38 protein-coding genes, 1 tRNA gene and 1 pseudogene are annotated in these 41,147 nt (G+C 67.8%); 20 read left to right on the top strand and 20 right to left on the bottom strand.

What is annotated here, in order from left to right:
* Nucleotides 1–202: 202 nt before the first annotated feature.
* The 3 genes and pseudogenes from WEB06_04145 to WEB06_04135 all read right to left on the bottom strand — a co-directional run bounded on the left by WEB06_04145 (nucleotide 203) and on the right by WEB06_04135 (nucleotide 1,133).
* Nucleotides 203–544 (bottom strand): hypothetical protein, encoded by a 342-nt coding sequence (locus WEB06_04145; GenBank protein ID MEX2554805.1) that lies wholly within the window; start codon nucleotides 542–544, stop codon nucleotides 203–205.
* 2 nt (nucleotides 545–546) lie between these two features.
* Entirely contained in the window at nucleotides 547–834 is a 288-nt protein-coding gene (locus WEB06_04140) for a HigA family addiction module antitoxin (GenBank protein MEX2554804.1), read from the bottom strand.
* A 9-nt stretch (nucleotides 835–843) separates the two neighbouring features.
* Nucleotides 844–1,133, bottom strand: a pseudogene (locus WEB06_04135) (type II toxin-antitoxin system RelE/ParE family toxin).
* Nucleotides 1,134–1,418: 285 nt separating this feature from the next.
* Here WEB06_04135 and WEB06_04130 point away from each other — a divergent pair.
* From WEB06_04130 to WEB06_04110, 5 genes are all read left to right on the top strand, one after another.
* Complete coding sequence (locus tag WEB06_04130) at nucleotides 1,419–2,084, top strand: QsdR family transcriptional regulator (protein ID MEX2554803.1); 666 nt, start codon at nucleotides 1,419–1,421, stop codon at nucleotides 2,082–2,084.
* 188 nt (nucleotides 2,085–2,272) lie between these two features.
* Nucleotides 2,273–4,453: a TIM-barrel domain-containing protein gene (locus WEB06_04125; GenBank protein MEX2554802.1), complete on the top strand. Its 2,181-nt coding sequence runs from the start codon at nucleotides 2,273–2,275 to the stop codon at nucleotides 4,451–4,453.
* 14 nt (nucleotides 4,454–4,467) lie between these two features.
* Nucleotides 4,468–5,988 carry a PQQ-binding-like beta-propeller repeat protein gene (locus tag WEB06_04120; protein MEX2554801.1) on the top strand — a complete coding sequence of 507 codons (1,521 nt, stop codon included), beginning with the start codon at nucleotides 4,468–4,470 and terminating at the stop codon, nucleotides 5,986–5,988.
* A 13-nt stretch (nucleotides 5,989–6,001) separates the two neighbouring features.
* A complete protein-coding gene (locus WEB06_04115) occupies nucleotides 6,002–7,018 on the top strand; it encodes a hypothetical protein (GenBank protein MEX2554800.1) in 1,017 nt (338 codons plus the stop codon).
* 566 nt (nucleotides 7,019–7,584) lie between these two features.
* Nucleotides 7,585–9,012, top strand: a complete 1,428-nt coding sequence (locus tag WEB06_04110) for a sialidase family protein (protein ID MEX2554799.1) — start codon at nucleotides 7,585–7,587, stop codon at nucleotides 9,010–9,012.
* 480 nt (nucleotides 9,013–9,492) lie between these two features.
* Here the strand turns inward: WEB06_04110 and WEB06_04105 are convergent, their stop codons facing one another.
* The 3 genes from WEB06_04105 to WEB06_04095 all read right to left on the bottom strand — a co-directional run bounded on the left by WEB06_04105 (nucleotide 9,493) and on the right by WEB06_04095 (nucleotide 10,779).
* Complete coding sequence (locus WEB06_04105) at nucleotides 9,493–9,780, bottom strand: type II toxin-antitoxin system Phd/YefM family antitoxin (protein MEX2554798.1); 288 nt, start codon at nucleotides 9,778–9,780, stop codon at nucleotides 9,493–9,495.
* Between the two features lie 37 nt (nucleotides 9,781–9,817).
* Nucleotides 9,818–9,890, bottom strand: a tRNA-Ala gene (locus WEB06_04100).
* A 49-nt stretch (nucleotides 9,891–9,939) separates the two neighbouring features.
* Complete coding sequence (locus WEB06_04095; protein ID MEX2554797.1) at nucleotides 9,940–10,779, bottom strand: thioesterase family protein; 840 nt, start codon at nucleotides 10,777–10,779, stop codon at nucleotides 9,940–9,942.
* A gap of 502 nt (nucleotides 10,780–11,281) precedes the next feature.
* On the opposite strand from WEB06_04095, the gene WEB06_04090 reads away from it, so the two are divergent.
* A complete protein-coding gene (locus WEB06_04090; GenBank protein MEX2554796.1) occupies nucleotides 11,282–12,454 on the top strand; it encodes a peptidoglycan DD-metalloendopeptidase family protein in 1,173 nt (390 codons plus the stop codon).
* Here WEB06_04090 and WEB06_04085 read toward each other — a convergent pair.
* The 4 genes from WEB06_04085 to WEB06_04070 form a co-directional block, all read right to left on the bottom strand.
* Nucleotides 12,451–13,074: a haloacid dehalogenase gene (locus WEB06_04085; protein MEX2554795.1), complete on the bottom strand. Its 624-nt coding sequence runs from the start codon at nucleotides 13,072–13,074 to the stop codon at nucleotides 12,451–12,453. The two genes, WEB06_04090 and WEB06_04085, sit on opposite strands and share 4 nt — an antisense overlap.
* A 37-nt stretch (nucleotides 13,075–13,111) precedes the next feature.
* The gene (locus WEB06_04080) at nucleotides 13,112–13,456 is read right to left on the bottom strand and encodes a hypothetical protein (protein ID MEX2554794.1); all 345 of its coding nucleotides are present in this window, start codon (nucleotides 13,454–13,456) and stop codon (nucleotides 13,112–13,114) included.
* A gap of 239 nt (nucleotides 13,457–13,695) precedes the next feature.
* The gene (gene galU, locus WEB06_04075) at nucleotides 13,696–14,568 is read right to left on the bottom strand and encodes a UTP--glucose-1-phosphate uridylyltransferase GalU (GenBank protein ID MEX2554793.1); all 873 of its coding nucleotides are present in this window, start codon (nucleotides 14,566–14,568) and stop codon (nucleotides 13,696–13,698) included.
* A 13-nt stretch (nucleotides 14,569–14,581) separates the two neighbouring features.
* Nucleotides 14,582–16,618, bottom strand: coding sequence for a diguanylate cyclase (locus WEB06_04070; protein ID MEX2554792.1), 2,037 nt, complete (start codon nucleotides 16,616–16,618; stop codon nucleotides 14,582–14,584).
* A 164-nt stretch (nucleotides 16,619–16,782) separates the two neighbouring features.
* On the opposite strand from WEB06_04070, the gene WEB06_04065 reads away from it, so the two are divergent.
* From WEB06_04065 to WEB06_04050, 4 genes are read left to right on the top strand one after another with little or no spacing between them, the layout of a single operon-like run.
* Nucleotides 16,783–17,370 (top strand): 5-formyltetrahydrofolate cyclo-ligase, encoded by a 588-nt coding sequence (locus tag WEB06_04065; protein ID MEX2554791.1) that lies wholly within the window; start codon nucleotides 16,783–16,785, stop codon nucleotides 17,368–17,370.
* A gap of 22 nt (nucleotides 17,371–17,392) precedes the next feature.
* Nucleotides 17,393–17,767: an FmdB family zinc ribbon protein gene (locus WEB06_04060; protein ID MEX2554790.1), complete on the top strand. Its 375-nt coding sequence runs from the start codon at nucleotides 17,393–17,395 to the stop codon at nucleotides 17,765–17,767.
* Nucleotides 17,768–17,770: 3 nt separating this feature from the next.
* Nucleotides 17,771–18,568 carry an S-methyl-5'-thioadenosine phosphorylase gene (locus WEB06_04055; GenBank protein MEX2554789.1) on the top strand — a complete coding sequence of 266 codons (798 nt, stop codon included), beginning with the start codon at nucleotides 17,771–17,773 and terminating at the stop codon, nucleotides 18,566–18,568.
* Between the two features lie 13 nt (nucleotides 18,569–18,581).
* Complete coding sequence (locus tag WEB06_04050; GenBank protein MEX2554788.1) at nucleotides 18,582–19,391, top strand: undecaprenyl-diphosphate phosphatase; 810 nt, start codon at nucleotides 18,582–18,584, stop codon at nucleotides 19,389–19,391.
* A gap of 98 nt (nucleotides 19,392–19,489) precedes the next feature.
* Here WEB06_04050 and WEB06_04045 read toward each other — a convergent pair whose 3' ends face one another.
* The 6 genes from WEB06_04045 to WEB06_04020 all read right to left on the bottom strand — a co-directional run bounded on the left by WEB06_04045 (nucleotide 19,490) and on the right by WEB06_04020 (nucleotide 27,054).
* Nucleotides 19,490–20,764 (bottom strand): hypothetical protein, encoded by a 1,275-nt coding sequence (locus WEB06_04045; GenBank protein MEX2554787.1) that lies wholly within the window; start codon nucleotides 20,762–20,764, stop codon nucleotides 19,490–19,492.
* 392 nt (nucleotides 20,765–21,156) lie between these two features.
* Nucleotides 21,157–22,230, bottom strand: coding sequence for a ferritin-like domain-containing protein (locus tag WEB06_04040; protein ID MEX2554786.1), 1,074 nt, complete (start codon nucleotides 22,228–22,230; stop codon nucleotides 21,157–21,159).
* 9 nt (nucleotides 22,231–22,239) lie between these two features.
* Nucleotides 22,240–22,836: a TetR family transcriptional regulator gene (locus WEB06_04035; protein MEX2554785.1), complete on the bottom strand. Its 597-nt coding sequence runs from the start codon at nucleotides 22,834–22,836 to the stop codon at nucleotides 22,240–22,242.
* A gap of 59 nt (nucleotides 22,837–22,895) precedes the next feature.
* Nucleotides 22,896–24,224, bottom strand: a complete 1,329-nt coding sequence (locus tag WEB06_04030) for a hypothetical protein (GenBank protein MEX2554784.1) — start codon at nucleotides 24,222–24,224, stop codon at nucleotides 22,896–22,898.
* Nucleotides 24,225–24,319: 95 nt separating this feature from the next.
* Nucleotides 24,320–25,675, bottom strand: a complete 1,356-nt coding sequence (locus WEB06_04025; GenBank protein ID MEX2554783.1) for a TldD/PmbA family protein — start codon at nucleotides 25,673–25,675, stop codon at nucleotides 24,320–24,322.
* The gene (locus tag WEB06_04020) at nucleotides 25,672–27,054 is read right to left on the bottom strand and encodes a TldD/PmbA family protein (GenBank protein ID MEX2554782.1); all 1,383 of its coding nucleotides are present in this window, start codon (nucleotides 27,052–27,054) and stop codon (nucleotides 25,672–25,674) included. Before WEB06_04020 ends, WEB06_04025 begins: the two co-directional genes overlap by 4 nt.
* A gap of 36 nt (nucleotides 27,055–27,090) precedes the next feature.
* On the opposite strand from WEB06_04020, the gene WEB06_04015 reads away from it, so the two are divergent.
* The 4 genes from WEB06_04015 (at nucleotide 27,091) to arfB (ending at nucleotide 31,369) form a co-directional block, all read left to right on the top strand.
* The gene (locus WEB06_04015) at nucleotides 27,091–29,193 is read left to right on the top strand and encodes a hypothetical protein (GenBank protein ID MEX2554781.1); all 2,103 of its coding nucleotides are present in this window, start codon (nucleotides 27,091–27,093) and stop codon (nucleotides 29,191–29,193) included.
* 224 nt (nucleotides 29,194–29,417) lie between these two features.
* Nucleotides 29,418–30,197, top strand: a complete 780-nt coding sequence (locus WEB06_04010; protein MEX2554780.1) for an HAD family hydrolase — start codon at nucleotides 29,418–29,420, stop codon at nucleotides 30,195–30,197.
* Nucleotides 30,198–30,201: 4 nt separating this feature from the next.
* Complete coding sequence (locus WEB06_04005) at nucleotides 30,202–30,939, top strand: enoyl-CoA hydratase-related protein (protein MEX2554779.1); 738 nt, start codon at nucleotides 30,202–30,204, stop codon at nucleotides 30,937–30,939.
* A gap of 1 nt (nucleotide 30,940) precedes the next feature.
* A complete protein-coding gene (gene arfB, locus WEB06_04000) occupies nucleotides 30,941–31,369 on the top strand; it encodes an alternative ribosome rescue aminoacyl-tRNA hydrolase ArfB (protein ID MEX2554778.1) in 429 nt (142 codons plus the stop codon).
* A gap of 5 nt (nucleotides 31,370–31,374) precedes the next feature.
* Here the strand turns inward: arfB and WEB06_03995 are convergent, their stop codons facing one another.
* On the bottom strand, nucleotides 31,375–32,163 hold the full coding sequence (locus tag WEB06_03995; protein MEX2554777.1) for a TetR/AcrR family transcriptional regulator: 789 nt from the start codon (nucleotides 32,161–32,163) through the stop codon (nucleotides 31,375–31,377).
* A 70-nt stretch (nucleotides 32,164–32,233) separates the two neighbouring features.
* Between WEB06_03995 and WEB06_03990 the strand changes: the two genes are divergently transcribed.
* From WEB06_03990 to WEB06_03975, 4 genes are read left to right on the top strand one after another with little or no spacing between them, the layout of a single operon-like run.
* A complete protein-coding gene (locus tag WEB06_03990) occupies nucleotides 32,234–33,157 on the top strand; it encodes an SDR family oxidoreductase (GenBank protein MEX2554776.1) in 924 nt (307 codons plus the stop codon).
* 10 nt (nucleotides 33,158–33,167) lie between these two features.
* Nucleotides 33,168–33,974, top strand: a complete 807-nt coding sequence (locus tag WEB06_03985; protein MEX2554775.1) for an enoyl-CoA hydratase/isomerase family protein — start codon at nucleotides 33,168–33,170, stop codon at nucleotides 33,972–33,974.
* Between the two features lie 6 nt (nucleotides 33,975–33,980).
* Nucleotides 33,981–34,985, top strand: coding sequence for a phosphotransferase family protein (locus WEB06_03980; GenBank protein MEX2554774.1), 1,005 nt, complete (start codon nucleotides 33,981–33,983; stop codon nucleotides 34,983–34,985).
* Entirely contained in the window at nucleotides 34,982–36,289 is a 1,308-nt protein-coding gene (locus tag WEB06_03975; GenBank protein ID MEX2554773.1) for an acyl-CoA dehydrogenase family protein, read from the top strand. The genes WEB06_03980 and WEB06_03975 overlap by 4 nt, the downstream gene beginning before the upstream one ends.
* A 4-nt stretch (nucleotides 36,290–36,293) precedes the next feature.
* Here the strand turns inward: WEB06_03975 and WEB06_03970 are convergent, their stop codons facing one another.
* Together WEB06_03970 and WEB06_03965 are read right to left on the bottom strand one after the other, a co-directional pair.
* A complete protein-coding gene (locus WEB06_03970) occupies nucleotides 36,294–38,540 on the bottom strand; it encodes a beta-propeller domain-containing protein (protein MEX2554772.1) in 2,247 nt (748 codons plus the stop codon).
* Complete coding sequence (locus WEB06_03965) at nucleotides 38,537–39,100, bottom strand: RNA polymerase sigma factor (GenBank protein ID MEX2554771.1); 564 nt, start codon at nucleotides 39,098–39,100, stop codon at nucleotides 38,537–38,539. Before WEB06_03965 ends, WEB06_03970 begins: the two co-directional genes overlap by 4 nt.
* Nucleotides 39,101–39,399: 299 nt before the next feature.
* Here WEB06_03965 and WEB06_03960 point away from each other — a divergent pair, with 299 nt between their 5' ends.
* Nucleotides 39,400–40,200: a hypothetical protein gene (locus tag WEB06_03960; GenBank protein MEX2554770.1), complete on the top strand. Its 801-nt coding sequence runs from the start codon at nucleotides 39,400–39,402 to the stop codon at nucleotides 40,198–40,200.
* Between the two features lie 11 nt (nucleotides 40,201–40,211).
* Here the strand turns inward: WEB06_03960 and WEB06_03955 are convergent, their stop codons facing one another.
* Nucleotides 40,212–40,907 carry a hypothetical protein gene (locus tag WEB06_03955; protein ID MEX2554769.1) on the bottom strand — a complete coding sequence of 232 codons (696 nt, stop codon included), beginning with the start codon at nucleotides 40,905–40,907 and terminating at the stop codon, nucleotides 40,212–40,214.
* Between WEB06_03955 and WEB06_03950 the strand changes: the two genes are divergently transcribed.
* Nucleotides 40,891–41,147, top strand: a 257-nt coding sequence (locus tag WEB06_03950) for a hypothetical protein (protein ID MEX2554768.1), incomplete at its 3' end; no start/stop codon positions are given. The genes WEB06_03955 and WEB06_03950 overlap by 17 nt on opposite strands.

Genomic DNA, 41,147 nt, shown 5'->3' with positions numbered 1-41,147 from the left:
GACCTTCGACCTCGAACCACGAGGAACCGTCGACCTGAAGGGCAAGGGCGACACGAAGTCCTTCCTCCTGCGAGGACCCGCGGGCTAGCGGTGGAACTAACGGGTCACAATTCGAACCTTCGGGAGCAGCTTTGTCAGTTCGTGATTTGACCAGCGCCGCAGGACAGCCGCTGCCCGAGCTTGGCCTGTCCCGGCGCTGAGTCTATGAATCGTCGTCTTCCAGCGGAGAGCGCCCGGTATCAACGACCACCGAATGGAACTCTGGTGAGCACCACTCCCGGAACTGCTTCAACGAGCGATCCCGCGGCCATAACCCCGGATCTGTGTACCACCCAAAGAGTTCCTCTTCGAAGAGCGCTTCGTGATTCAGCTCCAGCCACTCCTCGAGCTCTTTTTCGTCCTCGACCTCAACAAGGTAGACCGTTCTCTCTTGGTCCAGGATTGACGGCGTCATGATGTGCGACTCCGGCGACGGGTCTACCCCGTTGATCCAATCGAGGAACGGCTGCTTGTAGCGAAGGATCAGGGCCGCACGATTGAGCATGATCAGGCAGTCGCGGGGAGTTGACGGACGCGCCGACTCGGCCGCGCCTTGGCGAGGTCATGATTGGCCTGAAGGTTCAACCAGAGTTCCGGCGACGTGCCGAACGCACCCGCGAGCAGCCAGGCCGTTTCCGGGGTCACGCCTCGCTTGCCTCGGATCAGCTCGTTGACGCGCTGGATCGGAACGCTCAGATGGGCGGCGAGGGCAACCTGAGTAAGTCCGAGCGGCTTGAGGAATTCCTCGCTCAAGACCTCACCCGGATGGATCGGGACTCGCTTGTTGGGCAACATCAGATCTCCTCAGTGATAGTCAACGATCTCTACCTCGTGCGCCTGCCCGGCTTTCCATCGAAAGACGAGCCGCCACTGGTCGTTGATGCGGATGCTGTGTTTGCCTTTCAGATCTCCCTTGAGGGCTTCCAGCCTGTTTCTGGTGGGGCCCGGAGGTCGCCGAGCTCGTGAGCGGCGTTGAGCATGTCCAGCTTCCTCACAGCAACCGACCGGATGTCCGACGGGATGCGCCGAACTGCCTTCCCGCGCTCGCCGTCGAAAAGGGCATTGGTCGCGTCATCCTTGAACGACCCGATCAAGGGTGCCCGCTCCTCACGGCGGACGGATTACATCCTTTCACGGTTCCCATGCAAGAGCGGGTTCAGGCCCGACCGCGGCTCTGCTCGATCCTGCTGCAGGAAGAAAGTCCTCTACTGCTCAGTACATCAATGACAGTTCGTGGAGGTAAGCGGACGATGTGATGAGCCGCCTGGACCTGCTGTTTTCGCTAGATAGCGGACTCTGCATAGGTTGGCAGCGCGCTGGAATCACTCACGCCCCGATAAGGCATGAGACCACGGCCGGCCCCCGCTACGCTTGACGCGATGTCGCCGGACCGAGCACGAGCGCGAGCGATCGGAACCCTCCGCGAAAGCACTCTCCTGCTCATCCCCGAGGGCATCGAGATGCCCGCGACGATACCGCCCCCGATCTTCCAGGCGGCACTGGCAACCTTTCTCGACGGACGCCGTCTCGACATGGGCGCGCTGACCTCGGAGCTGAGCATGGGACGCGCTACGCTTTACCGGCGCGTCGGCAGCCGCGAGCGGCTGCTCGGTGAGGTGATCTGGTACCTCACAAGGCGAGCGATGGTGCCCGCGCTGGAGGAGACCACACGACTGCACGGCGCGGCCCGCGTCCTAACCGTCGCCGACCGCTTCATGCGCTTTGTGCACGCGCAACCCGCATTGCGTCGGCTCCTCGAGCAGGAGCCGGAGGCTGCGCTGCGGATTCTGACGTCGAAACACGGCCCGGTACAGGCTGGGCTCGTAGGGCTGACCGAGCGCGCTCTGGCCGAGGAGACGAACCGGGGCCGTCTCGCCCTAACGATGGATCCACACACGCTCGCTTATCTCATCGTTCGGATCGGGGAGAGCTTCCTCTACGCAGACGTGATCGCCGACAACGAGCCCGACCTCGACCTGGCGGTTGAGATCATCGGGCTGCTCTTGCGGACGGCGGACCGATCAGACGGATCGCGATCCCTTTAGGCGAGTACGAAGACCTGCGTGTCGTCTCGGCATCGTCCCGTCCCTCGGTCGTGTGGGACAAATCGAAAATCGTCTCAGCGCGCGGGCAGGTGAGACGGCGTCTCACTGCGAACCCCCTGCTTATGGCTGGTACGGGAACGGCGCGGCGCGGGGCTCGGCGCGCGGCGTGGTGCATCGCCGCTGCACTGGTGGCGGCTGTGCCGGGCGGCTCGGGCGCTTCCCCGTCCAGCGTGACACATGAGTTCGACGGCGCGCGCGTCGTCGTCAGAGACTCGCCCTTCGGACTCGCCTTCCAAGACACGTCGGGAAGAACCGTGCTCGAGCAGGTCACGCCGCCTCTGATGCAGGCGATGCCGTCGGCGAACCTCGCCCCGGAACCCGGCGGCGTCGATCAGCTCCCCGAAGTCGCGGCCTACGCGCCGTTCGCCTACGAGGTCGGAGCCGAAAAAGGAACGCAGTGGCCGGTCTTGTTCTGGACGGGCAACATGCTCGCCGGCGTCCGCGGCGGCGTCGTACATCACGCGACGGCCGTTCTTGAGACCGTCGAGCAGGATGGAACGCTCGCGATGACGTTATCCACGACGGAGCCCGGCCGCACGCTCGGGGTGACCATCTCCTCGGACGGGCCGGGCGCCTTGCGTGTGCAGGTTACGCCGCAGCCCGCGGCCGGCGTCGTCGCGATGGGCGACGCGTTCTCCTCGGGTCCGGACGAAGCGTTCCATGGCTTCGGCGGCCGCCACAACACCCTCGACCAGCACGGTAACGACTTCTATGCGTGGGTCGAGGAGGAGAACTTCAACCAGGGCCCGCTGAAGCCGCTCGTCGACCCGATCCCCGACGTCGGCGACGAGGACTACCTCTTCCCCAATGGCCCTACGGCCGCCTACTACGTCCAGAACATGTTCGTCTCATCGCGGCCGTACGGGTTCCTCGCCAACGAGACGGCCCTCACGCGCTGGCGCATGGCCGCCGAGCGCGACGACGCGTGGCGCCTCGATGTGCGGCGTGATGGGCTCGACTACACGGTTGCCGTCGGCCCGGCGCCGGAGGCGATCCGCGCGATCACCGCGATCACGGGGCGCCAGCGCGTCCCGCCGGCATGGGCGATGGGCCCCACGCTGAAGCGAGCCGTCTCCGGCGCGTACGACTATCAGACGAAGGTAGCCGAGGATCTGGTCGAGATCGAACGCTACATGTCCGAAGCCGGGATGCCGGTCGAGGCTTACTCCTACGAAGGATGGGACGGCTTACCCGAGGACTTCGTGCGAGAGACGAACGCGTGGCTCACCGCGCGCGACATCCGTCCGATCGGCTACGTACGCGCTTTCGTGAGTGACGACGGGACGTTCGATGCGGACGGGACATTCCAAGACGCGGTCTCCCGGGGATTGGTCGCGATGACCCCTGGCGGCGCGCCGTGGATCGGCGTTGCGGTCGGGCCGGCGGCGCTCCTCGACTTCACGAATCCGGATACCGTCGCCTGGTGGGAGGAGCGGAAGATCCGGCACATGCTCGATCTCGGCTTCGACGGCTTCATGCAGGACTTCGGCGAGCAGGTGATGGAGGACATGGTCTTCCACAACGGGGAGACGGGCGTCACGATGCACAACCGGTTCCCGGTTGTTTTCCATCAGGTGACGCGCTCCATCGTCGATCGCTTTGAGACTGAGCATCCCGAGCGCGGGCCGATATTCATGTACGTCCGCGCCGGATTCACCGGCCGGCCGGGTTCTGCTGCCTACGAGTCGTCGACGTTCCCCGGCGACGAGCATCCCGATTGGAGCCGCTCGAACGGGATCGCAGCGCTCGCGACGGACATGCTCAATCGGGCGATCGGCGGTGCGGTCGGCTTCAACACCGACATCGGCGGCTACCTGGACTCCTGGTCGACCGATGAGCTCGACGAGGAACTGTTCACGCGCTGGTCGCAATGGTCCGCCCTGACTCCGTTCTTCCGGGTGCACAACTCGTTCTCGAACGGCACGAAGATGCCATGGTCGTTCGACGAGCCGACGTTGTCGCGGTGGATCGCCGCCGCGCGACTTCACATGCGGGCTCGGCCATACGTGCTCGCGCTGTGGGAGCAGACGGCCGACACCGGGATGCCGATGCAGCGGCCCATGTGGCTCGCCTTCCCCGACGATCCGGAGGCTGCGAAGCAGGACCAGCAGTGGATGCTCGGCGAGGAAGTGCTCGTCGCGCCCGTGGTGACGAAGGGCGCGACCTCGCGTCCCGTTTACTTCCCCGCCGGCTGCTGGCAGCACGGTGAGACGGGGGAGCTATACACAGGGCCCGGCGAGCGGGCCGTAGCCGCCCCGCTCGAGAGCCTCCCCTGGTTCCACCGCTGCGACATGCCGCCGCCGTTCTAAGGAGGAGTACCAGCGTGACCCGGAGGAGCAGAGGAATCACCAGGGTCCTTCCCCTGCTCGCCCTTGCGGCGCTCGTCGTCGCACCGGGGGGCGCACGCTCGGCGGTGTCCTGCGCCGACCCCGCACCGGGCGGCGAGTGGACCCGCTACGGCGGCGATCTACAGATCACGCGCTCGCAACCGGCGGAGACCCTGATCGACGCGTCGAACGCCGGGGCGTTGCAGAAGGCTTGGCACTTTCAGGTCTCCCAGCAGGAGGGAGCGGCCGGCGTGATCAACGGAACGGCCGTGATCGCCGACGGCTGCGCCTTCATCGGGACGACCGACGGGTGGGTGTTCGCGCTCAACGCCGACTCCGGCGAGGTCGTATGGGCGACGCAGCTGCCGGTGGAAGACGCGGGCCTCCTTTGCACCGGTATCGTCGGTGCGGCGGCGGTCGAGAACGGTCGCGTCTACGTGATCGTGAGCCAGGCGGGAAGCCCGTATCTGGCCGCACTCGACCAAGCAACGGGACACGTGCTCTGGTCGCAGGTGATCGACACGACGGAGCTCGTCTACAACTGCGCCAGCCCGATCGCGTTCGATGGGATCGTGATCGCCGCATTCAACGGCGATCAGACCGGCACAACGAACCGCGGCGGCTGGACGATCTTCGATGCGGTCACCGGCGAGCAACTGATCAAGACCTACACGATCGACGACGCCGACTACTCGGAGGGGTACCGCGGTGGAGGCGTCTGGGCGACCCCGGCCGTCGATCCGGCGACGAAGCACGCGTACGTCGGAACATCGAATCCCGACGCCGGCAACCGGCAGCATCCCCACACCGACGCCATCCTCAAGTTCGACGTCGACCGCACACGGCCCACGTTCGGCCGCATCGTGGGTGCCTACCAGGGGCTGCCCGAACGCTACCTGCCGCTGCCCGATCCGCCGACCTGCTTCCCGAACGACGGCTCCGCGATCGGACCAGACTTCGTCGGGCGCGACTTCGACGTCTATGTCCGAAGTGTGCTGTGTGTACAGATGGACCTCGACTTCGGCGCGTCGCCACAGATCTTCGCGGGGCCGGACGGCACCTACGTCGGTGCCCTGCAGAAGGCCGGCGTCTATCACGTCGCGCGCGCCGACACGATGCAGAAGGTGTGGACGGCCCCGCTGGCACCGCCGTTCTTCTACGGGAACGCGTCGACGGCGGCAACGGACGGAACGTCGATCTTCGTGGGCGCGAGCCTGCCCGGCCATATGGTTTCGCTGACCGCCCACGACGGCGCCTACGAATGGATCTCGCCCATAGTGGACCTTCTCCACTACAACGGCGTCGCCTACGCCAACGGTCTGGTCTACACCACCGATACCAAGGGCTTCCTCGACATCTACCGCGCGGCCGACGGCGTACCTGTAGCGCATCGACCGATGCACGCCGATGTCGGCGCGCTGTTACTCAACGCCGACGTCACTAGTGCGGGCGTCGCGATCGCGCGCAACACCGTGTACGCGGCCGCGAACGAGTTCCTGATCGCCTACCGACCGTGAGAGGGGTTCGCCTATGAGACCGGCGCGGCGACTGATCTCGATCCTGATGGCGATCCTCGCCGTCTCCTTCGCGGCGCCGGCGGAACCACAACTCCAGCCGGGCCTGATCGAGGCGCTGTGCGCATCACGCGTGCCGCCCGATCCCGACTGCCTCTCGATCGCGTATCCGGCGATCGACGTATGGTCGGTCGCGGCGATCCTCCCGCTGCGCGAAGGCGAGGCCGCGACGGCCTCTTACGACTCGCTGATCCCGCCGCCGTTCACGCCGCCGCCGTCCGGTCGCCGCGAGATCGCCGTATTGATGTTCCGCTTGGACCTTCCGATGAACCCGACGAGCTCGATCGATACGGATCCCGGCGCTGGGTACGCCGAAGGATCGGTCGCGATACGCGTCGGTTTCCCCGCGGCGGAGGGATTCCCTTACTCGGAGGGCTGGTGGGATCTCGCCCAGCCGCTGAACGACCCGTCGCAGTACGGCGCCGGCCGCGGCGTAGGTCTGCCGAAGTACATGGCCGACGCATCGCTGCGCCGCCTGGAGGACGGAACCTGGGCCGCCGCCGCCACCGGATGGGGGAAGGCCGACGGTCAGGCGGGCGGGCCGGGCTCAACAACCATCGAGGACGGCAACGTGCTTACCATCTCATGGAAACCCGAAGAGCTCGGTCCTCCCGGCGAGCACGTCGAGCAGGTTCGGGCCTGGGGGCAGTACGGCGAGCCTTTGTTCGTCCAGACGCGCCCGTACGACGAGAATGTGCCGACGCACGACCCCGCGATGGTCAAGTTCACGCCGGCGTCTCTCGTGCCGCTTTATGACGTGCGGCGTACCCCGCTCACGGAATTCCCCGACCCCATCGTCGGCACGGCGACGGTTCGCCTCGAGGGGGCGATCCCGGGCCCCGGCTCCACGATCACGTCGATGCCGTTCTCCGCGATCCTCGAGCCCGTCGACCACGTGGTCGCGGGCACGATCGCTTTCACTCGCGGCTACGCGTTCCTGACGACGGATGATCTCAGGAACAACACGGCTTGAGCCCTGACCGCCCAGGCCGGGTCTCCTCGGTGGAGAAAAGAGTTTCAAATGGGGCTTCTGGTGGACGTAAGCCGACGTTGCGTGAACCGCCTCGACCTGCTCACAGCGCTCTCGATTCGTGCGTCGAGTCTCATGTGATGTCGGCGATCGAGACGTTTGACGCGTGTCTCGCGAGCTTCCCAAGGTCTCGAGGGTCGACCGTTGCCACGATAGCTGTGCGGGGAATCTGCTCGTCACTGCCCTGTGGAGGTGAACGGACACTATTCAAGACACTTCCGGGCGCTGAAGGCGCTGCTCGTGACCTGCGTTGCTTGAAGAACATGGCACAGCCACGTCCAAATCATTGGTCGAAGCACGGCGATTACGCCGCGCATGAGCGTTCAACAAGACCCTACGAAGCTGGTTTCATGAAGCACCGGCGCGCGGTTGGGGCGCGCAGCTTTGAGCACGACAGGAAGGAGAACTGCCGGCTCGCGTCGTATTAGTCACGTCAGCGGCCAGATCGCTGCACGCAGGTCGTGCCCGAACAACCCTCGGGCCTTTTGATCGAGGAGAAGGAGCACGACATGCGACACCGCTCATGGATCGTGGCGGCCGGACTCTGCCTGACGTTCATCACGCTGCCTTCGCAGGGCGCTCCCGGCCTGGCGGTGGCGCCCATCCTCATCTCCGGCGCGAGCCCCTATCGCGACGGGCCCTGCGGCGAGAGACCCGTGGTGGACAGTGAGCACGATCAGTTCCTCGCGGTCGATCCCTCCAATCCCGAGAACCTGATCGTGGCGTGGGATCAGGACGACAACTCCGGCACCGTCGCGGCGTACTCCTCCGATGGTGGACAGAGTTGGAACCGATCGATGCTTCCGCGGCTGACTTCCTGCACGAGCGACGCACCCGACGACTACGCCTGGGATCCGTGGGTGTCGATCGGAGCCGACGGCGCCGCCTATGCGATCGCGTCGCTCCAGGACGCCGACGCGCCGGCGCTCAAGAATCCCCATGAGTTCGCGGTCGGGGTGAACGTTTCGCACGACGGAGGGCGCACGTGGGGAGACAGCGTCATCGTTGCGCGAGAGCTTTTGCCGATCACCGTGACGGACAAGACCACGATCCGCGCGGACCCGCATGTTGCCGGGCGCGCGTACGCAACCTGGAGCAGCATCGCCCTGTTCCCCGGAACCACCTCGAACCTGGTGTCGCGCACGGACGATCACGGCCAAACCTGGTCAGAGCGTGTGACGATCTACGCGCCTCCGCCGGATCGCGCCGTCTTCGACAGCGAGATCCACGTAATGGCAGACGGCAGCCTGCTGGCGACGTTCCTGGAGTTCCCCTCCCAACCGCTGTTGCTGGTGACCGGCGATTTCCAAGAAGGCGCGTTCTTCGTCAAGGCCACGCGCTCTCTCGACAACGGGCGCACCTGGTCGGCACCGGTCACGGTAACCGAGCTGGCCAGCGAGACGCTCAATGATCCGGACGGCGGCCCACCGCTGGACGGAGTCCCCTTCCAAGACGTGAGCACCTCGATCGCGTCCGACGGGACCGTGCTCGTTGCGTGGGTAGACCGCAGTGCGGATCCGGCCGCGCGGGTTCTGGTGAAGGCATCCAACGATGGCGGGGCGACCTGGGCGCCACCGGTGACCGTCGCCGATCTCGCGACGCCGGCGTTCATCGCCTCGGTCGCGGCGCATCCTGGAGGCCACTGGGCTGCGACGTTCTACGACCTTCGGGACGACGTCGCCGGAAACGCCGGAACGCTCGTCTCCGCTTGGTTGCGCGAGACCCGCGACGCCGGCGCGACGTGGAGCGAGGTGGCGCTCGGCGGACCCTTCGACGCGCGCACGTTGCCGGATCACGTGACCAGCAGCCCCGAGTGGGGCGACTACTTCGGCCTCGTTGCCCTTCCAGGTGGGTTCGGCGCCACGTTCAACCTCGGCGCGCCACAGGCACAGGTGGGTGCGACCGACGTGTTCTTCATGAGAACAGCGACCGACTAGACCCCACCTGATGATCCAGGTGACGATCACGTGCTCGCGACGATCGGCAACCTGGTCAAGCAACTAGTCCAGTTCGACCCGCAGCTCCTTGACTGGAACGATCTTCGCCATGAGTTAAGAGTGCATCATAAGGTACACTTTTCAAGTGGAGAAGAGCGGATTCGAACCGAGACTTTCAGTTCTACGCCGGCTCACCATCGAATCGCTAATCCTCTAGCGCGGATCCGAGCGATATGCGATCCGACGTGGGAGGACTGCGACGATGCGAACAGTCTTCGCCTTGGCTCGAATCTCGTACACGAGGCGGTAGCTGCCGATTCGAAGTGACCACAGCCCATCAAGTCGGCCCCGCAGTCGTTTGCCGGCTTCGGCATCCCCCTCGAGCAGGGTGACTGTGTCTAGAACCGCTTCGACGATCCGGACATCGAGCGCGGCAAGTTGTTCGCGCGCTGAGCGCGAGAACACGATACGAGCCATGGATCAACGAGATCGGCGTTTACGCTTCGCCAGATCCGCCCTGACCTCATCAAGCGTCGCGACTTTGCCGGCTTTGAGGTCGGCTATCCCGCGCTGAATCGCTCGGACGGCCGCAGGGTCGGACAGCACCTCCGCCGTCTCCTCGAGCCCCTCGTACTCATCGATCGGAACGATGGCCGCGACCGGGCGGCCGTGTCGGGTCACGATGACGTGTTCTCGTCTATCGGCGACGTCATCGAGCAACTCGGCCAGCTCGGCCCGCAACTCTTTGACCGGTACGGTTCTTGCCATACGAAGGAGTGTACATAGAAGCGTACACTTTAACAAGTGGAGGTGAACGGATTCGAACCGTCGACCTCTGCGTTGCGAACGCAGCGCTCTACCAACTGAGCTACACCCCCTGGAGCAGGCCCGATGCTACCACCCCGTTCCGGGGCCCGGCGGCGCGCGTTACCCCGGCGCCGGGCGACAGAGCATGTGCTGTCCGCCGCTCGCGACGAGGCTTCCGTCCTCTGCCCAAACTCGTCCGGTGCTTGCGATCAACCCGTCGGCCGCCAGCGGCGATTCGGTGACGCACAACAACCACTCCGATCTCGAAGCCGGCCGGTGGAACCGCACCGCAAGCTCGATCGTCGGCGCCACGAACGGCGGGCGGCCGGTTTGGCCCGCCATGAAAGCCGGCCACCCCATCGTCTCGATCAGCATGAGCGAACGCGCCGCGTCGAGATAAGGATCCTTGAACGTCGGCGTCGGATCGAACCGGCACCAGCCTCGGCGGATCGGCGCACCGGGGACGCGCTCCTCCCATCGCTCGATCATGGGCCCGATCATCCGCTCCTCGATGTTCGACCAGAACCGCCGGAACGTGGGCGGCGGCGGCGCGACATCTCTCCACGGCACGATGCCGTCCGGGCCCGGCAGGTCGGGCATCGGCGCGGCGTCGAAGTCGAAGCCGGCCAGTCCTTCGTCGACGGTCCAGACGGTTGCGTCGAGGAAGAGCCGTCCCTCCTGTGACATCGAGACGCGGATCACTTCGGAGCGCCGCGCGGCGTTCAGGGTGACGACGTCGATCTCGGCCGGAGCGAACCCGGCGACGCCGAGATAGTTGCACGAGTAGCTCACCGGCTTCGCGAAGCGGCTGTGCGCGCCGGCGGCGCGCAACGCGATCGCGGAGACGTAGCCGCCGGCCGGGCCCCAGAGCTCCCACCCGTCCGAGAGCATGGCCCGGTAACTTCCGTCGCCGCCCTCGACGGCCGTGTCGCGCTTGAAGTCCCCCGCCGGCTCATCCACCGGGCCGATCCTACGTGGGCCTCACGGTGCCGCGCGCCCGATTTCATGCCAACGTGTGCCGTTGCGCATCCTTACCTGGAACATCCACGGAGCTCGGGATGCTTCGATAGCGGAGATCGCCGGGGAGATCGCCGCGCACGAGGCCGACGTCGTCTGCCTCAACGAGGTGAAGCGCAGCGACGGAACGCGCCTGCGCGACGCGCTCCGCATGGCGCCGCTTCCGCTTCTCGCGGGTCCGCAGGATCGATCGACGCGGTGCCGCGTTGATCACGCTCGCCGCGCTTCCCGATCAAGTGGTCGTCGCCGGCGATGCCAACGAGACCCTTCGGGACGCTTCGCCCATAGGCCGCGGCTTCCGCCCGCGCCCTCAAGGGATAGGACGCAGGTCCCGAGGCCTACTGTGGGGCGACTGAAAGTGCTTGGTCACCCCAGATGTGGGGTTCTTTTCTCCTCTATTCGCACCTGGCGGGGGGTCCCGAACGTTATGCATGATGGTCACCCCATGAATCGAGAGCTGACGCACCGTGTCCGCAGGCCCGGCCGCTGGACGGCCGTGGCCCTTGCCGTGTTCATGGCGCTCGGCGCGACCGCTCAGGCGGGCCCAAGCCCGGAGCCGTCCCCCAGCGCGGAAGACGCCAAGCTCAACGGGATCTTCGCCAAGTTCGACGGCAAGCGCGACGCGGTGGAAGGCCGGCTCCGCGCCCTCGAGCTCGAGCTGATCGCGATCCAGCAACGGCTGAACAAGGTCCGTACGAAGCTTAAGAAGGCCGAGATCGAGCTGGTCCGGCGCCAGGCAGCGCTCGTTGCGGCAACGGAAGCGCTCGAGGCGCAGAAGCTCCTCACGCGCGACAGCGCGGCGTCGCTCTACATGCGGGGGCCGTGGAGCTACGTCAACGCCATGCTCAATGCGCAGAGCGTGAGCGACATGGTCCGGGTCGAGGTCTTCTCGGAGTCCGTGCTCAACGACTTCATCAGCGTGATGCACGACCTGAGCGCCAAGAAGGAGGCGGCCACCAAGGCGTACGGGGCCGCGAGAGCGAGGGCGATCGATCTTCGGAAGCAGGTCAAGGAGATCGAGCAGGAAGAGACGGAGCTGCTCGAAGATCAGCAGGTTGAGTTCAGCCGGCGCCAGCTGCTCATCAACGAGCTCATCGCCGACTTCGGCGGGCTCGACGAGCTGCGCAAGCACGGCTTCGACATCATCGTCAAGGCGTACAGCGGTACGGACACCAAGATCGCAACACTGCTCCAAGAAGCGCAGAAGAACCAAGAGGTTGCCGAGGAAGGCGAGTACTTCCTTCGCTGGCCGGTCGAGTCCCGCCGGATCACCTCGGCGTACGGCTGGCGGATCCACCCGCTGTGGGGCTACCGCTCGTTCCACACCGGCATCGACGTCGGCGCGAACTACGGCGACGAGATCGTCGCGAGCCTTTCCGGTCGCGTCGTGGCGGTCGACTACATGGGCGCTTACGGTCTGGCCGCGGTGATCGACCACGGCGACTCTCTGGCGACGGTCTACGCGCACATGTCGCGCGCGTTCGTTCAGGCGGGCGACCGGGTTCTCGCCGGCGAGAAGATCGGGGCGGTGGGTTGCAGCGGCTGGTGCACGGGCCCCCACATCCACTACGAGGTTCGCTTGGCGACCAAGCCGGTGAATCCGACGCACTGGCTCTAGCTTTTGCGGTGCCCGGCCATCGTGTCGGCGATGTTCTGCTGAACCAGCGTCAATGAGAGGTCGCCGCGCGTTCGTTCCATGATCGAGCGCGCGACGTCGGTCGATCGCCGCAGCCCGCCGGTCATCGCGTCGGGGTAATCCATCGACACCAGGACGTAGTAGATATCGTCCATCGCGCCGAGCAGCTCCTCGCCGCGCTCGAGCTCTCCCTTGCGCATGATGTCGAGGATGTGTCGGCGTAGCTCACCGATCACTTCGGAGAGTCCGTTGAGGTACGGCGCGTCGCCGACCTCGAGATCCTCCGGGGTCGGGACCTCTCCCCCGTTGATGAGCACGTACGTCGCGCGCGCTTCCGCGTACTCCTTCTCGGCGTCCTGGAGGAATCCCGCGTAGTAGATGTCGGGGAACGGTTTCATCGCGCTTCGAGCGCCGTCGAGCGAGCTCTTCGCTGCGGCCATCAGCTCTTGCGCCAGATCGAGGTCGGCCCGGTGGGTCGCACGGATCGAGTTCGCGCACTCGCGGATCGCTTGGCGAGAGCCACGAAGCCCCTTCTCGCGCGCTTCCGACTTCGCATCCAGACGCTTCCGGATCTGCTCGGAGACGTTGTTCAGATCGACCATGCCGGGCATCGTAGCGCGGAGTGGGCGTTCGGGGCGCTCAGCTGGTCCGGCGCGCTTGCTGCTGCTCTTCGAGCGGGATCTCGGCCGGGAGCGGCGTCACGACCCGTTGCCGCTCGAGCTCATCGCGCTTCCAGCGGAGGAGCCGGGAGACGTAGAAACCGATGATGCCGTCGATCGCGAGGTGGACGAACCACATCCAACGCAGAGCCGGAACGAAGCCGAGCATGAGGGTCGCGCCGGCCGCGATCAGCAGCCGCTCGAAGTTCTGACGGCGGCGGCGGAGCACCCGGCCTCGCCTGCGGACGGGCTGGGTGACCTCGGTACGAGGCACCATGATCCAACGGCCCGGCGGGCTCGCCTTCCCTTTGCGTGTGTTCGCCAAGACTCCCATCGACCTTTCGAAGCTACGGACGCCGTCGATGGGAGAGGACTCGAGACGGCCGCGGAAGGAGGGGACTAATAACATCGCCCAGATCAGGGCGAGTACGGCGACGAACACGATCCCCAGGCCAGCCCCTTCCTTCGGCCTTCATCGCGAGCGTAACACCCCCATCTCCTGTTTCAAGCACCCCGGATCCAGGCATGCGCGAAGCCGCCGGGGAAGGGTGCATACGAAGGGTTTTACACCAATTTCTTGCGCGTTACGAACTCGGCGAGGAACTCTCGGAACTCCTCGCCCAGATCCTCACGCTCTGCGGCCAGCTCGACCGTGGCGCGGAGGTAGTCGATCTTCTTGCCGATGTCGTACCGAACGCCGTCGAACAGGTAGCCGTAGACGACCTGCAGCTTCGCCAGCGAGTTGATCGCGTCGGTCAGCTGGATCTCTCCACCCACCCCGGGCTGCACCTTCCGCAGCTCACCGAAGATCTCCGGGGTAAAGACGTAGCGCCCGATCGCCGCGAGGTTCGAGGGCGCCTTCGCCGGGTCCGGCTTCTCGACGATGTCGAGCACCTTGACGAGGTTCTCCTCGACCGGCTCCGGCGTGGCGGCGCCGTAGAAGCGGATGTCCTCTCGCGGGACCTCCTGCAACGCGATCACGCTCCGCCCGTATTGTCCGTACACGGCGAGCATCTTCTGGAGGAGGTTCTCCCCGATGATGTCGTCGCCGAGCAGCACGGCGAACGGTTGGTCGCCGACGTGTCGCTCGGCGGTCGCCACAGCATGGCCGAGACCGAGCGGCTGCTTCTGACGGATGTAATGGATGTCCGCCATGTCGCTGACGGCGCGAACCGAGGCAAGTTTGGCTTCGTCCCCTTTCGTCTCGAGCCAGTACTCGAGCTCGAAGGAGCGGTCGAAATGATTCTCGATCGAACGCTTCCCGCGGCCGGTGATGATCAAGATGTCGGTGCAGCCCGCGGCGACCGCTTCCTCGACGACGTACTGGATCGCCGGCTTGTCCACGACAGGGAGCATCTCTTTCGGCTGCGCCTTCGTCGCGGGGAGGAATCGCGTGCCGAGGCCGGCGGCGGGGATGACTGCCTTGGTCACCGACATAGGGGTGCCGAGTCTACGATTGCCCGGGGTCATCGGCAACCGGCGACGGCGGGGCCTGATCGAGCTCATCGGAGGACACGACGACGTTACGACCCCGCCCCTTGGCTTCGTACAGCGCTTGGTCGGCGGAACGAAGAAGCGTCTGCGCGGTCGCGCCGTGCTGGGGGAAGCACGCGATCCCGATCGAGACCGTGACGCTGATCGCTTCATCGCCGGATCCGAACGGCCTCGACGCGATCGATCCGCGGATCTTCTCCGCGACGACGCGTCCGCCTTCCAACGGCGTTTCCGGGAGAAGGAGAACGAACTCCTCGCCGCCGTACCGCGCGACGGTGTCGACCTGCGCGCGCGTCTCGGTCACGACGCGATTCGCCAGCTCGGAAAGGATGGCGTCCCCCCGTTGATGACCGTACCGATCGTTCACGTCCTTGAAGTGGTCGATGTCGATCATGAGGAGCGAGAGTGAACGATTGAATCGGATCGCACGCTCGACCTCCTGCGCGAGCCGCATGTTCAGGAACCGGTAGTTCCAGAGACTCGTGAGGCCGTCGGTGATCGACAGCCGCTGCGCTTCTTGGTGGAGCAGGACGTTCTCGACGCCGACGGCGGCCTGCCGCGCAAGCGATCGCACCGTGTCGAGGTCGGTCGCGTCGAACGGCTTGGGATGCGTGCGACCGTACAGAGAGATCACGCCGATCAGCTGCGTCTCGCTCTCGAGCGGGACGGCGAGCATCGTCGGCTCCTGCGGCTCCCAGGGCGCCGCGGTCGGAGCTGCGCCGCTCGACGGGATGAGCACAGGCTGACGAGCTTGCGCGACGTGACCGGCGAGCCCCTCACCGACGCGCGTCCGTCGGTCGAGCGCCTCAGGCGGGAACCCTCGCGAGACCTTGAGCGAAAGCTCGACCCGGGAAGGCGCGAGAAGCCACACGGCGCCGGCGCGCGCCTGCACCGCGGCGACGGCGGTCTCGAGAACGACGGAGAGCAGCTTCGAAAGATCGTGCGTGGAGCGGAGAGCTTCGCCGAGACGCTCGACGTAGCGACGCGTCTCGTCGCGGGACTCCTCGAGCTCGAGCATCCGCGCTTGCGTGCCTTCCAGCACCTCGTTGAACGCGGAGGCGAGCCGGCCGACCTCGTCGGTGGAATCGACGTCGAACGTCCCCACGGCGCCGCCGCGTGCGAGCGACCGCGCCGCGATGGCCATGTCGTCCAGCGGTCGCGTGAAGAGACGTGAGAGCATCCACGCGACCACTCCCCCGGCGATGACCGCCAGTGCGACGACCGCCCACACCGCGACCCCCGACGGCCGGTCCGAGGCGAGCAGCGCGTCGCGGTTCCCGTAGGTCACGACGGAAAGCTTGCTGGGCGGCAAACCTTCGACGAGCGGGCCGGCGAAGGCGACGACCTCACGCCCGGCGATGTCGCCTTCGAGCAGGGGGCCCGATGGATCCCAGTCGGGGCTGATCGCACGCGCGATCGAAGGATCGGTTGCCGCCGTCACTACCCCATCCACGAGGACGATCGCTTCGACGTCGGTCGCCCCGAGCGCGGACAGGAACGAGCCGTCGAGCCAGAAGCCGCCCACCAGACTTCCCGGCGAGCCGGCGCTGCCGGCGACGACCGTTTCGGCGAGGGCCGCGCGGGACGACGCACGCGTGCGCACCACTTCGGCGACGGGAAGCGCGACCGCGCCGGGAAGGAGCTCGGGCTCGGCGGAAGCCGACCCGAGGACGGTTCCGTCGCCGGAGACGACGGCCAAGATATCGAGCGAGCCGCGCGCCTCTTCCGCGAAGTTCGCCGCGACGGCGGGATCGCCGAACACGCGCTCGAGCCGGGGGCCGAGGCCCGCGGCAACGCCGCGCACGAGGTCGGCCGCCCGGGCCTGCTGCGCGCGGTACAGCGCCGGTGCAGCGGCATGCGCGGCCCGGAGCTCGGCCGCGGCGCGCGCACGAACCTCCTCGTCCACTCCGCCGCGCAGGAGGAGCACGACGGTGATGAGAGGCAGGGTGAGGACGACGAGGAACGCGATCGTCAGACGCGAGCGGAGCGACATCCTCCTCCTTAAGGGTGCCGGAGCGGCCGGCGCCGGGAATGCCTCTTTCGTCCCCCCTAGAAGGATTCGGTTCGCTCCGCACAAGACTTTACCCGCCGGGCACCGGCCTCCGGCATATGAGAACGTACGTTTCTTCAACAGATGCCCCAGAATGGGCGGCGCGCATGACCACCCAGGACGAGCTCTCCACACGCAAGGCGTCGGTTCGCCGGCTCGTGCTTTCCCGACGGGGACGGCTCGATCCGGGCGTGCGAGCCGCCGCCGCCCGGGACGTGGCGGCTGCGCTGACGACGCTCCCCGAAGTGGCCGGGGCAGGGTCGGTGCTCGGCTTCGCGTCATTCGGGACGGAGCTTCCGACCGACCCGTCGATGGAGGCTTTGCTCGCCGCGGGGAAGCGCCTGCTCCTCCCGTACGTCGACGGGAGACGGCTGTGCGCCGCTACGGTCGGCTCGATAGGCGATCTCGCGCCCGGTTACCGCGGCATCCGCGAGCCGGTCGCGAGGACGCCGGTGGATCTGGCCGTCGCGGACGTGATCCTCGTGCCCGGAGTGGCGTACGACGAGCGCGGCCGGCGGCTGGGCTACGGAGGCGGCTTCTACGACGGGTTGCTGTCCGAGGTCCCCCGCTCCGTGCCGCGGATCGGGCTCTGTTTCGATCTTCAGCTCGTGGATGAGGTGCCCGCCGGAGAAGCCGACGAGCCGGTGGACATCGTGATCACCGAGCGTCGAGTCGTCCGCTGCGGCCCGGCGTGACGAGCCGCTACCATACCCGGCGATGCCGACGTACGAGTACGTGTGTATGTCCTGCGAACGACACGTCGAGGTCGTCCAGAGCTTCTCGGACGAGCCGCTCCGCACCTGCGAGCACTGCGGCGGCCCACTCAAGCGCGTCTTCCATCCCGTCGGCATCGTGCTGAAGGGGTCGGGCTTCTACTCCACCGACAACCGGAGCTCCCGCTCGAAGGCCGCCGCAGCCGAGTCCAAGAAAGAGACGAGCTCGGAATCGAAGGGCTCCGAGTCGAAGCCCACGGAATCCAAGGGTTCCGAGTCGAAAAGCTCGGGATCGAAGGGCTCCGAGTCGAAGCCCAAGCCGGACGGTTCCTCGTCGAAGGCGTCGCCTTCGAAGGGCGACGGCGGATCGAAGAGCTAGCGCATGGCGGGTCGCGCAACGGTCGGCGTGTTCGGTGGTTCGGGCTTCTACTCGTTCCTCGAAAACTTCGAAGAGGTAAAGATCGACACGCCGTACGGGGAGCCGTCGGCACCGCTGGTCGTCGGAGAGATCGAGGGCCGTTCCGTCGCGTTCCTGCCTCGCCACGGCCGCCGGCACGAGTACCCGCCGCATATGGTCCCCTACCGCGCCAACCTCTGGGCGTTCAAGGAGATCGGCGTCCAGCGCGTCATCGCTCCGGCGGCCGCCGGCTCGCTTCAGCCCCACGTGCGGCGCGGCGACTTCGTCGTGTGCGATCAGCTCGTCGACCGCACCAGCGGGCGCGCCGCAACGTACTACGACGGGCCCGAGACGACGCACGTCTCGCTCGCCGATCCCTACTGTCCGGAGCTTCGGAGCGTCGCGATCGAACGCGGTCGCTCGCTCGGGATCACGATGCACGAGCGAGGGACGGTGGTGGTTATCGAAGGGCCACGGTTCTCGACGCGGGCGGAGTCGCGCTGGTACGCGGAGGCCGGCTGGGAGGTCATCAACATGACCCAGTACCCGGAAGCGACCCTCGCGCGCGAGCTCGAGCTCTGCTACGGGAACATCTCGCTGATCACCGACTACGACGTGGGGGTCGAGGGAGTCCCGCCGGTCTCCGTCGAGGAGGTCGTGTCGGTGTTCTCCGACAACAACGAACGGCTGCGAGAGCTATTGCTCGCGGTCGCACCGGCCATCCCGTCGGAACGCGCCTGCGCCTGCGGCACCGCGCTGTCCGGCGCTCGCATCGGGCACTGATACCCTCGGCGCCGTGAGCCTTATCCAGGCGCTCGTCCTCGGCATCGTCCAGGGTTTGACCGAGTTCCTTCCGGTCTCGTCGGACGGCCACCTCGTGCTCGTTCCGTTCATCGTCGGGTGGCCCGAACCGTCGCTCGCCTTCATCGTGAGCACACACATCGGCACGCTGGCGGCGCTGCTGTGGGTCTTCCGCGCGCGGGTGATCGAGATCATCCGCGCCGTGATCGGTGGGCCCGGCCGCGAGCCGGACCGGCGGCTCGCCGGCTTGATCGTGATCGGCACCGTCCCCGGCGCCGTGCTCGGCGGCATCTTCGCGTCCCGCATCGAAACCACGTTCGAGCGGCCGGTGATCGCGATGCTGCTGCTCGGCGTCACCGGCTGGGCGCTGCTCTCGGCGGAGTCCGCCTACGAGCAGCGGAAGGAAGAGCCGCGGTCCGAGGGATCGCTGACCCCGATGGATGCCGGGCTCATCGGGCTGGCGCAGGCGACGGCGATCCTCCCCGGGATCTCACGTTCGGGAACCACGATCGCGACCGGCATGTGGCGGGGCATCGGCCGCGAGACCGCGGCGCGGTTCTCGTTCCTGCTCGCCATCCCGATCACGATCGGGGCCGTCATCGTGAAGATCCCCGACATGATCGACGAGGGGACGTCCGGCGCCGGCGGCGCGATGGCGCTGGGAGTGCTGACCTCGGGCGTCACCGGCGTGCTCGCGATCCAGGCGATGCTCGCGCTCGTGAAGCGCCGCGGATTGAGGCCGTTCGGCGTCTACTGCTTCTTCGCGATGACCGCCGGTCTGCTCACCGCGCTCGCGCGCGGCTGAGTCGCGTTCACGCCGGGAGGAGGCTTCGCCCCGAGGTGACAGACATGACAGACATGTCTGTCACTCGCATGAAACGCATCCGGACTCTTTGGTCCGTCTCAGTTCACGACCCACCACGAGAAGCAGTATGACTCGCCGGCACCCGGCGCTGCGCCCACGACGGCAACCGTGAAGCTCGTGCCGGCGTTGCGTGCGCTCACGTAGATCGGGCCGGGGACGGGAACGCAGCCCGATCCGGTCGCGTCCGGCGTCACGAAGACGAGCGAACTGCCGCCGACCGCCGACGTGGCAACCGTGCGTGACGACGCGCCCGACTCGATCGCGTCGCTCCCCGCCCTTGCCGCGGAGCCGCCGGTCGCGACGTGGTAGCCCGCGGCCGACACGTCCCCCTCAACGGCGAGGTTCGCGACGCCGCCGTTTGAGTTGGTGAACGAGAACGTGCGGTCGCTCGTCGAAGACATGTCGTAGGCGAACGGCGAGAGGATCCCCGTACCGAGGTTGAGGTTCGTCGCGCGGATGTCGCCGATAACGTGCAACGGGAACGCCGGGCTCGTCGTCCCGATCCCCACCCGGCCGTCCTGGTTGACGATCAGTCTCGTCGCCGACTTGCCCGAATCGGTGAGCCGCAGGCTGTAGTTCGTCGCGCTCGAGTAGAAGGGCTGCCACGTGAAGTTCGCTCCCCCGGTCACCTGGTTGAGCGTGCTACCGAACGTGGCGGCACCGTTGAAAGTGTTCGACCCGGAGAACGCGTTGTTGCCGGCGAGCTGCGCGTAGCCCGAGAGATCAGGACCCACGGATCCTGCGAGGGCAAACTCCGACGCGTCGTGGCCGTCGAGCTTGTCGGCGTTAAGGTTCGCGACGAGGGTGTCGGAGCCGACCTCGAGCGGGGCCGTGCCGTTCGGCGCGGTCGACACGAGCTGCGGCGCGACGAGCCGCGCGCCCGAGCCGAGGAGCGTCAGGTCTCCGACGGCGAGCGTCAGGAACCCGTTGAGCGTCCCGCCGCCGAGCCCCAGATAGGAAGCGTCGTGATCGTGGCCGAGCACGGCATAGAGGCCGTCGTGGTTGTGAGCTGGGAACTCGTGGGAATGGCTCAGCGGCGCGTAACGGGCGTCGTAGCGAGCGTCGTGGTCGTGATCGGAGCGGGCGACGCTGTTCGCCGAGCCGTTCCCTCCGAACAGAACGGCGAGCGCGGCGTCGCCTTCGGTGGCGCCGCCGGTCAGACCCGGCCCTGCAACGACCGAACTGATGTCTCCCCATGAGGGATTGGCCTGCGGGGGGGGAGCCGCGTTGACCGGGGCGATCGCGAAGCCGACCAAAACGGATGCGGAAAGAACGACGCCCCAGACGGACGCACGGGCCGAGCGAGCATGCATAGGACACAACCCTTCTTAGGGGATCCGTCCCATCAACGCTGGCCCGCTGGAATTATCGGAACGAACGTCGTTTTCCTGTACTTGCCTAGCCCGAGGACTAGGCCTTTCGCCGCTCGGTCCGCTGGCTCCATGCCGGGGCCGGGGGCGGCGGGTCCTCGGCAACCAGCGTGTCGATCTGGGCCAGCTCTTTCGTCGAGCACTTCGCGGACAGGGGGATCGACCGGATGTGCTCGTTCCGCAAGTCGAGTTGCCCAAAACCTACGCTGAGCGAAGGTTTTGGGCATGGAACGCCAACGATCGAGCAGATCCGGTCACGCGGAAAGCGGGCTGGCCGAAGACCGGCGCCAAAGATCGGGGCCCCCCGCCCCCCCCCCGATCCCACGCACGGCTGACTAAGCGCCGCCGACCGCGACGGCCTCCATGATCTCGGCCTTGCGGCGGTCCATCTCGTCCGCGATCTGCTCGTCGGAAGCGGACATCGCGTCGGGATCGAGATCCTGGAAGTCGATGACGCCCAGGCTCTCGAAGCACGCCTTGACCTTGGGGCCGAACAGTCCGATGTCCTTCACGATCGGGACGATCCGTGTGAAGAGCAGCCGGCGGAACTGCGCCATGATCTCGGAGTGCTCGACGTACTCGAGCGCCTCGTCGACGTTGTAGCCGAGGTGCTCCCACACCTCGCGCGCCATGAGCCGGCCGTACATGAGGTGCGAGGCCTCGACGATGAACTCCTCACGCTCGGAGCGCTCGGCGTCGGTCAGCTGCGGGTAGTAGTCGCGCAAGGCCAGACGTCCGAACGCGACGTGGCGCGCCTCGTCCTGCATGACGTAGGTGTTGAGCGCCTTGGCGAGCGGCTCGGTCGAGTAGTCGCGGATCAGCGCGAACGCCGCGAGCGCGAGCCCCTCGATCATCACCTGCATGCCGAGGTAGGTGAAGTCCCAGCGCGAATCCTGGATGACCTGATCGAGCAGCGCCTTGAGGAACTTGTTGATCGGGTATGCCATCTCGATCTTCTCGCGGAGGTAGCGCGAGTAGGTCTCGACGTGACGCGCCTCGTCCATCACCTGCGTGGCCGCGTAGAACTTGGAGTCGATGTCCGGGACGGCCTGCACGATCTTGGCGGTGCAGATCAACGCGCCCTGCTCGCCGTGGAGGAACTGCGAGTTCATCCACGCGCCCATGTGGTGACGAAGCTCTTCCTTCTCCTTGTCGTTCATCTTCTCCCAGATCGGCGAGCCGAAGATCGGGATGTAGTAGTCGGGCCCGTTGTCGGGCGAGCCGGGCTCGACGTTGATCGACCAGTCGAGGCGTGTCTCGGAGTCCCACTGCTTCTGCTTCCCCTTCTGGTAGAGCGTGACGAGACGACCGCGCATCTCGTCGTACTCCCAGTTGAAGATCGTGTCGAACGAGCCGGGGACACCCCAGGTCGTGTCGTTCACCGGAAGCTCGTAGTAGTCCGTGCTCATGCCCGCCTCCTATCGCTTCTTGCTGAGTCCGTTGCAGACCAGTTCCGCCAGCTGCACCGCCACGACATCCGGATCGTCGTCGGGCGGCATGATCGCGTACGAGGTGATCAGCCGGGAGCAAAGCTCCGCGGCGCGGTGCGCGAGCATCGGAGAGACGACCTCCATGCGCTCGGAGAACACTTGCTCCATCGCGCGCACACCCATGTCGCGCACCGGGTTCGCCTCGACGGTGAGGTAGGGCAACAGCTCCTGCGGCTCGGTCGCCATCACGCGGTCGAGCAAGGGATGCGCGCGCATGGCGCGGAGCATCGTCCGGAACGCGGCCTCCACGGCCGGCCTCAGCTCGCGGTGCGGCGCGATCGCGGCCTGGAGCTGCTGGAAGAGAACTTCCTCCTCGCGGATCACGAGCGCCATGAAGAGATCATGCTTGGAGGAGAAGTAGCGGTAGACGGTCTGGCGGGACAGGCGCGCCTCGCGCGCGACGTCCGCCATCGTGAGCCGGCCAAGGCCGACGCGCTCCGCGGAAGAGAAAGCGGCGTCGAGGATCCGGCCTTTGGCGGCCTCCTCGGCCGAAAGGGACATAGCGTCGTCCGCCCGTAGCGCCATCTGCAGATGTTACAGATAGACGCTAAGTGTCAATCTGTCAAGACTCGGTGTGGCGAGGCTCAGGACGGACTCGGCGAGGGGGTTGCGCAGATCCCGAAGGCAACGAGCGCGACCGAGCCCTGGTCGGCCTCGATGACCGCGACCGTTGCGCACTGCGGCTTGGTCAGCGTCAGAGTGGAAGTCGTGCCGGACTCCCCCACGCCGACGGACCAACCGGCTCGCTCCAACGTGTCCTTCATGGCCGCAACCACCTCCTCGGCGGAACGCTCGCTCTGGAGGTGAGCCTGGCACGGCTGCTCCACCCCTTGGACCGGCTTGACGATCTCCGGAAGCGGGAAGGCGCCCGCGCACGTGGGCAGGCGCCCGCGCACCAGCCCCGGGAGATCGCCCGAGTCGATGGGCGCGCCCGTGAGCGATGCGGAATTCATCGTCCCGAACACCGCCGCCCCCGCGATCACAACGAGGAGAAGCAGTGCGGCGAGCGCGCCACCCTTCTGCCGATACCACTTCGGCCGGCGAACCAGCGGCGCGTGCGGCGACATGCGCCCGGCGAGGAACGCCAGGAGGAAGGCTGCGCCGAGCCCGACCCAAAGCCCCCACGAGACCCCGAGCAGACCCTCCGCACCCGGCCGGTACCGCGACTTGATCACGCCGCCCGCGAGCGCAACCCAGCCCGCGAGCTCGTGGAGCAGAGCTTCCTCGAACGGAAGCGACAACCGCACGCCGGCGCGGCGAAGGATGATGAGCAAAAGGGAGCCGACGCCGAGGAAGAACATGATCGGCCCCCACGTGCCGCTCGACCACGCCGATATGCCGACGTCGAGAGCGCCTTGCCCCTTGTACCAAGGCATGAACGTCGACGCCGCGAGCACCGCGGAGACGATCGCGATCGGTATGTCCTCGCGGTAGACCTCTTTCGCGAGGTGGAACTCAGGCTGACGGTCGGTTTCCCACGGGGCGACGGGCTCACCCGACGCCGGCACGCCGGCCACGGCGACCTCGCCGCGGATCGCCGGCTGGAACTCCGGCTCGTCGGGCCACGCCTCCTCGTCCGGCCGGCTTTCCGGCTCGATCGGAGCCGGAACGAAGGCTTCCGGCGCTTCGAGACGCCGGACGCGCGAGCGAGGGCGGGTCGTCGACCGCCGGGGCGTCGTGCGCCGGGTCGTCGACCGCTTCGGCTCGGCGCGTCTGGTCTTGGAGCGACTCGACGCCGTCGCGCGCTTCGGTGTCGCGCGCTTCGGTGTTGCCCGGCGCTCCGAACGTTTGAGCTTCGCCGGTTTCGGCGCGGCCCGGCGAGGGCCCGGGCGTTTCGCGGCGGCCGCCTTGGGTGACGACCGCTTCGGCTTGGGCGCTGCTCGCTTCGGCTTCGGCGCCGCTCGCTTCGGCACGGCGGCGCGCCGCACAGGGCGACGCGCGGCAGGGCGACGCGCGGCAGGGCGCCGGGCCGGCGCCGCTCGTCTCGAAGGCTTGCGTTTGGCAGGCATCAGGTCCCCGCGACGGTCATCTCGCCGATCAGGATCGTCGGCGTACCGATCGATCCTCCGAACGGGAGGTAACGGATGTCGTTCCCGACGGCGACGATACCGCGAAGGATCTCGAGAACGTTGGAGGCGATCGTTACCTCGCGAACGGGCGCCCCTGCGACCCCTCCCTCGATCAGCACTCCGGTCGCGCCCACGGAGAAGTCGCCGGAGATCGGGTTCGCGCCCGAGTGCACACCGATCAGCTCATGAACGAGCAGCGCCCGGCCCGCTTTCGCGTAGAGCTCATCCGGGGTCTCCGTGCCCGGCTCGAGGATCAGGTTCGTCGGCGCGACGCCGGGCGTCGACTTGAACCCGCCGCGCCGCGCGTTCCCCGTCGACGTCGCCCCCATCCGCGTCGCGGTGTACGTGTTGTGGAGGAAGGCGTTCAGAACGCCGGCCTCGATCAGCGACGTCCGCCCGGTCGGCACCCCTTCGCCGTCGAACGGTTCGGCGCCCGGACCCTCGAGGGCCCGCCCGTCGTCCACCAAGCGCACCACATCCGACGCAACCGGCTCCCCCATCTTGTCCGCGAACAAGGAGCGCCCCTTCAACACCGCCTCGGCCGTCAGTCCGGCCACGACCACGCCCAGGAACGACGCCGCCGAGATCGGATCGAGCAGGACCGCCATGCGTTCGGTCTTCGGCTTGTGCGCCCCGAGCATCACAACGGCGCGCTGCGCCGCTTCCCGTCCCGCACCGTCGACGTCGAGATCACCGGGCCGGCGCCCGATGCGAAGCCCGAACCCGGTCTGCGTTTCGCCGTTGGCTCCGGCGAGCGCCACCCCGACCGCCCAGCAGTCGCCGCGCTCCCCGGCCGCTTCCACGCCGGCCGTCGAGGCGATCGCGGCTCGCCCGATCCCCTCGCCGTATTGCGAGGTCTCGACGCCGGTCACGCGCGCGTCGGCCGCGCGACACGCGCGCTCGATCTCCATCGCGAGCCGCACCTTGTCTTCGGTGGAGGCATCGAGGAGCTCCGGGAGGAGGATCCCCTCGAGCGGCGGGATCGGTCGCGGCTCGGGCAGCACGTTTCCCTCATCGGGCGCGGCGAGCGCGGCGTTGGTGCGGGCACGCTGGACGAGCTCCGCGAGCTCGGCTCGATCCGGATCGGCGGCGTACGCGTAGCCGAGCCTTCCTTCGACGATGACGCGAACGCCGACGCCACTCGACTCGGCGCTCGTGAGCGACTCGACCTCGCCCTCGTAAACCTTCACCTCGGTCTCGCGACCCCATGCCGCGTAGGCCTCGACGGCCTCGCCGGGCTTCGCCGCCTCGAGCGCACCGCGCGCGAGCGCCAGAAGCTCCTCGGTCGAGCTCATCCCGTCCCCCCGACCGTGATACGCGCGATCCGCAGCGTCGGCATCCCGCACGTGACCGGAACGCCCTGGCCGTCCTTGCCGCAGACGCCCCACCAAACCTCGTAGTCGCTGCCCACGGCGTCGATCAGGGCCAGGACCTGCGGCCCATTGCCCACGAGGTTCGCGCCTCGCACCGGCCGCGTGAGCTCGCCGTTGGAGATCAGGTAGGCCTCGGAGAGCCCGAAGACGAAGTCGCCGGTGGCCGTGTTGACCTGACCGCCGGCGAACGACTTCGCGTAGAGCCCGTTCTTCACGTCCCGGATGATCGCTTCGGGGTCGTCGGTTCCCGGCAGGATGTTCGAGTTCGACATGCGCGGGATCGGCAGGTGCGCGTACGACTGCCGGCGGCCGTTCCCGGTCCGCGTCAATCCCATCGAGCGCGCTCGAAGGAAGTCGGTCATCGCGCCGGTCAGCACGCCGCGCTCGAAGAGAAGCGTCCGCTGCGAGGGGGTTCCCTCGTCGTCGTACGCGAACGAGCCCCACAAGCCGGGGACGGAGCCGTCGTCGACCGCGGATAGCAGCTCACTTCCGATCTTCTCGCCGGTGCGATCGCGGTAGACGCTCGCGCCCTTGCTGATGAGATCGGCCTCGAGCCCGTGGCCGCTCGCTTCGTGGAAGAGCACACCGCCGCCGCCCGGCGCGAGCACGACCGGCATCTCACCGGCCGGCGCACCGACCGCGTCGAGCATGACGATCGCTTGCGCCGCGGCCTTCGCTCCGACCTGCGCGGGCGGATGTTCGTCGATGAGCTCGAATCCGGAGCTGGCGCCGGGGTTCCACGATCCCGTCTGAACGTTCCCGTCGCGGGCTGCGACGACCGTGCACGCCAGACGCGTGCGCACGCGGCGATCTCCGATCACCCAGCCCTCGCTGTTGGCTATGAGCACCTCTTGGGCGCCCTCGGAATACGAGGCGATCACCTGGCGAACCTCGCCGCCTGCGCCGCGCGCACCTTCGTCCATCTCGCGCACGACGTCGACCTTGCGCACCGTCTCCACGTCGTCCGGTGGGATCCTCGCCGGATTGAGCACCCGCTCGGGCTGGTGACGGAGGTCGGCCACCGTCACCTTGGGCTCGTCGGTGAGGGCCGCGGCCGCGACGCGCGCGGCATCGACCAGGGCGTCGGGGTCCAGCCGGTTCGTGTACGCGTAGGCCGTGGAATTGCCGCGGATGACCCGCACGCCGGCACCGCGATCGCTCCCGCTGGTTACCTCCTCGACCTTGCGCTCCTCGAGATGAACGGAGGTCGAGCGGCGCTTCTCGGCGTACAGCTCCGCGAACTCTCCGCCGGTGGCGAGCGCGGCCGAGAGCACCTTACGGAGAGCGCCGTCATCGATCATGCGCGCGGCATCCTAGCGGTCTGTACACTCGCTCGCGTGCTCCGCCGCGTCCTCGTGCCGGTGCTCGCCGTCTGGATCGCATGGACCGCCGTCCCGGCCGCCTCCGCCCACGCCCGGCAAGGCTCGGGCCGCATCGTCCTCCTCACGGTAGACGGGACCACCATCGAGGACTGGCGGGCTTCGGAGGCGTTCGCGTCGCTCGGATCGGTGGGGCTTCTGGCGACGCGGACCCGAACGTCCTCCGCGGATCAAGTCCTGCTGCGATCGGCCGCTTACACCACGCTCGGCGCCGGCGCCGCGGCGGAAGTCGAACCGGGTCCGCCCGACACGGACGCCGGACGCGGCGTCCTCGCCGGGGCGCTCGGCGAAGCGCTGAGCCGCGCCGGACTCGGGGCCGCCGCGATCGGTGACGCGTCCGGCGAAGACCGAACCGACGCGCCCGCCCGCCGTGCCGCGATGCGCGCCGACCTGTCGATCGCCGTCGATCCGTCCCCGGGCCGGCCGCGGCTCATCCCTCAAACCTGGCGAACCGACCCGTCTTCGCCGGCCGGGCGCCGCACCGACTACCAGGCCCTGCTCGCGTCGTTGTCGCGCACGCTCAGCTGGGCGACGCTCGTCGTCGTGGACCTCGGCGACACCGTGCGCGCGGACCAGGCGTTCGCCGGCGAGCCGTCGGATCGCGCACCTTGGATAGCGCGCGCGCTCCGCGAGGCGAACGATTTCACCGCCGAGGTACGCACGTTGCTCGATCCCGGCGACACGCTCATCGTCGCGTCGCTCGTGCCGCCGCTGGCCCGGGTTCGTAGCGGGACGCACCTCGCGGCGGTAGCGCTGTCCGGCGCGCGCGGGCTTCCGTTCAGCGGAACCACGCGACGGCCGGGCGTGCTCGCGCTCACCGACCTCGCGCCGACGATCCTTGAACGCGCCGGCGTCGCGGTTCCCGAAGAGATGCAGGGACGGGCCGCGCGCTTCGCCGCATCGGCCGATCCGTTGCGGACGGCGGCCGAGCTCGACGCGGAGTTCGACCTCGCACGGGCGTCGCGGCAACCCTTGACCCGCATCTGGATGATCCTCGGGGCGGCGTTGTCGCTCATGGCGTTCCTGGCCGTGGCGGCAGGCCGCGGGCGCGCGCCGGACCGTGAGCGCCTCCCCCGGCGCGGGCGCGATCTCATCGCGACCGGACTCCTCGCCGTCGCCGCCGCCCCAGCGGGCTTCATGCTGGCCCCGCTGCTAGGGGACGGCGTCGCGCCGGTGGGTTGGTGGGCGCTGGCGCTCGCCGTCGGCGTCGCTACGTGCGCGCGAGTGACGCTCGGGGTGCGGCACGGCCTCGGCGCGATCGCGCTGCTCGATGTCGCGCTCGTCGCCGGCGATCTGTTCGCCGGGACCCCTCTGTCCGCCCGGTCCGCGCTCGGTATCCAGATCGCGGGCGGCGGGCGCTTTTACGGGATCGACGAGGGCATGCTCGGCGTCTTGCTCGCCGGGGCGCTCGTCGCGGGAGCGTCCTGGGTCGACGCCTCCGTCGGCGCGAAGGGGCGCGCGGCGACGGCGGCCGTGCCGCTAGCGGCCGTGGCGCTGCTCGCCGGCGCGCCCGCGTTTGGGAGCAAGTTCGGCGCACCGTTCACCCTCGTCCCGGCGTTCGGCGTGTTCGTGGTGCTGGCGGCCGGACGCCGGCTCGATCGTGCCGCCGCTGTCGGGATCGGGATCGCGACCGTTCTCGCCGCCTCCACCCTGGCGGTCCTCGACGTGCTCTCGTCGCCGGAGAGCCGATCGCACATCGGCCGCGAACTCGCCGGGGGAACGCCGGTCGGACCACTGATCGGACGCAAGCTGTCGTCGTTCCTCGAGATCACCGGGACCACCATCTGGCTGCCCGTCGCGATCGTGATCTCAGTGCCCGTGCTCCTGCTGCTGCTGCGTCGGATGGATCTGCTCGCGCGCGGGTTCTGGGGGATGCCGGGCCGGCGCGCGGCCCTTGTCGCCGCGGTCGTCGGAGGAGCGGCCGCAATGGCGTCCAACGACACCGGGATCATCGTCGTGACGCCCACGTTCCTGCTGGCCGCCGCCGCCTTCTACGGTCCGCTGCTGGCGCCGCCCAGGCGGGGGCGGTCCCTGGGCGCGACGAAACCAACGACTGAGTAGTCGGTTCCAGGAGGACGGCGTCGACTCGTCTGGATCGCGCCTCGGATGCGTTCCGCGCTGGACGGGGCGGGGTCGTTCGCGCCGATCCTCTCGATTCCTCGGGAGGGGAGACCCAAAACGTACGCTCAGCGGCGGTTTTGGGTCGGCGTTCCGCTGAACGAGCAGATGTGATCACCCCCGCGACCCGGGCCGTCCGGAGCCCGAGGGGTAGGCTTGTCGGCGTCATGGCACGCGCCGCGTTCTTCGACCTCGACAAGACGCTCGTTCCCGGCTCGAGCTTGTTCCTGCTCGCGCGCGGGATGTACGACCGCGACTTTTACCGCGCGCGGGACATCGCTCGCCTCGCATGGGGCCAGTTCGTCTTCCGATCTTTCGGCAAAGAGACCGAGGCGGGGATGGAGAGCTCTCGGAACGCCGCGCTCGAGTTCGTGAAGGGCCGCGACGCCGCGGAGATCCGCGCGCTCGGCCGGGAGATCGCGGAGGAGCAGGTCCTTCCGCGGGTTTACGCGGACATCGCGGCGGTCATCCGCCAGCACAACGAGGCCGGCGACCAGACCTGGCTCCTGACCGCCGCCCCTCAGGAGCTCGCGGAGCTCGTCGCTTCCGGGCTGGGGATGACCGGCGCGCGCGGCACCATCGCCGGTATCGACGAGCACGGCCGCTACACGGGCGAGTTGGTCGGAGAGATCGCGCACGGCCCGGCCAAGGCGAAGATCGCCGCCGAGCTCGCCGACGAGCGCGGCATCGAGATGCGCGACTCCGCCGCCTACTCCGACTCGATCAACGACCTGCCACTACTGGAGTCGGTCGGGAATCCGCATGCCGTCAACCCGGATCACGCCCTCCGTCGCATCGCGCGCGCGCGCGGCTGGCCGATCCATGAGCTCCGCACCCGGCGCCGGGCCCTTCTGATCGGTATCCCGAGCGCGCTCGGCGGCGCGGCGATGTTCGGGGCGGGTATGGCTGTCGGATTCTGGGCGGCGCGGCGGCCGAAGCGCGCCTGACCGAGTGATCACGCGCGAGCGGCGCGGCGACGTCGAGATCCTCCGCCTCGACGCGCCTCCGCTGAACCTCCTCGGTTCGTCCATGATCGCGGCCCTCGACGACGCGTTCCGAACGATCGCGGCCGATCCCCCGCGTGTGGCCGTGCTCTTCTGCTCGGGAGCCGGGGCCGACGTGCGCGAGATGGCCGCCTTCGGCGGTGACAGCGCGCGCCGGTTCATCACCGCGCTCCACGAGTCCTGCCGCGCGATCCGCGATCTCGATGCGCCGGTGATCGCGGTCGTCGACGGACCGTGCCTCGGCGCACACCTCGAGGTGGCCGCCGCGTGCGATCTCCGGGTCGCGTCGGCCGGTTCCCGCTTCGGCATGCCCGAGATACAGGTCGGCATCCCGAGCGTGATCGACGCGTGGTGGCTTGTGCAGATCTGCGGGCTGGGTCACACGTCCTCGCTGGTCTTCGACGGCGACATGATCGACGCCGCTGAGGCCCATCGGATCGGGCTCGTGAACCGGGTCGCACGACCCGATGCACTGGAGAGCGAAGCGCTCGCGTGGGCGGACAAGATCGCGCGGTTCGCGCCGGCCGGTCTGATCGAGCAGAAGCGCGTGCTCCGCGATTGGACCGACGAGGCGTATCGCGCGGCGGCGCGGCGCAGCATCGACCGGCTCGTCGCCGCGTTCGAGTCGGGGCAAGCAGGCGAGGCCATGCGCGCGATGCTCGAGAAGCGCGAGCCGAGGTTCTAGCGTGGACGATCTGCGCGTCGGCCGCGGGGTCGTGATCCCGGCTGCCGAGCTGACGGAGCGATTCTCGCGCTCGGGCGGTCCCGGCGGTCAGAACGTCAACAAGCGAGACACGCGGGTCGAGGTCATCTTCGACGTCGCGGCGTCGGCGGCGCTCACGCCGGAGCTTCGGCGCCGAGCGCTCGCACGGTTGCGCAGAAAGCTCGACGCACGGGGCCGGTTGCGGGTGGTGTCCTCCACAGAACGCACCCAAGCCCGGAACCGGGAACGGGCGCTCGACACGCTCCGCGATCAGTTGGCCGAGGCGCTCCGCCCCCCGCCGCGACCCCGCGTCGCCACCAAGCCGACGAGGGCCGCCCGCGAGCGGCGACTCGCGAGCAAGAAGAGCCGCAGCAAAGTGAAGCTTCAGCGCGCCCGACCCGACGACGACTGATCTGATCAGCCGGGCGGTGGCTGAACGGCGAGCGCGCGAGCCAGGATCTCGAGGAACGTCTCGAAATGTTCGGGATCCATTCGTTCCTTGCCCTGCCAGACCAGGAACCGCATTGCCGCCAGCTCCGTCATTCCGGTGATACACCACGCGAGGACTTCCGCGTCGGCCTTGGCGATATCCCCGCGATCCATCAAGCGCTCGAGGCCCTTCCGGAACTCCTCCCCGGGGTGCGCATAGAGTTCGGTGATGAGCGCCGGGTCGACGAAGTCGGCTTCGCGCATCAGCCGGGGGATGAATGGATGATTGCCCAGCCAATCCAACAATGCACCGAATGAGGCCCGCAAGGTATCTCGATAGTCGCCGGCACCATCGGTTACGGCTCGCGCGGTGCGAAAGAGCTCTTCCTGCCGAGAACGCAACAGATGTCGGTAGATCTCGATCTTGCTCGGGAAGTAGACGTAGAACGTGCCGAGCCCGACACCGGCGCGGCGCGTGATATCGACGATCGACGACGCATGGTAGCCGCGGAGTCCGAAGACCTCCTCGGCTGCCTCCAGGATCCTGGCGCGCGTTTGGTCGCCGCGCCTCAGCCTGCCTCCCGTTTCGGCGACAACGTCGCGTCCGGGAACGGGAACAGCGGGCGAACGGTCGGGAGACGGTTCTTCGCTGGTCTGCAGCTGATGGCCTCCCCTACTCTGCCCTCCCCCCGTGAGAGAAGAGCTGACTTGTTTATACCCCTTGGTACGGTCTGGAGGAATGATCCCGATTGGCCGAAAACATGAATCTTCGTTCATCGTGGAGTCTCGAGTAGTCGGAAGGACGACGTGCAGGGACGACACGACACCACCCAGCGAGGGGGAGCGGATGGGACTCTTGGACGGGAAGACTGCGATCGTGACCGGGGCGGGCCGCGGGATCGGACGCGGGGAGGCGCTCCTGCTCGCGCAGCACGGCGCGAAGGTCTTGGTCAACGACCTCGGCGGCGAGTGGGACGGCAGCGGAGCCGACCAGCGCCCGGCACAGCTCGTCGTCGACGAGATCAACGCCGCAGGCGGAACCGCGATCGCCAACTACGACGACGTGGCCGATTTCTCCGCCGCCGAGCACATGATCCGGCAGGCGATCGATCAGCTGGGCGGGCTCGACATCCTGGTCAACAACGCGGGGATCCTCCGCGACCGCATGATCTTCAACATGAGCGAGGCCGACTGGGATTCCGTCATCCGGGTCCACCTGAAGGGTCACTTCGCTCCCACCCGGCACGCGTGCGGTTACTGGCGCGAGCGCTCGAAGGAGACCGGAGGGCCGGTCGGCGGGAGGATCATCTGCACGTCGTCGACGAGCGGGCTGCTCGGCAACGCCGGTCAATCCAACTACGGTGCCGCGAAGGCGGGGATCGCAGCGTTCGCTCAGATCGTGTCGATGGAGATGGGCCGCTACGGCGTCACGGCGAACGCGATCGCGCCGGCGGCGCGCACGCGCCTCACCGAAGCCACGTTCGGCGAGATCAAGGTCGAAGGAACATTCGACTCATGGGCACCGGAGAACGTGGCGCCGATCGTGGTTTTCCTCGCGACCGATCAGGCGGTCGGGATCAGCGGGCAGGTCTTCTACACGGGCGGCGGAACGCTCCAGCTCTACGGCGGGTGGGGTCCCGTGCACCAGCTCGAGAAGAACGACCGCTGGACCGTCGAGGAGCTCGTCGAGAAGGTCCCCGGGATGTTCGGCGACAAGCCCCCCGTGTACGCTCCCCCGAAGTCGCAGCTCCGAACAGACGTCACCAGCTGAAGGGCCGACGATGAGCGACCGCTACGCGGCGTTCCCGAGCCTCACGTTCGAGGCGCCCGAGCCGGGCATCTTGAAGATCGTGCTCGACGCGCCGGGCCTCAACGCGGTCGGCCCGGAGATGCATCGCGAGCTGGCGAACGTATGGCTCGAGGTCGACCGTGACCCCGACGTTCGCGTCGCGCTGATCCGCGGAGCCGGCAAGGCGTTCTCGGCCGGCGGAAGCTTCGAGGAGATCCGCACGATGATCGACGACTTCGGCGTCCGCACGCGGGTCATGCGCGAGGCACGGGATCTCGTCTACAACGTCATCAACTGCTCGAAGCCGATCGTGTCGGCGATCCACGGCCCGGCCGTCGGCGCAGGGCTCGTCGTCGCGCTCCTCGCCGACGTGTCGGTGGCGGCCCGAACGGCGAAGATCATCGACGGACATACGCGGCTCGGCGTCGCCGCCGGCGATCACGCCGCGATCTGCTGGCCGCTCCTGTGCGGCATGGCCAGATCGAAGTACCACCTCTTGACCTGCGAGCCGCTCTCCGGCGAGGAAGCCGAGCGGATCGGCCTCGTGTCGCTGTGTGTCGACGACAGCGAGGTGCAGGATCGTGCGATGGAGGTCGCACGCAAGCTCGCCTCCGGCTCGCAGAGCGCGATCCGCTGGACGAAGTACGCGCTCAACAACTGGTACCGGATGATGGGCCCGATCTTCGACGCGTCGCTCGCGCTGGAGTTCTACGGGTTCGGCGGCCCCGACGTCGCCGAAGGCCTCGCGTCGCACGTCGAGAAGCGGCCGCCGACCTTCAGCGGGCCGACGAGCGAGTAAGCGGCCGTGGCGGAAGAGATCGGCGATCTGACCGAACGAGTCGCGGCCGCAGCCGCCGGGTGGGCGCCGGGTTCGACGATCGGTGAGCTCGAGAAGCTCAAAGGCGGCCGTTCGAGCCTGACCTTCGTCGCCCCCGTCGCCGGCGGGCCGCCCGAGCACGAACGGATCGTCATCAAGGTCGCCCCGGCGGGGCTCGCGCCGGTGCGCAACCGCGATGTGCTCCGTCAGGCGCGCCTGCTCCGCGCGCTCGAGGGAGCGAACGGCGTTCGGGTGCCGCTGGTGCTGTTCGAGGAGACGGGCATGCCGCCTGAGATCCCGCCGTTCTTCGCCATGAGCTTCGCGGAAGGCGTCTGCTTCGAGCCGACGCTGGACCACGCGGACGAGTTGCCTTCGCCCGCGGAGATCGACGCCCGCGCTCGGGAGTGCGCGCGCATGATGGCGGCGCTTCACGCGGTCCGTCCCGGGGAGGTCGGCCTCGGCGACGAGCCGGAGGTGGACCTCGTCGAGGAGGTTGAGCGCTGGGTCCGCGCGTTCGCGACGGTCGACGACGACATGAAGCCGGGCGCGGACGACTGCGCCGAGGCGCTCCGCCGCTCTATGCCGGCGGCCGTTCCCTCCACGCTCGTCCACGGCGACTTCCGCGTCGGGAACACCCTGTGCGAAGGCAAAGAGGTGAACGCGATCGTCGACTGGGAGATCTGGGCGCGAAGCGATCCCCGCGTCGACGTCGCGTGGTTCCTGCTGTCCTCGAACGCGGCCGGTCACCCGAGCGCGATCCGCGAGGCCATCGGGATGCCGGGCGACGACGAGCTGCTCGCCGAGTACCTGGGCGCGGGCGGCGTTCCGGTCGACGACCTCGACTGGTTCAAAGCGCACGCGTTGTTCAAGATCGCGTCCGTAACCGCACTCCTCGTGAAGAACGCACGGAAGCGCGGCGAGGCTGAGGCGTTCAGCCCGGCGCACATCCCCGACATGATCGCTCGCGCTCGAGCGATGCTGGGCCGCGCATGAGCTGGGAGTTCGAGACCGACCCTGTGTTCGAGGAGCAGCTCGCGTGGATGCGCGGCTTCGTCGAGGACGAGGTCGAGCCGCTGGACCTCCTCTGGCCGCACCTGCACCACGCTCCCCCGGCGCCCTGGCTCCGCACCGTGATCGACCCGCTCAAAGGCCGGGTCAAGGAGCGCGGCCTCTGGGCGTGTCACCTCGGGCCCGAGCTCGGGGGCAAGGGCTTCGGTCAGGTGTCACTCGCGCTCATGAACGAGATCCTGGGACGCACGCGCTGGGGCCCGACGATCTTCGGCTGCCAGGCCCCCGACACGGGCAACGCCGAGATCCTCGCGCACTACGGCACGCCCGAGCAGAAGGAGCGCTACCTGCAACCCCTGCTCGACGGGGAGGTCTTCTCGGCGTTCTCGATGACGGAGCCGCAAGGGGGCGCCGACCCCACGATGTTCCGGTCCCGCGCGGTCCGCGACGGCGACGCATGGGTGATCGACGGCGAGAAGTTCTTCACCTCGAACGCGCGGAACGCCGCGTTCTTCATCGTGATGGCGCTGACGAACCCGGACGCCGGCGCGTACAAGGGGACCTCGATGTTCTTGGTGCCGTCGGATACGCCGGGCATCACGATCCTGCGAGACGTCGGCACGATGGGCGAGGACCTCAGCGAGGAAGGCGGGCACGCGCACATCCGATACGACGGCGTCCGGGTTCCGGCCGAGAGCCTCCTCGGCGACGAGGGCCTCGGCTTCGTCGTTGCGCAGACACGGCTCGGCGGCGGCCGCATCCACCACGCGATGCGGACGGTGGGCGTGTGCAACAAGGCGTTCGAGATGATGTGCGAGCGTGCGCTGAGCCGCGAGACGAAGGGCTCATCGCTCGCCGAGAAGCAGCTGGTGCAGCAAGCGATCACGGAGTCCTGGGCGGAGATCCAGCAGTTCCGGCTGTTCGTCCTGTACACGGCGTGGCGGATCGATCGCGAGGGAACCGCGGCCGTGCGCAAGGAGATCGCGGCCGCGACGGTCCAGGCCGCCAAGGTGCTCCGCAGCGTCGTCGAGCGAGCCGTTCACGTCCACGGAGCGCTTGGGGTCTCGAACGAGATGCCGCTCGGCTACATGTGGATGCTCGCACCGATGATGGGGATCATGGACGGCCCGACCGAAGTCCACACGGTCACCGCCGCCCGCCAGATCCTGAAGGACTTCAAGCCGGCACCTGGCGAATGGCCGACACGCTGGATCCCCGCCGCGCTCGAGAAAGCCAAGGCGAAGCACGCGGACGCACTCGCGGCGCAGGCCGCCGCCGAAGGACGCTGAACGCTTACGACAGGAACGGCACCCAGGCGCGATCGTCCAGCGTTCCGAGATCGCTCAGGAGGATCCCCTCTTCGGAGATCGTGAGGAGCCGTCGCCCGATCACGAGGGAGCGCTGGATCTCCGGCGGCGCATCCTTGTTCACACCCGAACGGCCGACGTGCGTGAGGCGCACCGGGTCTCCGAACTCTCCCGTCGGGCTCACGGTCAGCGCAATCGCTCCGACGAAATCGATTCCCTGAGGGTCGGACGAGATCACGGCCGGCACGACCATCAACCGCTCCGGCTCCCAGTAGAGGAACGCGTGATGATCTCGGTCGAGCCCCGACTGCCCGTAGTCCCCCTGGATGAGGTTGTCGATCCGCTCCGGACTCGCCGGGTTCGAGACGTCGAAGAGAGAAAGCTGAAGGCCCTTGGCGACGCCGGACCGGCTCGCATCCCTGCCGACACCGACCAGGAGTGCCTCGCTCAGTGGATGGAGGTACTCGGAGAACCCGGGAACCTTCAGCTGTCCGCGCACACGCGGGTGATTCGGCTTGCGCAGATCCACAACGTAGAGCGGATCGAGCTGACGGAACGTGACGACGTACGCCGTGCGGCCGGCGAACCGGACGGAGAAGATGCGCTCACCCTTCCCGAGGTTGCCGACCGATCCGACGCGGACCAGCCTCCCCGCCGTCTCGGACAGGACGGTCATGAAGCTCTCAGAGGTATCGGTATTCCCGACGAACGACTCGACGGTGGTCGCCACCCGCAAGCGTCCGGCGTACTCGGACATCGAGAACTGATTGAGCAGGAATCCCGACACTTCTCCGCTCGCGAGGTAGGTCGTGCTTGCCGGATCACTGATGTCTAACTTGTGGATGCGCGTCACCATCCCTCCGGTCGGCTGCCCGTTCCGTGCAGCGATCGTGTCCTCCCAGCGGTTCGACGTCACGTAGAGGTTCCCGAGGCTGGCGTAGATTTCGTTCCCGGCGCCGACGATCGACATCGCGTTGTCGGGGGCCGGGTCGGCCGGGTCGATCGTCAGGACGGTCAACATGCCGAGGCCGGCTTGGTCGGGGGGACGGCTGATCGCGGACCAGTCGTGCACGTGTCCGGTCGTCGTGGCTCTCCCCGTCCGCTGGAGCACGAAATGCGGCACCCAGTCGCCCGCAATCGACCGTCGGATCGACCGTTCGTTCGCCTTCTCCGCCGCTTCGAGCTCTTCGGGGGAGCCCTTTCCTACGGACACGGGCGAGGGCCCAAGAGCATCGGAGGCGACGACCAGACGCACCACGCCGCCGGCGAGGCGCGCATCGACGTAGGACCCCTCGATATGCATCGAGGAAACCACCATGATGTTCTCGGGATCTGCGACGCTCAGCACGGTCACGGTGGTCCATCGACGGGCGCTGACGTGGGTGGCCATTCGCGCCTCTCGTGGCGCTGCCAGTCGATCCTCGAGCACCACCACCCGATCGCCGGCCAGGAAAAGTCCGGAGGCCTCACCCTCGGAGAAACCGATCGAGTCCAGGAAGCGGGCCCCCTTCCGGACGTCGAAGAGCCGCGCTACGGAGCCGCCGATCTCCCGATGGGTCAGGACGATCATCCGCCTGCCGTCCGTCTTCACGATGTCCGGTTCGTCGACCCCGGCTTCCTGGACGTTCGTCGTCGAGTACGGCTCGTACGGCAGCGCCATCGAGGGGGCGCGCGGGGCCGATCCCGGGGCGGCCGCCACCGGTCCGCCGCTGTACCCGCCGCCTTCGAAGATGCTGCCGGGGATGCCGTATGGCCCGTTCTGTTTCAGACCTTCGGTGTGCACATACGCGAGGAACTGGCCGGCCGACTTGAAGCCTCGCAACGTCGACGGGCCTGAGGGGGCAGCCTTGGGCGGCGTGGATGGGGTCGAACCCGGAGTCGGCGAATTGGTAGGCGCCGCCACGAAAGGTCGTTCGTCTCCACCGCTTCCTCGTTTGCCGACCCGATCGACGATGACGATCGTCGTACCCGCGAGCATGACCACGGCCACCGCTGCCGCGATCAGCCGCAGTGGGGAGAGGCTCCACCTCTTTCGGCGCGTCATCGCCGCTTCGATTCGGCTCCGCATCCGCGACGAAAGCGCGCGGGGGCCGTCGATCCTCCACCGCGCTGCCGGGGTTACCTCGGGGGCGCTCTCGTGGATGATGGCGCGCTCGAGGCGGTCGCGAAACTCTGGATCGGGCGAGCGCGGCCCGCCGATCTCGCCGATCTTGCGCTCGAATCGGTCAGTCATCGGGCCGCCTCGAGCTCTCGCTTCAGACCCGAACGGGCTCGCTGCAGCAACGACTGGACCTGGATCTTCGAACGGCCGAGCTCCTCGGCGATCTGCTCGACGGAGCGGCCGTCGAGGTACTTGAGGACGAGGACCTGACGATGGAGCGGCACCAGCCGGCCGAGCGCCGCGATCATGACCTCCGCGTCGACGGGCGAGCCGTCGTCGGTATCCTCATCCGGCTCGGGTTCCTCAGCGACGAGCCGCAGCTTGCGCTCGAGCCGTTCCCGCCGGCGTTCGGACTTGTAGTGCTTCGCGACCTGCCGGCGCGCGATCGCGCAGAGCCAGGTTTCGACTGCGGCGTCGCCGCGATAGGTGCGCGCGGATCGCATCGCCTCCAGGTAGGTGGCCTGGGTCAGATCCTCAGCGGTCTCCTGAACACCGCCTACCCGCGCGAAGATGAACCCGTACACGGTCGAACTCGTCGCATCCAGCAGCTCACGCGCAGCCGTGGGCTCTCCGGAGGCGGCCTGGAGAAGTATCGAACGTGGCGGGTCTGCCGCAGCATCGATCACGTTCATTAGTGGGATGTTCGGCGCCAATCAACCGCCTTCCTGGGAGGCGATCTATTGCCCCTTCGTCCATTGTTCACGTGCGCGCGGTGTGACAGATTCCGTCGATGAGGTCACGGCTGTTGCTGATCGCCCTGTCGCTTCTCTGGGCGTGTGAAGCGACAGCACCCAGGACGAGCGCCGGACCTTCTCCCGCGAAGACGCCGACGGCGACTTTCCCCACTTCGCAAACGATCCCGCAGTCTGGGACATGCCGGCCGAAGCACGTCGACCCTGCTCCGATCGTCGCAAGTACAAAGGGAAAGATCGTGCTCCTTCGAGCCTCGGACGGCAACGAGCTGTGCACGCTTGCCATGGCGGATGCGCAGAGCCGGACCACGTTCGACGTCGAGGTCACTCCGGACGGCCAGACCGTCTACTTCTCCGATGCCGGGCTCGGCGCGTGCGGAGGTATCTACTCGGTCGCCATCAATGGTGGATCCATCCGAGAGGTGATCCGGGGCGGCTACGGGCCGGTCATCAGCCCGGACGGGCGCCGGCTCGCCTACGACGCAAGCCATTCATGCGGCGACCGGCGGCACCGGATGGTCGTGCGAAACCTCGAGACCGGCGCGGAACGCGAGTGGATCGGCACGTGGGAAGGTGGCTACGGGAGTCCGCGATGGGCGCCCGATCCTCGCTTCCTCGTCGTCGCTCGTGCCGGTTCGGACTCGGCACGGCATTTCCTCCTCGATACCCGGAAGGGCGGCCCGCTCGATGGGATGGATTGGCCGACCGTCGATGAGGACGACGATCCGAGCGGGATCGAGCTCTCATATCCCGGGCTGACGCTAACAAGCCCGACGGTCCGGCCCGGCCGGCGAACGGTTGCCTTCGGCGTCGCATACTCGGACGTGGATGGAAGCGAGTCGTATCCCATCATCGTGTACGACCCGGCGGCGGACACATGGCGCGTGCTCATCGAGGGCGACGCCTTCCCCGTCGATTACGACTCGTCGGGGACGAGCCTCCTCTTCTGGAGGCGGAGCGGCTCCGGGCTCAAGCTCTTCCGCTACACGGATGGGCGCTCGTTCTTCCTAGGCAAGGGCTTCCACGACGCGTCCTGGTAGAAGACGGCTCGTCAGCACTGCGTCAGCTGCAGGACCCGCATCTTGCTCCACGGAAGATCCGAAAGGCTCGCCCACTCCGGCATCCCGACCGCGGCCCAGGCGCCCTGACGGTTCACGTCGGACTCGCCGCGCAGCGCCAGCGTCCCACCCGTGTCCGAGATGTACGCGCCGTAGACCTGGAGCGTGCGCGCCATCGTCTTCTTCCACGCCGGCCACGACTGCGCATCCACGTTGAACGTCGGATCGAGCTGAACCCGGGCCCCTTCGGGTATCGCCGGGCTCGGATCCTCGCCGTCGGTGTGCGTTGCGGGACACGCGATGTAGTCGTCGCGCGTGAGCGGTGGCGTGAGCGTCAACGCGTGCGGGATGACCGGCTGCGCGAACTCCTCGGGCCGCGGGATGCCGCCGAAGGCCGCGAAACCGGACGCCACCGCGCCGTTGCAGTGCTGACCGAGCGCACAGATCGCACCCCATCCGAGCACGTTGGTCGTGTAGCGGCTGCCGGCCGACCACGAGTCGGTGGTCGCGTTGTATTCGGCTCGCCACATGTCGAGCTCGAGCCCCTTGGCGAGGTCGATCACGACGAGATGCTTGTCGCTGCCGGTCGTGGCCTTGGCGCCCGCCGGGATCCGGAACTTCACGGTCGTGCCGCAATCGAAGTAGGTGCAACCGATCGTGTACTCCTTGTCGGTGACCGACGCGTACACGACGGGGATCCCCCAACCTTCGGTGTTGGCGAAGTTGGCGTTCGAGGCGAAGTTCGTCAGTGAGGCTTGGACGATCGCAGCCGAGTTCGGATCGATCGCCGGATCGGCCGGGATCGGCGTGTTCCAGAACGAGGTCGGCGCGTACAGCTGGCCGGGAACCACCGGAGGAGGCGTAGGTGTCGGCGTGGGGGACGGGCTCGGCGTTGGGGTCGAGGACGGGGTGGGGGAAGGTGTGGGGCT

Source organism: Actinomycetota bacterium, from assembly GCA_040905475.1.
Lineage (GTDB): Bacteria > Actinomycetota > AC-67 > AC-67 > AC-67 > DATFGK01.
Note: the sequence above shows the minus strand (reverse complement) of the source record. Positions and strands in the feature narration are given on the sequence as shown.

What these genes read in the sequence shown, in the direction of transcription:
- WEB06_04035 (MEX2554785.1), bottom strand. Translation starts at nt 22,836, where the DNA reads ATGGCGCTACGGGCGGACGACGCTATGTCCCTTTCGGCCGAGGAGGCC.
- WEB06_03965 (MEX2554771.1), bottom strand. Translation starts at nt 39,100, where the DNA reads ATGAACGTGATCGATGCTGCGGCAGACCCGCCACGTTCGATACTTCTC.
- WEB06_04025 (MEX2554783.1), bottom strand. Translation starts at nt 25,675, where the DNA reads ATGAGCTCGACCGAGGAGCTTCTGGCGCTCGCGCGCGGTGCGCTCGAG.
- WEB06_04060 (MEX2554790.1), top strand. Translation starts at nt 17,393, where the DNA reads ATGCCGACGTACGAGTACGTGTGTATGTCCTGCGAACGACACGTCGAG.
- WEB06_04130 (MEX2554803.1), top strand. Translation starts at nt 1,419, where the DNA reads ATGTCGCCGGACCGAGCACGAGCGCGAGCGATCGGAACCCTCCGCGAA.
- WEB06_04115 (MEX2554800.1), top strand. Translation starts at nt 6,002, where the DNA reads ATGAGACCGGCGCGGCGACTGATCTCGATCCTGATGGCGATCCTCGCC.
- WEB06_04085 (MEX2554795.1), bottom strand. Translation starts at nt 13,074, where the DNA reads ATGGTCGATCTGAACAACGTCTCCGAGCAGATCCGGAAGCGTCTGGAT.
- WEB06_04010 (MEX2554780.1), top strand. Translation starts at nt 29,418, where the DNA reads ATGGCACGCGCCGCGTTCTTCGACCTCGACAAGACGCTCGTTCCCGGC.
- WEB06_04140 (MEX2554804.1), bottom strand. Translation starts at nt 834, where the DNA reads ATGTTGCCCAACAAGCGAGTCCCGATCCATCCGGGTGAGGTCTTGAGC.
- WEB06_04020 (MEX2554782.1), bottom strand. Translation starts at nt 27,054, where the DNA reads ATGATCGATGACGGCGCTCTCCGTAAGGTGCTCTCGGCCGCGCTCGCC.
- WEB06_04105 (MEX2554798.1), bottom strand. Translation starts at nt 9,780, where the DNA reads ATGGCAAGAACCGTACCGGTCAAAGAGTTGCGGGCCGAGCTGGCCGAG.
- WEB06_03975 (MEX2554773.1), top strand. Translation starts at nt 34,982, where the DNA reads ATGAGCTGGGAGTTCGAGACCGACCCTGTGTTCGAGGAGCAGCTCGCG.
- WEB06_04070 (MEX2554792.1), bottom strand. Translation starts at nt 16,618, where the DNA reads ATGTCGCTCCGCTCGCGTCTGACGATCGCGTTCCTCGTCGTCCTCACC.
- WEB06_04110 (MEX2554799.1), top strand. Translation starts at nt 7,585, where the DNA reads ATGCGACACCGCTCATGGATCGTGGCGGCCGGACTCTGCCTGACGTTC.
- WEB06_03970 (MEX2554772.1), bottom strand. Translation starts at nt 38,540, where the DNA reads ATGACTGACCGATTCGAGCGCAAGATCGGCGAGATCGGCGGGCCGCGC.
- galU (MEX2554793.1), bottom strand. Translation starts at nt 14,568, where the DNA reads ATGTCGGTGACCAAGGCAGTCATCCCCGCCGCCGGCCTCGGCACGCGA.
- WEB06_03995 (MEX2554777.1), bottom strand. Translation starts at nt 32,163, where the DNA reads ATGAACGAAGATTCATGTTTTCGGCCAATCGGGATCATTCCTCCAGAC.
- WEB06_03990 (MEX2554776.1), top strand. Translation starts at nt 32,234, where the DNA reads ATGGGACTCTTGGACGGGAAGACTGCGATCGTGACCGGGGCGGGCCGC.
- WEB06_04090 (MEX2554796.1), top strand. Translation starts at nt 11,282, where the DNA reads ATGAATCGAGAGCTGACGCACCGTGTCCGCAGGCCCGGCCGCTGGACG.
- WEB06_04045 (MEX2554787.1), bottom strand. Translation starts at nt 20,764, where the DNA reads ATGCATGCTCGCTCGGCCCGTGCGTCCGTCTGGGGCGTCGTTCTTTCC.
- WEB06_04040 (MEX2554786.1), bottom strand. Translation starts at nt 22,230, where the DNA reads ATGAGCACGGACTACTACGAGCTTCCGGTGAACGACACGACCTGGGGT.
- WEB06_04065 (MEX2554791.1), top strand. Translation starts at nt 16,783, where the DNA reads ATGACCACCCAGGACGAGCTCTCCACACGCAAGGCGTCGGTTCGCCGG.
- WEB06_04055 (MEX2554789.1), top strand. Translation starts at nt 17,771, where the DNA reads ATGGCGGGTCGCGCAACGGTCGGCGTGTTCGGTGGTTCGGGCTTCTAC.
- WEB06_03985 (MEX2554775.1), top strand. Translation starts at nt 33,168, where the DNA reads ATGAGCGACCGCTACGCGGCGTTCCCGAGCCTCACGTTCGAGGCGCCC.
- WEB06_04145 (MEX2554805.1), bottom strand. Translation starts at nt 544, where the DNA reads ATGCTCAATCGTGCGGCCCTGATCCTTCGCTACAAGCAGCCGTTCCTC.